The following is a 55,889-nucleotide window of genomic DNA, read 5'->3' as shown; positions in this document are numbered from 1 at the left end:
CGAGACGCTCTCGGAGTGCCCGCCCTTCAGCAGGTGCGAGATGCCGCAGGCGAACTCGACGACCTCCTGGCCGCGGGCGATCTCGCCCAGCGCGTCCGAGAGCACCTTGCCGTGCTCGGCGGTGATGATCTCGGCGAGCTCGCCACGCCGGGAGTTCAGGAGCTCCCGGAACGCGAAGAGGACCTGGGTACGGCGCGCGAGGGAGGTCTGCCCCCAGTCCTCGGCGGCTGCCGCCGCGGCCGCGATGACGGCCTCGGCGTCCTCGCGGCTCGCGAGCGCGACCTGCCCGGACACCCGTCCGGTGGCGGGGTTGGTGACGTCGGCGGAGCGGCCGCTGGTCCCGGCGTACCGGGCGCCGTTGCTCCAGTGCTCGATGGCGTGCTCGATGGCGGGGCTGGTCATGGCCCCATGCTGGTGGTGCCGGGCGCGCGCGCGTGCCGACGTACTGTCAGGAATCTGTCCCAGTCACCTGTCATAGTGTCGGGGTGCTGAGCGTGGCGGACGTCCTCCGGATGCCGGCGGTCCGCAGCGCCGACCCGGAGGTGCTCGCCGGGGCCGACCTGCTCGACCAACCGGTGCGGTGGGTGCACACCACCGAGCTCGCGGACATCGGGCCGTTGCTGCGGGGTGGCGACCTCGTGCTGACCACCGGCATCGCGCTGCCCGACCACACGGAGGGCCTGGCCCGGTTCGCCTCCAGCCTCGCGGAGTCGGGCGCCGCCGGACTGCTCGTGGAGCTGGGCCGGCGCTGGTCGGCGCTGCCGCAGGAGCTGGTCGCGCACTGCGAGGAGCGCGGTCTCCCGCTTGTCGCGCTGCGCCGGGAGGTGCGCTTCGCCGCGGTGGCGCAGGCGGTCGGCGAACGGCTCATCGCCGACCAGCTGGCCGAGCTGCGCGCGGCCGAGCGGGTCCACGACACCTTCACCGAGCTGAGCATCGGGGAGGCCGGACCCGCCGAGATCCTGGCGGCCGCCCAGCGGCTGTCCGGCTCGGCCGTGGTGCTGGAGGACGAGCAGCACCGGATCGTCGACTACCTGGTCGGGCCGGCCGACGACGGGTTCGTCGAGGACTGGGAGCGCCGGTCGCGCACCGTGCGGACGACCGGTCGCACCGGCTGGGACCCGAGCACCGGCTGGCTGGTCACCCGGGTCGGCCGTCCCGAGCGCGGCTGGGGAAGGCTGGTGATCGCTGCCCCGGCGGGCGCGTCGGCCGGGTTGACGGCGGTGGCCGAACGGGCCGCCGCCGCGCTGGCCATGCACCGCCTCCACGACCGCACCCGCGACGGGCAGACCCGGCGGGTGCACCACGAGCTGCTGGCGGCCCTGCTCGCCGATCCCACGGACGAGGAGACCCGACGGCGCGTGGAGATCGCCGGCCTGCCGGCGGGCCGCCAGCTCGTCGGCGTGGCCCTGCGGCCACCGCGTCCCGCGCAGCTCGACGACCTCGTCGCGGCGTGCCTGCGGGCCGCCGAGGTCACCCACGCGCCGTTGCTGGCCTCGGTCTTCGAGAGCGAGGTGCGCGGGCTGGTGGCCCTGCCGCCGCGCGCCGACGCCGTACGGTTCGTCGACCGGTGGGCCCGCGAGGTGGCCGGGCGGGTACCGGCCGTCGTGGCGGCGGGGACCCCTGCGACCGGGCTCGCCTCGGCGGACCGCACCCTCCAGGAGGCCTCGCAGGTGCTGGCCGCGCTGCCGGCGCTGCCCACCGCGGACGCCGTCGGCGGGGTACGCCGGCTCGAGGACGTGCACGTGCGCGGCCTGCTGACCCTCCTCGCCGACGACCCCCGCGTCGCCGCCTTCGTCGACCGCGAGCTGTCGGCCCTGCGCGCCGAGCCCGAGCTCTTCCGGACCTTGCGCGCGCTGGTCGAGCACCCCGGTTCCAAGGCCGCCGCGGCCGCCGCTCTCCACGTCTCCCGGCCGGTCCTCTACGACCGGATCGCGAAGATCGAGCGGCTGTTGTCGGTGTCGCTGGACGACGCCGAGGTCCGGACGTCGCTCCACGTGGCTCTGCTGGCGGAGGAGGTGTGAACGGCACAGCCCCTGGGCCGGGCCTGCTTCCGAGCACGCCGGCCCGCTGGGCGCACTTATCCTGCTGCCGTGGATGGCGAGACCGTGGCTCTGGTCGGGGGTGTTCTCGCGGTCTTCGGCACGCTGACTGGGACCGTGTTCACACAAGCGCGCTCCGACAAACGTGACCGCGTGAGACTCGCCTCCGAGGAGCGTCGCGAGGAGCGCAGACTGAACGTGGACGCGCAGCGTGCCCGAGAGGCCCGGCTGTTCGACCACCGTCGTGCGGCATTGCTCCACGTGATCGAGAAGTACCACTCCTCTGCGGAGCGGGCGTGGAACGTCGAGCACGACCCGACCGCGCCACTGCCTGACGCCGACGAGCTGGAGCCGCTGTGGCAGTTGCTCAGCCAGGTCGACCTGTATTGCGGTCGTGAGTCGGCGAGACTGGCTCGTGAGGTCCACACCACGTTGTCCGCGTGGCTGCACGGGACCGGACCGGGCACGGGCGATGACCGACAAGGCCGTGCCGAGGCAGCGTTCCAAGCGTTTCTCGCCGCGGCACGGTCAGAACTGGGCGTGCCACGCAGCATCGACGAAGCGACAGAAGAGCCGGCTGCTGAATAGGCCGGGCTCTGCTCTAATACCCGCATGGTGCGAGGGGCTGGGGCGAGAGTCCGCGGTCTCGGGGAGAGGTAGAGCCCGATGACGACGACGGCCTTGATGGTCGTCGCCGGCAGCGACGACATCGTCGGGTTCGACGATGTCCGCGAGGCCATCTGTGCGGCGACCGAGCACGTTCGGTCAGGCGCCCCAGGCGCCGCAGTTCACATCGCCAAGCCTCTGCGGCACGAGTCGGGTTACACCCGCCAGGATGCTGCGAACGTGTCGGCAATCGTCGAGCTCGCCGGGCCTCAGCAGGTGCTCGTGTCGCAGACCGCAGCCGAGCGCGTCACCGACCTGCCCCTCGGTATGTCCTTGCGCGACGAGGGCCTGCACGAGCTACCGGCTCTCGAGGAACGCCTGAGGATCTTCCTGGTGGTCGCGGCCGGTCTGTCGGATGCTGGGATCCGTGGGCCGACATCGGCCGACATGACGTTTGGCCGACTGCCGGCGCTGCTGACACCCACGGTGGGCCGTGAGGGTGAACTGGCCGAGCTGACCGCCATGTTGGCGGATCCGACGTGTCGTCTGATCACGCTGACAGGGCCCGGTGGCACGGGGAAGACTCGCTTGGCGATCGAGTTTGCGTCACGAGTGGCTGACCGATACCCCGATGGTGTGGCATTCAGCCGCCTGGCCACCATCACGCGCGCAGATGACATGTGGATGGCCATGGCGCACGCCCTGGGCATCCCGGCTGATGGTCAGTCACCACCGAGCTTCTTCACATACGTCGCCGACAAACGTGCACTGCTCGTGCTGGACAACCTGGAACAGATCTCCGACGTGGGGCGCCTAGTTTCGGAACTGCTCGTCAACGCGCGCAAGCTCACCGTCCTGGCGACGTCACGAAAGGTGCTGCGCGTCTCGGGCGAACGACAGCACGAGGTGCCTCCGCTGGAGCTTCCCCAGTCAGACTCCATGGACGACGTGGCCCGTGCTGGCGCGATCGAACTCTTCGTCGCGACAGCACAGCGCGTCAACCAGCACTTCCAGCTCGATGAGGCGAACGCCTCCGACCTGGCGGCGTTGTGCCGGGCTCTGGACGGGCTGCCGCTGGCACTCGAGCTGGCCGCCGCTCGGACCAGGATGCTCACCCCGAAGTCTCTGTTGCAGCGCCTCGACACTGCCCTGGACCTCGCGGACAAGAGCGCCGACGCGGTCGACCGGCAACGCACTCTTCGCGCGACCATCGAGTGGTCCTACCGGTTGCTGTCGCCCGAGGAGCAGCTCGTGCTACGCAAGCTGGCGGTGTTCGCCGGTGGTGCGAACCAGTCTGCGCTGCAGTCCGTCGCCGGCCAGCTGCCCCAGCACGCTGAGCTCTGGGACGTTCTCGATGAGCTCATCGATGCCAGCCTGGTGAAGGCAGACCTCTCCTCCGTCGGTGAGACGCGCTTCGGTCTCCTGGAGACGATCCGCCGATTTGCTGTCGACATCACCACGCCCGACGAACTGGACGCGACACGAACGGCGCACGCCCAGCACTTCTTCGACGTGCTCAGTGGGCACGTCGAACAGGACACCTCCTCCGGATGGGTCTCTGCTCGCCTCTTGGCCGATCGAGCCAACCTCTCTGAGGTTCTCCAGCGCGGCGCGCGCGGCGTGACATCCCCACTGGTCGGCGGCGAGGTCCATCCGCTCCACGTCTTGTCGCTGTTCGTGTCGTTGGGCATCTGGATGAGGTGGCACAGCGACGCCCAGGCGTGGCTCGATCTCTCCCAGAGGGGCGCTTACGAACAGGAGCCACTGGGAGCATGGGCTTGTGGGTGCCTTCGGATACCGGTCCTGGAGATCGCGGGCCGGCACGAAGAAGCGGTTGAGTCAGCATTGGCGCTGGCTGAGAACTCGATCCAGGTGACCTCGCTGGGCACCTCGCCACTCTCTTGGCTCGATCCCGTCGAGAGACTCTCCCACTCGCTCTACTACGGGGCGCGGGCCGCCTGCCGGCTGGCCAGGGCTGACGACGCACGCGCGCTCCTCGAGCGCTTCGCCGGCGTGTCACCGACCAACCAGGACACTCTCCAGTTCTCGAATCTGTCCGGCGCCATCGCCGAGCTCGCGGGCGATTACGAGGGAGCTCTGCGATGGGACCGGCTCAGCCTCGACCACGCACGGAGGGCAGGTGATATCGGCAATGCGATGGTCGGTGCCATGAACATCGCGAGCTCATTGCTCGACCACGGAGAACGACGGAGCGCGTTGGAGCAGCTGCTGGCCCGCACTCCTGAAGAGTTCGCCAGCCTCAGCGACGAAGGCCTTGAAACCTATGGTGAGCTCCTCGCCGCTTCCGTGGCTGGAGATCAGCCCCTCATGGCCGCGAGGATCATGGGTGCTCTCACGACCTACCGATCCTCGCACCACCGGCCGCCGCACACTCCGTACGAGGAAGAAACCCTCGAGCGTCAGCTGGCCGATCCACGCCGGTCTGTCACCCATACGGCGTGGCTGGACGCTGTGGAACGAGGCCGGGATGAGGATCTGTCCGCTCTCATCCGCGAAGTGGAGGCCGGGGCCCTTGCGGCCCAGGAGCCCCGTGGTGCCGCTGAACCGACCTAGCGCTCAGCGCGGTGCCGCCATCGGGCGAAAGGAGCGATGTGGCCTACTCGGTGCCGTGCCCCGGGAGCTGAGCAGTGGCGATCGGCTGACCGTCATCGGCGTCCCAGGGGGACTCCCCGCGCGTGACCACGTCTCCGGGGCCAGGGTCCCAACGCCCGTCGTCCACGAGCAGGAAGACGTGATCCTCGTCGGAGGCCTGCTCGACGATCGCGGCCGCTTCGGCGCTGGTGTCGCAGGTCTGGCGGACCCGCAGGCGGTCGTCGCGGTAGATGCGCACCTCGATCTTCGCTGCCTCGTCGAGCGTCCCTGCGTACATGACCGTGCCTCCTGTGATGATTCGACCTGCGCACCAGCCTCGGCCCGTGCGGCCCGCGCGGTCAGGGTCCAAGGTCCCGGTGTGCGGCGACGTGAGTCCCGGGCCGCGTCGAGTCGCCGTCAGGCGGCTGGGCGGAGCGGTTCCGCGTCGTGCTCGTCGTACTCGGCCGCAGGCACGTCAGGCATCACGCCAGGGGGGCCGGCCAGTGCCTCGAGCCTGCGCTCCGGATGAGGTGGCTCCAGCACGGTCAGCACCGCGAGCGAGACCCACAGCACGGCATGGAACGTGGCAATGAGGAGCAGCGCGCTCGCCATGGTTCGCTTCCTGTGGTTCCGAGGTCCGGTCGTCTGCCGCCCCGAGAACACGCCTTCTGCCTACCTCGTGACGGGCCTGAGCGACAGAGCCCTTCGCCACCTCGTGCCGGGCACGACTACCCGTCAACGGTCCCGACGGGTCGGGGCCTCGGGCCCTGGCAGCAGCGCCTTGAGGGAGTCACGGTGAGAGGAGAGCTCTTCCGAGGGAGGCGTCATGACCACGTCTGTTGACCCCGAGGTGCACGAGACGCGCGCGCCCGTACCGCTGTCGTCGCTGGTCGAGCAGTGGGTGGCGGCCGGCGTCATCTCGCCGGAGCAAGCACGCCGCATGACGTCGTACGACGACGTGATGGTCACCCTGGACGGGCCACCGCCGGACGCGCACCGGCGGAGGCCCTCGACGGTCGCGATGGAGGCCCTCGGCTACATCGGCGGTGTCGTGGTGCTGGTGAGCTCGATCCTGATCATGAACCTCTACTGGTCCGACCTGTCCGACGGTGTCAGGGCCACGGTCGTCGCCCTGGCGAGCGCGGCCCTGCTGGGCGCCGGATTCGCGACGTCGGTGCAGCGAGGTGACGTAGGGGTGCGGCTCCGCTCGGTGCTGTGGCTCGCCGCGACGGGGGCGTTCGCAGGGTTCCTGGCGCTGCTGACCGCCGACATCCTCGACCTGGACGAGGCGGACGCCGCGGCGTTGGCCAGTGCCGGCACGGCGGCGGGCGCCGCGGCGCTGTGGTGGCTCCACCGCCACCTGCCCCAGCAGATGGCCACCATGGTCGCGCTGATGGTGACGGCCGGATCCCTCGTCAACGACGTCGCCCCCGGCCACGACTCGCTGCCCGGCCTCGGAGCCTGGACCGTGGCCGCCACGTGGTTGCTGCTCGGCTGGGGTGGGCTGTTGCGGCCACGGCTGGTCGTGCTGCCACTTGGGGCAGCCGCGATGGTGGTGAGTGCCAGCATGACGCTCCCCACGAACGCCGGCTTCGTGCTGGCGATCGGGACCGTCGCCTTCGTCGTGGCCCTGGCCGTGTTGCAGAGCGACCTGCTGCTGCTGGCGGTGGGAGCCATGGGCACCCTGATGGTGCTGCCCGCAGCCGCCACCGAGTGGTTCCCGGACAGCGACGCCGTGCCGTTCGTCCTGCTCGCCATGGGGTTGCTGCTGGTCCTCGCCGCGGTCTGGACGGCGCGGCGCCATCGCGACCGGCCTCGTGAGCCCGGACGTGACTGGGGCCGGCTGCCGAGGACGACTGCCCTCGTGGCCGCTGGCGTCGTGCTCGTCGTGGCGGTGGTCATCGTCGCGGTCGTCACAGCCGGGTGATCGTGTTCAGCGGTCCGGCAGGCCGGACCGTTGGGCGATGTGGGAGGAGGAGGACAGTGTCAGGCTCGAAGTCGGGATCGGTACGGCGTGAGGAGTCGGCCAGGCAGGCCCTGGCCGCCCTGGGGTCGCACCGCTCGGACCAACAACAGCTCAGCATCCAGTGCCGCCACGCCCACCACGTGGCTGCCGTGTACCGGACCGAGGCGGGGCCGGTCTACGTCGCCCGCACGGGCCCGCACGGCCACGGGCGCAAGGACTTCATCGACAGCGGCAGGCACGGCGGCCATGGCGGCGAGGAGTACGTCGACCTCTTGACCGAGGCGCCCTCCGTGGACGAGGAGCTGCCCGCCTGGTGCGACTGCGGTCCCCGGATCCTGTTGCGTCGCGACGTGCTGCGGCACGTCGCAGCGCGACGGGGGACGGTTCGGCTGGAGTAGGCCGCGCGAGGACGCTCTCGTCCGGGCGGCCCGTGCCGTGGGGCAGGCCGCCGTCACCACTTCTTGGACAGCCGCCGGGACAGCAGGAAGCCGTGTCCGTCCCGGTTGTGGCACCGCAGACCGGTCCGCCGTGACCGGCAGGTGACTCCGTCGCGCCGCCACGTCGTCCCGTAACCCAGCACCGGCGCGTTCTCGTCGTACACCGTGTCGATGATGCAGAGGAACGAGGCTCTGCCGGTGGCAGGCAGCATGACGCCCTTCCAGAAGAAGTCGCACGGGCCCTTCGGCTCCGGCTCGAGCCCGGAGAGGATGTCGCAGCGCAGCTTCGCGGAGTTGAACAGGCAGGCGATGTTCCGCGACGGCATCATGAAGCTCGGCCAGTGGCGCACGGTCGTCGTCGCGGTGGCACGGGTGGTGGGAGGGGTCTGCGCCGGAGCCGCGTTCGGCACGAGCAGGGCGACGGCGAGTGCACCCACGACGGCGGCCCGTCGAAGCACGGTCATGAGGCGATGGTGACGAGCCGGGACCGCTGCGCCCAGAGGCGTTGGTCCCGGTTCGAGGACCCCGTGCGACGCAGGTCCACCGGTCCTCCATCCCGGCCGGAGGCACTCGAAGCGGGGACCTTCTGCCCTACAACGAAGGTGTTGCTCCGGCCGAGACTGACCGCGAGGAGGCGCGCCATGACCCAGACCTGGAACCCGATCCATCAGCACCTACCGGGCGGCACGACCTACGACGAGGACAGGGCGTCCTTCACCTGGGAACGCGCGCGGGCCGAGCTCGCCGGGCTGCCCGGCGGTCGGGGGCTGAACATCGCCCACGAGGCGGTGGACCGGCACGTGGACGAGGGTCGAGGGGACGTGACCGCGATCCGCTGCATCGCCGTCGACGGGAGCGTGACCGACATCAGCTACGCGCAGCTGGGGGACCTCAGCGGCCGGTTCGCCCAGGTGCTCACCGACCTGGGGGTGCAGCGCGGTGAGCGGGTCGCGTCCTTGCTGGGCCGGCAGCCGGAGCAGTACGTCGCGGCGCTCGGCACCTTGAAGCGCGGCGCCGTGTTCTGCCCGCTGTTCTCCTCGTTCGGGCCCGAGCCGGTGCGGGAGCGCCTACGGCTGGGCAGCGTCAAGGTCCTGGTCACCACCGCCGACCTGTACCGCAAGCGGGTGGCGCACCTGCGTGACGAGCTCCCCGACCTGCGGCACGTGCTCGTCACCGGCGGTGTCGAGGACGACCGGACCCTCGACCTGCACGAGCTCATGGCGTCGGCGGCACCGGGGTACACGATCCCGGACACCGAACCCGAGGACCCAGCTCTGCTGCACTTCACCAGCGGCACCACGGGCAAGCCGAAGGGCGCCGTGCACGTCCACGGGGCGGTCGTCGCCCACCACGCCACCGCGGCGTACGCCCTCGACCTGCGGCGCGGCGACGTCTTCTGGTGCACCGCTGACCCGGGCTGGGTGACGGGCACGTCGTACGGCATCATCGCGCCGCTCACCTTCGGCGCGACGCTGATCAGCTACGCCGGGGAGTTCGACGCCAAGGACTGGTACCGCACGCTGGCCGAGCAGCGCGTCCAGGTCTGGTACACCGCGCCGACCGCGCTGCGGATGCTCATGCGGTACGGCGCGGACCTCGCCCACGACTACGACCTCTCCGCGCTCCGCCACGTCGCCAGCGTGGGGGAGGCGCTCAATCCCGAGGTGGTCGTGTGGGGGGTCGAGGCGCTCGGCCTGCCGGTGCACGACAACTGGTGGCAGACCGAGACCGGCGCGATCATGGTCAGCAACCACCGCGGCATGGAGATCCGGCCCGGTTCCATGGGTCGCCCGGTCCCGGGTGTCGACGCGGCCGTCCTCGTGCAGGGCGCCGACGGCCGGGCCGAGGTCGCCGACGGCGCGGTCCGGTTCGCCGAGCCCGGTGAGACGGGCGAGCTGGCGCTGCGTCCTGGCTGGCCCTCGATGTTCCGCGGCTACCTCGACGACCCCGAGAGGACCGCGAAGTGCTTCGGCGGCGGCTGGTACCTCAGTGGCGACCTGGCCCGACAGGATGCGGACGGGTACTTCTGGTTCGTCGGCAGGGCCGACGACGTCATCAAGTCCGCCGGGCACCTGATCGGGCCGTTCGAGGTGGAGACCGCGTTCATGGAGCACCCGGCGGTCGTCGAGGCCGGCGTGATCGGCAAGCCGGACCCGGTGGCGGGCGAGGTCGTCAAGGCCTTCGTGACCCTGAGGGCCGGCTTCGAGCCCACCGAAGAGCTGCGCCGCGACCTGATCGCCTTCGGGCGGCGTCGCCTGGGCGGCCTGGCGCCCAAGGAGATCACCTTCGACCAGCACCTTCCGCACACCACGAGCGGGAAGGTCATGCGCCGCCTGCTCAAGGCCCGGGAGCTCGGGCTGCCCGAAGGAGACGTGTCGACCCTGGAGCAGGCGCGATGAACGCCCGCCGTGCGGCCGTCGCCGCCGAGCCCGAGCAGTCCACACCGGAGGCCGCGCACCGTCGCGAGCTCCTGCGCACCATGCTGCTGATCCGGCGCTTCGAGGAAGCGTGTGCCGAGCTCTACAGCGCGGCCCGGATCCGCGGCTTCGTGCACCTGTACGTCGGCGAGGAGGCTGTCGCCACCGGGGTGATGGCGGCGCTGGGTCCCGACGACGCCGTCGTGTCGACGTACCGGGAGCACGGGCACGCGCTGGCCCGCGGACTCCCGGTGGACTCCCTGATGGCCGAGATGTTCGGCAAGCAGTCGGGGTGCAGCGGCGGCCGAGGCGGGTCGATGCACCTCTTCGACAGCTCACGGCACTTCGTCGGCGGCAACGCCGTCGTCGCGGCCGGCATCCCCCTGGCGATCGGTCTGGCCCTGGCCGACAAGCTGCAGCACCGCGACCGGGTGACCGTCTGCTTCTTCGGGGAGGGTGCCGCCGCCGAGGGAGAGTTCCACGAGGCGCTCAACCTGGCGACCCTCTGGAGGCTGCCGGTGCTGTTCTGCTGCGAGAACAACCTGTACGCGATGGGCACGGCGATCGCCAAGGAGCACGCCCAGACCGACCTGGCCCTGCGTGCCGAGTCCTACGGACTGGCCGCCTGGCCAGTCGACGGCATGGACGTGTTCGCCGTGGAGTCCGCCGCGCGCCGGGCCGTCGAGGCCATCCGTGGCGGGGCCGGGCCGCACTTCCTGGAGCTGCGCACGTTCCGGTTCCGCGCGCACTCGATGTACGACCCCGATCGCTACCGCGAGAAGGTCGAGATCGAGCACTGGAAGGAGCACGACCCGATCGACGCGCTGGTCGCCACGATGCGGGCGGCCGGGCAGCTCGACGACGCCGACCTGGAGGCGACCCGTGACGAGGTCGCCGGCCTGGTCGCGGCGGCCGTCGACGCAGCGGAGGCGGCGCCGATCGAGCCGGTCGAGAGCCTGACGCGGTTCGTCACGTCCGACCGCGAGGCGGAGGGGAGCAGGACATGACCGCCACCCTGGTGGAGACCACCTACCGCGAGGCGCTGCGCGCCGCCCTTCGGGAGGCGCTGTCGGAGGACGAGCGGGTCTTCCTGATGGGGGAGGACGTCGGCAGCTACGGCGGCTGCTTCGCCGTCAGCCTCGGCCTGCTCGAGGAGTTCGGGCCCGAACGGATCCGCGACACCCCGCTGTCGGAGTCGGCGTTCGTCGGAGCCGGCATCGGTGCCGCTCTGGGTGGGATGCGCCCGATCGTCGAGATCATGACCGTCAACTTCAGCCTGCTCGCGCTCGACCAGATCATGAACAACGCCGCGTCGCTGCTGCACATGTCCGGCGGGCAGTTCAACGTGCCGCTGGTGATCCGGATGACGACCGGCGCGGGGCGTCAGCTCGCCGCGCAGCACTCGCACAGCCTGGAGGGCTGGTACGCCCACATCCCCGGCCTGCGGATCCTCGCGCCGGCCACCCTGGAGGACGCGCGCGGCATGCTCCCCACCGCGCTGCGCGACCCGGACCCGGTGCTCATCTTCGAGCACGGCTCGCTCTACAACATGAAGGGCACGCTGGCGGCCGACGCCGGGGCCGTCGACATCGACCGCGCCGTCGTCCGCCGCCCGGGCGACGACGTCACGCTGATCACCTACGGCGGGACCCTCGGCAAGACGCTCGAGGCCGCCGACCTCCTCGCCGCCGACGGCATCTCGGCCGAGGTCGTCGACCTGCGGACCCTGCGACCGCTCGACGACGAGACGTTCGTCGGATCCGTCCGGCGTACCCACCGGGCGGTGGTCGTCGACGAGGGCTGGCGCAGCGGCAGCCTCTCCGCGGAGATCAGCGCCCGGATCATGGAGCAGGCACTGTACGACCTCGAGGCGCCGGTCGAACGGGTCTGCACGGCCGAGGTGCCGATGCCGTACCCCAAGCACCTCGAGGACGCCGCGCTGCCCCAGCCCGACACCATCGCCGCGGCCGCCCGCCGCGCGATGCGGCCAGTGGCGGTCTGAGCCATGGCCTCGTTCACGATGCCCTCGCTGGGCGCCGACATGGACGAAGGCACCCTGCTGGAGTGGCTCGTCCATCCCGGCGACACGGTGCACAAGGGCGACATCGTCGCCGTCGTCGACACCGCCAAGGCCGCGATCGAGGTGGAGACCTTCCTGGACGGTGTCGTCGCCGAGCTCCTGGTCGAACCCGGGACCGTCGTGCCGGTGGGAGGGCCGCTGGCGACGATCGAACCGGACGGGGCCACGCCGGCTCCGGCGGCCGCACCCGAGCCCACTCCTGAGGCTGCTCCTGAGCCTGCGCCCGAGCCCGCTCCGGCCCCCGCCGCCGCCGAGCCACCCCGCGAGGGCCAGGCGCCGCACGTGCACTCACCCCTGGTGCGCCGGCTGGCCCACGAGCGCGGGGTCGACCTCACCACGGTCCGTGGCTCCGGACGCGACGGCACCATCACGCGCGAGGACGTGTTGCGCGCAGCCGGGACGGTCGAGACCGCCCACGAGGAGCCGGCCCCCACCGTGCTCCGGACGGCGGCCGTGCGCGCGACGCCGTACGCACGCAAGCTGGCAGCAGACCTCGGCATCGACCTCGAGGCCCTTCGCCACTCGAACGGCGAGCCGGTGACGGCCGCCGAGGTGCGCGCGGCATCCCCCGGTGAGCAGCCGGCGCCCGCCACGACGGCCCGGACGGAGCCCGCGGCGGCGCCGACGCCGAGCGAGGCGGTGGCCGCGCCGCCCCGCCAGGACCGGATGAGGGCGGCGATCGCGACCTTGATGGCCCGCTCGAAGCGGGAGATCCCGCACTACTACCTGTCCACGACCGTCGACCTGGCGCGCGCCACCGAGTGGTTGCACGAGCGCAACCGCACCCTGTCGATCACCGAGCGGCTGGTCCCGGCAGCGCTCCTGCTGAAGGCCACCGCGCTGGCCGCGACGGAGGTGCCGGAGGTCAACGGCTACTGGGTGGACGACGGGTTCCAGGCTGCCTCCCAGGTGCACCTGGGAGTTGCGGTGTCCCTGCGCGGCGGTGGTCTGGTGACGCCGGCGATCCTCGACGCCGCCTCGCTCGAGCTCGACGAGCTGATGGCGACGATGAAGGACCTGGTGACACGGGCACGAGGAGGGCGGCTGCGCGGTCGCGAGCTGACCGAGGGCACCCTGACGGTGACCAACCTCGGTGAGCAGGGCGTGGAATCCGTCGTCGGCGTGATCTACCCCCCGCAGGTCGCGCTGGTGGGCTTCGGCCGGATCGCCGAACGGCCGTGGGCGGTCGACGGACTGCTCGGCGTACGCCCCATCGTGACCATGACGCTCTCCGGCGACCATCGAGCGACCGATGCCATGACCGGGGGGCGTTTCCTGACCGCTGTCGACCATCACCTGCAGCACCCGGAGGAGCTATGACCAACAGCACCCTGACCGACGCCGAGGCCCGCACCCTGGTGGCCGAGGCGATCCAACGGATCGTGCCGGACGCCGACCTGGACGCGGTCGGCGACGACGTCCCGCTGCGCGCGGAGTTCGAGCTCGACTCACTCGACTTCCTGTCCTTCGTCGAGACCCTGTCGCAGCGCAGCGGCGTGGGCATCACCGAGAACGACTACGAGCACCTGGTGACGATGCGGACCTGCGTCGGCTTCCTGACCGGCGGCTGAGGGACCAAGCCTTCGACCTGACGACTATGCGGCCGCTGGGTCGGGCTGGTGGATGCCGAACGTGTTGCCCTCGGGGTCGAGGTAGTAGCCCTGCCAGGCCAGCCCGGTGAGGGCCGCCTTCGGGAGGACGACGTGGCCACCGGCGTCGAGGATGCGCTGCTCGGTCTTGTCGTAGTCGTCGACGCCCATCGTGCAGACGAAGCCGTTGGCTCCGTGGCCGTCGCTCGGCGCCGGGGCAGACCGCTGGAGCAGGCCCCCGTTGATCCCTGGCTCGTCGTCCGGGCCGGTCACGATCCCCCAGTAGGGCGTGTCCATGAACTCCCCGTAGTCGAGGAACGACCAGTCGAAGACGGCGGTGTAGAACGCCTTCGCTCGCTCGAGGTCGTCAGCCTGGATCTCGAAGTGCACCACTCTGGACATGCGCGCCTCCTCAATCGGTTGCCGATGATCCATCGTTTCGCGGCCTGTCGCGGCGCTCCAGGGTCCATGGTCCCGAGCGTTCGGTGCTTGCGACCGGTGCAGTCGCAACGGCCGGAGCGGGATGCTCCTCGGACAGGGCGGAGGTGATGCGCGATGTCGATGTTCCTGGACCGTCATCACGCCGGCAGGTGCCTGGCGGACCGGCTGGCGCACCTGCGCGGCAGTGAGGTCGTGGTCCTCGGCCTGCCACGCGGTGGCGTGCCTGTCGCCTACCAGGTCGCCCGCTCGCTGGACGCCCCACTGGACGTCGTGGTGGTCCGCAAGCTCGGGGTGCCGCGCCATCCGGAGTACGCGATGGGCGCGATCGGCGAGGGTGGGATCCGGGTCCTCGATCCCGATGTGGTCGCGCGCGCCGGCCTGTCCGAGGCGCAGGTCCGGGAGGTCGAGCGACGTGAGCGTGTCGTGCTGGAGGCGCGGGTCGTGTCCTTGCGCAGCGGACGAGCCAGAGTGCCGCTGGACGGCCGGGTCGCGGTCGTCGTGGACGACGGGATCGCCACCGGGTCCACGGCGCGAGCCGCTTGTGAGGTCGCCCGCCGCCTCGGGGCGACCAGGATCGTCGTGGCCAGCCCCGTGGCGCCTGCCGGCACCACGGCAGCCGAGCTCGCCGCCGACGAGCTGGTCTGTTGTGCAGCGCCCGTGGGATTCCGCGCGGTCGGCGACTACTACCGCGACTTCTCGCCGACCACCGACGAGGAGGTACGGGCGCTGCTCGACGAGCTCGATGATGACGCCCATGTCGCTCCACGGCGTCGGTCCCTGGTCCTCGAAGACAGGGCCAATGGCCCTAGTCGCTCCGTGGCCGGGGTCGTGGAATGAGGGCACGGACGGCGGAGGCGCGAGGCACCGCAGGTCACGTGCCTGGCACACAGGGGGGAGCCCGGCGCGACCACGACTCGCACGCCGCAGTCGAAGCCCCGGTCCCCGCCGTCCGCTCCTCAGACCTCAGGGCACGTCCGACGAGCTCGGGACCAAAGTCCCTGGTGGCCTCGAGCGGTACGGCGTAGAACTGTCCTCACGAAACCCCGCGAGGGGGATCGGACGACTCGGAGGAGAAGGTCTACACGGAGGAGCAATCCTTCGCGGTGGCAGGGTGACGAGGCCACCGGGACCAGCGAGCAAGAGTCGCCGATCGGGAACGTCACCGGTACCGATCACAGAAGGGCCCTTGCGACTCATACTCTCAAGGGCCCTTCGCCAATTCGGGATCACTCCTCGGCCAGGGTCACCGGGGGTGAGGTGTAGTAGAGGTCCGGGTCGAGCGGCATCGTCCAGGTCCGGCTCGCGCGCTCGCAGGACCCGCTCAGGTCGCAGCGGACGATGGCGGCCAGCCCGTCGTCACCCTGCGCCAGGGTGAGGAAGTGGTCGTCGTCCTCCCACACCGCGTGCCAGTCGAGACGTCCGGCGATCGTCAGCTCTCGTGCAGGCGAGCTGCCACCGATCACCCACCACCTGGTGGTGCCTCGAGCGTCGAAGTAGGCGTGGGTGGCCAGGGCGCGAGCTCCGTCCGGTGACCACTGGTGCGGCATCATCCGGCAGCTGCGCCACAGGGTGTGCCTGGGGTGCGACAACGCGGCGACCCTCGTGCAGAACTCACCTCCGCCCGGCCAGTCGAACACGACCCGGCCGTGCGGGACGTCGGCCCTCACCGCGGCCTGGTCGTACCAGCGCTGGATCCGGCCGGTCCGGTAGTGCCACCAGACCGACGCCGGGTCCCGCCAGTTGGTGCGCATCCCCAGGAGCACGCGACCTGCATCGAGTGCCACCACGACGGCCAACCGGAACCGCTGCCGCGCCAGGATGCGCCCGGTGCGCGGGTCCTCGACCGTGACGACGGTCAGCTCGCCGGTCCGGCTGACCGTCCTCTGGTAGGCGATGCGGCGACCGTCGGCCGAGATCGTGACGGTCATCAGCTCCCGGGACCGGGCGATCTCGCGCCGCTCGCCGGTGTCGCTGACGAACGTCAGGCGCGTCCTGCTCCCCGGGGCCACGTTGACGTCTCGCAGGACGTAGCCGCCGGTGACCTCCCACAGCGCGTCGTGCTTGCCCTTGCGCGAGACCGGGATCCTCAGGTCGCCGTCGCGGATGACGTCGTGGACCACGTAGGCCACCTGCGGCTCCGGTCCCCGGGCCAGCGAGGCGGGCTCGATCGGAGCGACGTCCGCTCGTGCAGCCGCCTGGAACAGCAGGGTGGCCGCGGTCGCGGCCACCAGGGAGAGGCCGGACCCCATCGGGCGCCGGCGCGGGTGACACGTCATGGTTCCTCCCACCAGGTCGATCCGTCAGCCTGCGACGCGCCGCGCGTTCGTTGCAAGGGACTGGAGTCCTGCGGGAGGCGGGCCCGAGGTCTCTCGTCCTCCGGGGGTCGATCGCCCTGAGAGGCGACGCCGAGATCCGACGTCGCTGCCCGTGACCCTGCGTGCGCGTCTTGCTTCAGGAGATCCCTGTCTCGTAGCCGAGCGTGCCGTGCGAGGCGCGCCTGGCACCAGAGCCCATGTCCACCACTATGCGCCGAGCGATGCGACGCACCGCGGGTCGGAATCGTCCGGTTGGCGTGCGAACGGGACCTCGAGGCTCAGGTCGGCCGAAGGGGTGCGCTGGCCTGGTCGACCGACCACCTACCCGCCTCGCTGCTCGATCCAGGCATGGACCAAGCCCTGGATTGCCGGCGACTTCTCGGCCAGGTCATCGTGGTCGAGCACCTTGAGGGATCGCGAGGTCGCACCGTCGCCATCGAGGATTCCCGTCGGGTCCGGTAGCGAGGCGCCGGTGTGGAACATCAAGGAGACGTGCTTCTTGGCCTTGGGGAAGAACGACGCGATGTTGCCTTCGTAGGTGAAGGTCGGTGCCTGCCACTTGATGCACTCACCGATTCGAGGATCTGCGGCCAACACGACGTCGCGGACGGCGAGGACCAGATCCTTCTGAGGGTTCTCGTAGCGGTCGAACCACGCGTCGACATCGGGATCGTGCTGGACCATCCGATCAGCCTCACGCACGGTCGTGGAGCGGACAAGATGGTGATGGGTCAGGGGAGCAACAGGTGGAGGGTCACCTCGCAGCGAGACCCAGCTTCGATGCGTTGGGCGGTACGCACGTCCTTCTTGACGGGAAGGACGAGCGAGGCGCTGGCCGAGTCCGGGAACAAGGATGTGCGCCACGTCGTGGTGCCGATGCTGGCCTCGACCCGCACACTGCCGAAACCGCGGCGGGGGCCCGCTTCGGCCAACACGTCGTCGACCACGTCGTCGGGGAGGGTGATGAAGTGCCAAGAGCCCGGCTCGCCCGCGGCGTACTCCCACAGCTCACCGCTGAAGGTGTGCCCGACCATGCCGCCATCGTGTCGGCAGGGCGCCCATACTCGGGAGGGTGGACGTCGATGTCTCCGTCGAAGCCGTGATCCCCTATCCGCGTGAAGTGGTGGCGTCGTTCGCGGGCGACCCGAGCAACGCGCCGCAGTGGTACGCCAACATCCTCTCGGTGAACTGGCGGACGCCGCCGCCGGTGAAGGTCGGCTCGCGGATGGACTTCGTGGCTCGGTTCCTGGGCAGGCGGCTCAGCTACACCTATGAGGTGGTCGAGCTCGAGCCAGGAGAGCGGCTGGTGATGCGGACCGCCGACGGGCCTTTCCCGATGGAGACCACCTACACCTGGGAGTCCGTACCGGAAGGCACGCGGATGAGGTTGCGCAACCGCGGTGAGCCCTCCGGCTTCACCAAGATCGCCCGGCCGGTGATGGCCAAGGCGATGAAGAGCGCGATGAACAAGGACCTCGCCCGTCTTGCCGCTCGCCTCCGCAGCCGCTGAACCCGCCCCGAGCGCGGGATCGGCGTCGATACGGTCAGACGCGGGCCACCAGCAGTACGACCCGCTGGTTGCGTCGCGATGCTCAGAGGTCGGGAGGACAGGCGTCCGGCGGCTGCGCTGCGGAGTACGCGAGGAGTGCGCCGAGCGAGGTGAAGCCGAACTCTTGGAGGAACCCTGGGTGAGTGGCCAGGAAGGCGATGAGGTCGCGTCCCCAGGCAGCGCCATAGGCGGCGTGCTCGGTGACGATGGACTGAGCGACGCAGCTCGGTGTGGCATTCGCTGCGGGCGGGGGGACGGCGCCGACGGTCAGGGCGACGAGCAGGCCGGCGCCCGCGGTGGCGGTGCGTTTCATCGTGGTGCACCTTCCCTCAGGCCGGGGCCGACGTCGGCAGGGCGCCGATCTGGGACATGATGGTGAACAGGTCGCAGTATTGGGTGATCTCGACGATCCGACCTTCCCGGACGCGTACCAGGTCCCAGGCGGCGAACTTGACCCGCCGGCCACTGGCCGGGACACCGGCGAAGTCTCGCTCGTGAGTGGCTGTGTAGGTCACCCAGGTGCTGATGACGTCGTCCTCCTGCACCAGGTGGCGTACGTCGGCGGTCAGGTCGGGGAACGGCTCCCGGAACCCGTTGAGCGAGGACTTGAGCTCGCTCAGGTCAGCGCCGGCGCCGGCGTGACCCTTCAGATCGGGGGAGCAGATCTCGTCGAGGTCATCGACCCTTCCTAGGTTGATGAGCTCGTACATGCGTCGGACGACGCCCTTCTCGATGGTCTCCATGGTCTTCTCCTCGGGTGCGTGGTGACGACTCAGAGCGTGCTCCCCTGCGGTGGTGGGCGCATCGGGAGCGTTCCCTATTCGCTGCCCCGTCTGGTGGTCGGCTGGTGGCTGGGTCCGGCCTCATGTCGGGGGAGGCGCAACAGGGCGAAGGCGGCCGCCTCGGTGCGCGAACGGAGGCCGAGCTTGAGCAGGATGTTGCTGACGTGATGACCGGCGGTCTTGACGCTGATCACGAGCCGCTCGGCGATCTCAGCGTTGGTGAACCCCTGGGCGAGCAGCGCGAGCACCTGCTGTTCACGCCCGCTCAGCACGTCCACGGTGCGCGCGGTGGTCCTGGCCCGGTCGCCGAGGTCACGCAGGAATGCCGCGGTCCGGTCAGCATCCGCTGCGGCACCCATCCGCTCGAATGCGTTCAGGGCGCTGCGTGCCTCCGTGACCGCGAGTCCGCGGTCCCGTCCGACCACCACGCGAGCGAGCGCGACGCGGGTCCGGGCTGCCTGAAGCGGGGCACCCGCCTCGGCGAAGTCGCGGGCTGCGGAGTGCAGCAGGGTCTCGGAACGAGGGTCGCCGTCCACGAAGGCGAGGCGGCCCTGCGCCTGACTGACCTGGGCACGGTGCAAGGTCGTGCCGGTGACGGCCGCGGTGGCCGCGATGGCCGCGACCATGGTGCGGGCGAGCTCCACGTTCTGGGCCGCGAGCGCGGCGTCGACCAGCTGGACCTGGAGGGGAAAGGCCAGCACGGCCGCGTCCTGGAGAGTCATGAGCGTCGAGGTGAGCACCTCGACCGCGTGCGAAGGCCGCCCGCGGGAAAGGTCGAGCGAGGCGACCGCGACGGCACACTCCCGGTCCTGCTCGAAACCGGTCAGGGTCGCCTCCGCCTCTTCCAGTCGCCCTTGGAGCACGCGAAGCTCGCCCAGCTGAGCGACGGGATGCAGACAGCGAGGCCGTAGACCCGATGTGGTCATCCGGTGGACGCCGCGGACGAGCTGTTCCTCTGCGGCGTCAAGCCGCCCGGTCACCAGGTAGATCCCGCCACAGCAGCTCGTACAGAACGCCGAGATGAGGTCCGCGGCCGACGTGTTCTCGAACGGGATGAGCGGCCCGAAGGCGTACGCCGCCCGGAAGTCGACGAGGAGCTGAGCCCACTCCTCGACCAGGCCGGGGTCGCCGAGCCACCCCGCAACCTCCAGCAGGGTGCACAACGCCTCGCCGACGTACTGGACGTTCCTGCCCTCGCCCGCGGTCGCAGCCGCCATCGCCTCGTGCAGGTCCGAGGTCCCCTCCGACACGGCTCCGCGAGCGATGCGCCAGGCGCCGCGTCGGGCGAGGGCCACGATCTCGAGGTCGGTGTCCCTGTGCCGACGCGCGATCGTCAGTGAATGCGAGAACCGTTCCCCGTCGGAGCCGAGGTCGACGGCCTCCGACTCCGCCACCAGCAGCCATCCCGGCAAGCTGCCCGGGTCCTCCAAGTCCTCCAACAGCGACCGTGAACGAGCGAGCCAACCTTCCGCCATCGCATGCCGCCCCAAGAGATTGCGATACTCGCGCGCCAGCCACAGCGCAACGGCCGCCGCCGATCGGTCCGCGCCGTCTCGACGAAACAGCGCGAAGGCGCGTGAGCGGGTCTCCAGAGCTGCCGAAGGCTCGTCGAGCCACCACAGCGCCTGACCGAGCCCATCGAGTGCGGCCGCGGACGCCGCGGCGGCCCAGGAGGCCGCGAACGCCTCGCGCGCGGCCGCCCAGTCTCCCGAGACCAGCGCTGAGGTGCCTGCCGCGAGCTGGTCTTCGCCCACCCACGAATCCTCCCACCGCGTCGCCCGAAGGCACATGGCTGAGCGCGTCCCCGACCATCGACGAGGCCCAGGGCGACGATCCGTGAGCACGGTGTGAGCTGGCCGCGATGAGACTCGTGATCGGCGCTTCCGGACGGGCCCTTCAGCCCGGCGTTCCCTGGCGGCTCACCCGCATCAACGATGCGCCGCAGCGCTGTGGCCCGCACATGTGGTACGCCATCAGGGACTCGAACCCCGAACCCGCTGATTAAGAGTCAGCTGCTCTGCCAATTGAGCTAATGGCGCGTGCTGTGAAGCGACGCCAACCTTACCTCCGGGGGTCAGCGAGTTGAAATCGGGAGAATGCGGCGACGAGCCGGTGCGGGAATGTCAAAGATTCAACTACTGTTGGACAGGGCAGTCGCCAGACCGGCGACGACCGAGGAGGAAAACCATGCCCGCCGTGACCGTCGACGACCTCACCGTCCTGCCCCGCCTGAAGGCGCCCGGCCTCGGCGACCAGCCGCGTCCGGTGTGGCAGGTGACCACCGCTCCGTCCGGGTACGAGGGGGAGGGGTTCCCGGTGCGACGCGCGTTCGCGGGCATCGACATGGCGCTCCTCGACCCGTTCATCATGATGGACCAGATGGGCGAGGTGGACTACGCCCCGGGTGAGCCGAAGGGCACGCCGTGGCACCCGCACCGGGGCTTCGAGACCGTCACCTACATCATCGACGGCGTCTTCGACCACCAGGACTCCCACGGTGGCGGCGGCTCGATCACCAACGGCGACACGCAGTGGATGACCGCCGGCGCCGGCATCCTGCACATCGAGACCCCGCCGGAGTGGCTTGTCCAGGCCGGCGGCCTCTTCCACGGCATCCAGCTCTGGGTGAACCTCCCGCGCGACGACAAGCTCGCCGACCCGGCCTACCAGGACATCGGCTCCGGCCAGGTGCGGCTGCTCACGTCGTACGACGCGGGCGCACTCGTCCGGGTCATCGCCGGCGAGGTCGACGGTCACCGCGGGCCGGGGTCGACGCACACGCCGATGGCGCTGGTGCACGCGACCGTCGAGCCGGGTGCGCGGCTGGACCTGCCGTGGAACAACGAGTTCAACGCGCTGGTCTACGTGCTGGCCGGACAGGGCACGGTGGGTGTCGACGGCCAGCCGATCCGGATGGGTCAGGCGAGCGTGCTGGGCAGCGGCGACTACCTCACGATCGCCGGCGCCGAGAAGCAGCAGAGCAACACCCCGGCGCTCGAGGTGATCGTGGTCGGCGGCCGGCCGATCCGCGAGCCGCTGGCGTGGGCGGGCCCGTTCGTGATGAACACCAAGGACGAGGTGCTGGCGGCGTACGAGGACTTCCAGAAGGGCCGGTTCGGCCACATCCCCGCGCACTGAGCCCGGTGGCCCCCGTTCGTCCACCCAGATGTGTCCGAACAGATGACATCGACGCATCGCGCCGTTGCCGTGCCTGGGGCAGGATGGACGAACCGCGGAGGGGGTCCGTCGACCAACGAAAGGACGAAGCCATGGCATTCGTCGTCACCACCTCGGGGCCCGACAACAGCGAGGGACGCTTCGAGCACCACGACGCCGACGCCGTCGACGTGGAGGACGGCCACCTCGTGCTCCGCTCGCGTCGCGCGGTCGTGGGCATCTACGCACCGGGCAAGTGGAACTCCGTGACCGAGGTCCGCGCCGGCCAGGGCACCACCGGACGTCGTGCCGCGCTCGTCAGCGACGTACCTGCCTGACTCGTCAGTCAGCACGGCCGCTCGGCGAGGCCGCACCGGGCGTGTTCGTGCCCGGACTCTGGTCCACGTTGCCCTCAGGCGGGTCGGGCCGTCACCATGAGGACGCGGCGGGCGTTCGCGTCCGCCCCCCGGCTGCCACGCGACCCCCCAATGCCGTGGAGTCGGGGGCGAGGGCTTCCGTCCGAACCGCCCCCACGGCGGCGGGGGCCCTCGCCAACCAGGCCCGAGACCGGGCCGTACGCCGAACCGCCCGCCTCCACGCCGACTGGCGCGGGGACGGGCGGTTCGTATCTGGGGTGAGTGACGGGACTTGAACCCGCGACCACCTGGACCACAACCAGGTGCTCTACCAGCTGAGCTACACCCACCAAGGGCTCCGGACTGCGCCGGAACCGGAGGAAGTCTAGACGGACCGCGACCCGTCGTCGGAATCCCCGCCGTCGAAGGGGACGCGGTCCGGTACGTCGGCGGCGTGGCCGCTCACGTCCTCGCTCACGTCCTCGCCCTCGTCCTCGACGCCGAGGCCGGTGAGGGCGCCGCCGTGCCGCGCGGCCAGGGCCTTCGCGCTGTCGGAGTCGGGGCCGGGCTGGGGCACGAAGACGGCCTCGCGGTAGTACCGCAGCTCCTCGATGCTCTCCTGGATGTCGGCCAGGGCGCGGTGGTTGCCGCGCTTGGCCGGCGCGTGGAAGTAGGCGCGCGGGAACCACCGGCGCGACAGCTCCTTGATCGAGGAGACGTCCACGATCCGGTAGTGGAGGAAGCCCTCGAGCGTCGGCATGTCGCGGATCAGGAACGACCGGTCGGTCGCGACGGTGTTGCCGGCCAGCGGTGGCCGACTGCCCTCGGCGCAGTGCTCGCGGACGTAGGCCAGCACCTGGGCCTCTGCCTCGGCCAGGGTCACGCCGCCGTCCAGCTCCTCGAGCAGGCCGGAGCGCTCGTGCATGGTGCGGACGTAGGGATCCATCTGCGCGATGGCCTCACCCGGAGGCTTGATGACGATGTCGACTCCCTCGCCGAGCACGTTGAGGTCGAAGTCGGTGACCAGTGCGGCCACCTCGATCAGTGCGTCGGCGGTGAGGTCGAGACCGGTCATCTCGCAGTCGATCCACACGAGTCGGTCGCTCACGAGATGTCACCCTACCGATCGCACCCGGAACCGTGAGCCGGGTCACGTTCGGCGGTCCTTCAGTCTTCGCTCAGGACGTCGGCCTACCCTCGGGAGCGTGAAGGAGTGGTTCGGCACCCTCGCGCGGCTGGTCGTCGGCGGGGTCTGGCTGGCTGCCGGCCTGCTCAAGGTCTCCGACGGTGCCGCCAGCGTGCGCGCCGTACGCGCGTTCCGGCTGCTGCCCGAGTCCGTCGTCCCGACCGTGGGCCACGCGCTGCCCGCCCTCGAGATCGTCATCGGTCTGGCGCTGGTGCTCGGTGCGCTGACCCGGGGGACGGCCGTCGTCTCGTCGCTGCTGCAGCTCGCGTTCATCATCGGCATCGCCTCGGCCTGGGCCCGCGGGCTGGAGATCAAGTGCGGCTGCTTCGGCAACGGCGGGTTCGACGCCGACGCCGCCTCCAAGTACCCCTGGGACATCGCCCGCGACACGGGTCTGGTGCTCTTGTCGCTGTGGCTGGTCTGGCGCCCGCGCACGCGGCTGGCCCTCGACACCTTCATCTTCCGACCCCTGAACTCGTACCAGTCCGCCGAGGAGCTCGACCATGTCGACGAACAAGCCCACGTCCACCGCTGAGCGAGCGCGGGCCGCGCTGCAGCAGCAGCAGCGGGCGGAGCGCCGGCGTTCGCTCCTCGTCGTCGCGGCGGTCGTCGCGGTGCTCGCGGTCATCGGCGGCATCACGTACTTCGCGATCAGCCGCCAGGACACCACCGGCCAGGCAGTCACCGACTCGGGCACGCCCCGCAACACCGACGGGTACGCCGTCGTGGTGGGCAACGCCGACGCGCCGCTGACCATGAAGTTCTACGAGGACCCGCAGTGCCCGATCTGCCAGCAGTTCGAGGCCCAGGTCGGCGACAAGGTCGCCGCGGCGATCGATGACGGCAAGGTGAAGGTCGAGTACCACATCGTGTCGTTCCTGGACCGCGCCTCGAAGAACCAGTACTCCTCGCGGGCGGCCAACGCGCTGTACGTCGTGGCCGACACGGCCGGGCCCGAGGTGTTCAAGAAGTTCCACGACCTGCTGTACCAGAACCAGCCTGCCGAGAACTCCGCCGGACCCGACGACGACCAGCTCATCCAGTGGGCCGTCCAGGCCGGCGCCGACGAGTCCGCGGTCTCGGCCAAGATCAAGGACGACGTCTACGGCCAGTGGATCACCAACGCCACCGACCAGATGTCCAAGGACGGCGTGAACGGCACCCCGGGCGTGTTCATCGACGGACAGCTGCAGCCGGACCCGGGCACCGCGGTCAGTGCCGTGCTGCAAGCCGTGAAGTGATTGACTCCGGCGCGTGCCGGACCTGTCGTCGTACATCGCCCGCCTCCCCAAGGCCGAGCTCCACGTCCACCACGTCGGCTCCGCGTCCGCGCGGATCGTCGGCGAGCTGGCCGAGCGCCATCCCGGCGTCGTCCCGAGCGACCCCGACGAGCTGAAGGCGTTCTTCGCCTTCCGCGACTTCGCCCACTTCATCGACGTCTACCTCGCGGTCGTCGACCTGGTGCGCACACCGGAGGACGTCCGGCTGCTCACCTACGAGGTGGCACGCGAGATGGCCGGGACCCAGCGGATCCGGTACGCCGAGCTGACGTGCACGCCGTACACGTCGGTGTTGCCCCACGACCCCGACAAGGGCATGGCGATCGAGGAGTACACCGAGGCGATCGAGGACGCGCGGGTCGCGGCCGAGCGGGACTTCGGCCTGGTGCTGCGCTGGATCTACGACATCCCGGGGGAGAGCGGGCTGCCGGCGGCCGACGCCACGCTCGACTACGCGCTGAACCACCGCGTCGACGCGCTCGTCGGGTTCGGCCTCGGCGGCCCCGAGATCGGCGTGGACCGCGCCCAGTTCCGGCCGCACTTCGACGCGGCGCGGACCGCCGGCCTGCGCAGCGTGCCGCACGCCGGTGAGACCACCGGGCCGGAGACGGTCTGGGACTCGCTGCGCCACCTCGGCGCCGAGCGCATCGGCCACGGCACCAGCAGCAGCGAGGACCCGGAGCTGCTCACGTACCTCGCCGAGCACGGCATCGCGCTCGAGGTCTGCCCGTCCTCGAACGTCGCCACCCGGGCCGTCGCGTCGCTCGAGCAGCACCCGCTCGGTGCGTTCGTCGACGCCGGGGTGACGGTGACGATCAACTCCGACGACCCGCCGATGTTCGGCACCACCCTGAACCAGGAGTACGCCGTGGCGGCGGACCTGCTGGGCCTGGACGAGGCCGGCCTGGCCCACCTCGCCCGGGCGGCGGTGCGCGCGTCGTTCGCCCCGGACGACGTGAAGGAGCGCCTGCTCGGGGAGATCGACGAGGTCGACCCCGAGGGTTGACCAATTATCTTCCATGGAAGATAATTGGCTTCCATGGAAGAGAACATCACGACCTTCGAGGAGCACCGGCTCGACTTCGACGCGCTGGTGCCGCGGTTCTCCGCCGCGTTGAGCCGGATGGACGCGGTGGCCGGCCTCGGCCTCGACCCGAAGCTGCGCGAGCTGGTGCGCCTGCACGCCTCGGTCATCAACGGCTGCGCGTACTGCGTCGACATGCACAGCAAGGACGCCCGCGCCGCAGGGGAGACCGAGCAGCGGCTCTACTCCCTGGGTGCCTGGCGCGAGGCGCCGTGGTTCACCCCGGCCGAGCGGGCGGCCCTGGCCCTCACCGAGTCGGTGACCCTCCTGCACGACGGGCACGTGCCGCGCGCGGTCTTCGACGAGGCGGCCCGGCACTTCGAGCCGGAGCCGCTGGCCCAGCTCATCTCGCTGCTGGTCACCATCAACGCATGGAACCGGGTCGGCGTCGCGACCCGGTGCTGGGAGCCGGGCAGCTACGAGCCGGAGGCCTGACCAGCGCCACCGGCGAGTCGCGCGCGACACGCCGTCACCACCGAAATTGGTGGCCTCGGGCCCTTGTGTCGGGCTCGCGCTCGGGATAGAACTTGGGGTGTCGGAAGGACTTCGGTCCGGAAGACATCGAGGCCCCGGAAACTCATACTTTCCGGGGCCTCACCTATGTCTGGAGCACCCCTCATTTCTGGGGGCCGGCTCAGGGCCCAACCGTCAGCTTGGCCACCGTGGACCTGCTCGTGCCCGTGACGGCGTCGCCGACGTACTGAGCGGTGAGCTTGTGCTTGCCCGGCTTCAGCTTCGTGAGCGTGACGGTGATCCTGCCCTTCATCGCAGCCGTCAGCGTGACCGTCTTGATGAGCTTGGCGCCGTCGCGGATCTTGACCTTCCCGGTCGGGCCGGCGATGCCGGATGCCTTCACCGTCACGACGAGCTTGGCGGCCTTGCCGGCCGGGATTGTCTTCTTGACGAGGGCAGCGCTCGTGGACGAGGAGGCCTTCGCCCCGGTGACCGGGCCGCTCGCTGCCGTGCCGGCCAGGTACCCGGGCGCCGTCGCGGTCACGAGCACAGTGATCTGTTGCCCCACGTCGGGCGTCGCAAGGACGTAGCTCGCGCCGGTCGCGCCGGGGATCGCGGACCCGTTGCGCCGCCACTGGTAGGTGTACGTCGCCGGCTGGGTCCACGAGCCCGACGTGGCGGACAGCGTGCTGCCGACCTTCGGCGTCCCGGTGATGCCGGGAGCCACCGTCGCGGCCGGCGCGGGCCCGGCGACGGCCTGGATCGCGTTGCTGGCCACGACGGTGTCGGTGCGACCGCTCTTGCTGCCGGTCACCCGGAGACTGAGCGCGCTGCCCAGGTCGGCGGGCGCGACCGGGTAGGCCAAGCCCGTCTGGCCGGCGATCGCCGACCCGTTGCGGAGCCACTGGTACGTCGCGTTGACGCCGCCCTCGGTCCAGGTCGGCGGGGTGGCCTGGAGCGTGCTGCCCACCTGGCCGGAGCCGGAGATGGCCGCCGGTGCCGAGGTGGTCAACGAGGGGAGCGGCACCCCGGCGATCCCGTTGCTGGTGACCACCGTGTCGCTGTAGCCGCTCTTGGAGCCGGTGGCCCGGAGGCTGAGGACCTTGCCGATGTCGGCCGAGGTGACGGTGTACGTCAGGCCCGTCTGCCCTGAGATCGGGCTTCCGTCCCGCAGCCACTGGAAGGTCGAGCTGACGCCCAGCTGGTTCCAGGTCGGACCGGTGCCCTGGAGCGTGCTGCCGGGCTCACCGGAACCCGTGATGGCGACCCCTGCCGAGGTCGTCAACGACGGGAGCGGCACGCCGGTGATCCCGTTGCTGGTCACGACGGTGTTCGTGTAGCCGCTCTTGGAGCCGGTGACGCGCAGGGTCAGCACCTTGCTGAGGTCGGCACTGGTGACGGTGTAGCCCAGCGAGGTCTGGCCGGGGATCGCGACGCCGTCGCGCATCCACTGGTAGCTCTCGCTGACGCCGGTCTGGTCCCAGGTCGGTGCGGTTCCCTGCAGCACGGTGGTGACCTGACCCGACCCGGTGATGCTCGGTGCCGTCGACGTGGTCAGCGGCGCGACGTTCACCGCGGTGATGCCGTTGCTGGTCAGCACGGCGTCCGCGTAGCCGGTCTTCTTCCCCGTCACCCGCCACGTCAGCACCTTGCCGAGGTCGGTCGCGGTGACGGTGTACGTCAGGCCCGTCTGGCCGGAGATCGCGACACCGTCGCGCAGCCAGGCGTACGTCGTCGTGACGCCGGTCTGGTTCCAGGTCGGAGCCGTCGCCTGGAGCGTGCTGCCGACCAGTCCCGTGCCGGAGATGGAGGGCGGGGTCGAGGCCGTGGGCGCGGGCGCGGTGACGCCGGTGATCCCGTTGCTGGTGCTGGTGCCGTCCTTGTAGCCGACCAGGTGCCCGGTGACCTTCAGGGTGATCGACTTGCCGATGTCCGTGGTGGTCACGACGTACGAGGTGCCGGTGGCGCCGGCGATCGCACTGCCGTTGCGCAGCCACTGGTAGCTGTTCGTCACGCCGCTGTAGTCCCACGTCGGTGCGACGCTGGTGATCGTCGAGTCGACCGCGCCGGATCCCTCGATCAGCGTGGCCGGGTTCGCGGTCGGCGTGCCCGACACCCGGAAGCCCAGCCAGGCCGACGTGCCGAGGGGGTTGCCGCCCGCGTCCTTGGCGGTCACCCGCCACAGCCACGTGCCGTCCGGCACCGTCTGCAGGGGCGCCCACGCCGTCGCGGTGGTCGTGGCGCTGCCCCAGTTGCTGGCGGAGCCCGTGGCGCGCACCTCGACGTCGTACTTGGTGGCCCTGTCGACCTCGGTCCACTGCAAGAGCGCGGCGTTGGGCGGCACCAGCTCGTCGTTCGCCGGCGCCGTCAGCGTCGGTGCGCTGCCCAGGGAGGTGAAGCGGTACGGCGCCGACCAGGGTCCGAGGTTGCCGGAGGCGTCCGTCTTGCGCACCCGCCAGATGTAGGGCGTGGCGCTGGCCGGGACCGGCTGGTTCCAGGCGTACGCCGCCGTCTTGACGGTCGTCGAGAACAACCGGTTGGCCGGCGAGAACGCCGCGTCGTTGTTCTTGTAGACCTCCAGCGTGTACGACGAGGCGAACGCCTGCGCGTCCCACGTGAACGGCGTCGTCCCCGCGACCGAGGAGCCGTCGGCGGGGCCGGTGGGCTGGACGGGTGGTGTGGACTTGGTGAACGTCTTGACCGACGACCAGGCCAGCCCGAAGTCCTCGTAGTCCTGGGCCTCGACGCGCCAGTACAGCGTGCCCTCGGGGTAGAGGGTGTCGAACGCCGTGTAGGTGGCCTGGTCGACGACCCGCTCGTCGACGAGGGGGTCGGAGAACGACGGTTCGTCGTCGACCTGGACCTGGTAGGTCTTGGCCGACTGCGTCGACTTCTTGCCGACCCACGTCGTGGCCTGGTTGGTGTCGAAGTAGTCGTCCCAGCGGAACGTGATGTCGGAGGCGCTCGGATCCGACGATGTCAGCCCGGTGACCTGGGGCGACGCCTTCCGGAACGCCTTCGCCCCGGGGAGCGGCGGGTCCTGCGAGACGGGCGACGGGCCGCACCCGAGCGTGTTGCACGGGCGGACGTACCAGTAGTACGCGGAGCCGGCCTGGCTCTCGGGGAGCGTCGCGCGAGGATCATTGCCGCGGAAGGCGAGACGGGTGTTCCTGGTCGAGAGGACCGAGGTCTGGAGGTTGGTGAAGTTGACGTCCAGGGAGATGAACACCTGGTAGTGCGTCATCCCGGGCTGTGGGTCCCACGAGAGCACCGGCGTGGCGGGCGCCCCGTCGCACAGGTCGGCGTCGCAGTAGCTCCCATCGTCCAGGCCGGACCCGGTGACCGAGATCTTCAGGCCGCCCACTGTCGGGTAGTCGGTGGTCTGGGTGCCGACGGGGGCCCAGCCCGTCCATGTGAACGCCTGGCCGTCGGAGTAGATCCCCTGCACGCCCTTGGGGGCGTCGATGGCCCGGACCCGCCAGTACATGGTGGCGCCCACCGCCGGGAAGGGGCACTCGGAGCCGAAGGCGCGTGGGGCATACGTGGTGCCGACCACGTCGCGCGCGCACACGCCGGACGAGAAGTTCTGGTCGCTGGCCGTTTCCAGCTGGTAGTGGCTGGCGTGCTGGACCGGGGTCCACTCGAAGTACGGAGTCGTGGTCGTCTGGGTCGACGGCGTCACGACCGAGCCCAGCGGGAACACGGGCTGCGGCTTGTCCAGCCAGTTCCGCTGGAAGCCGAAGTTGGAGGCCCTCCACACCGTCGGCTGGTTGGCCAGGTCGACGGCACGCACCCGCCACCAGTACTGGTCGTTGTCCAGCGTGATCGGCGGCGAGTAGCGCGTGCCCTGGATGCCCCCGACGTCGAGGACCTTGTTGTTGAAGCCCTCGTCCAGAGCCACCTGCACGTCGTACGTCTTGGCTCCCGGCACGGGCTGCCAGTCGAGGACCACGTCCTCGATCGGCACGTTGACACTGTCGTTGGGGGAGACCAGGACGGGCGCCGGGAGGGCCGCGATCACGAACGATGCGGCATCCGACGGCTCCGAGATGATGCCCGCTGCCTTGGTGGCGGTGACCCGCCAGAAGTAGTCGCCCGCTCCGAGAGGGTCGGGGACGACGAGGGAGGTCGTCTTGGTCGTGTAGCTCGAGGCACCGATGAAGTCGGCGTCGCCGTCGACCTCGACGGTGTAGGAGATGGCGCCCTGGCTGCCCGACCAGCTCAGCAGCGGCGGGTTCGACGGCTGGGACAGGACGGTGCCGTCGACGGGGGACAAGGGAACCGGCTTCGCGACCGCGGCCACGGTGAACTGGTCCGCGGACCAGTCCGACTTCTCGCTCGAGGCGTTCACGGCGCGCACGTGCCAGTAGACCTGGCCGGGCGGGAGGGCGATGAGAGGGACGAACCGCCGGTTGGTCGTCGTCGTCGTGTTGACCTCGGGGGACGCGAAGGCCGGGTCGTCGTCGACCTGGACCTCGTACCTGTTCGCGCCCTCGACCAGGTCCCAGGCGAGGATCGGCGTGCTCGAGTTCGGCTGGGAGGTGCCCAGGCCGACGGGAGCAGCCGGCGCCGCCGCGAAGGCGGGAGCCGAGACGAGCAGCCCGAGGCTCAGCCCGGTCGTGGCCAGGACGGAAGCCGTGACACGGCGCGGACGGTCGTACAAGCGTGTGGACACCCGAGAAATCCCCCGTGACAGACGACAAGGTCCGGGTCACCTTATGTGGGAATCCGCGCGGCGGAGGGAGTTCGGTGAGATCCGCGGATCCGAGCCGATCCCGGGTTGCCGCTCGTGGACCCCGTGCGGTCCAGTCCGCTGGTCCGGACCACCGCCCGGCCGTCGTAACCACCCGCGAGTCAACGCGTTGGCAGGGCATCTCACTCACACAGAGATCCGGGGGGATCGCCGGGGGGAGGGAGTCCGGCCGCCGGGGGGCGGCCGGGCGGCCCGGCCTCCACATCCGTGACGGGGCAGGCAAAGGCCCCGCAAGCTCATACCTGGCGGGGCCAGGACTTTTGTATCCCGGTTCGCTCGTGGATCCGGGGACGCAGCCCGGCGTGTCGGGGCACGTGTCGGGGCACGTGTCGGTGGTGCGTGCTAGCCGGCCTCGGCGACCCGTTCGAGCAGCAGCCGCAGGGGCGGCCAGTCGGTGCGGCCGCGCCGGACGACGGCGTACGCCCGCAGCAGCGCCCCCGGCTCGGCCAGCGGCAGCACCCGCACACCCGGGCCGCCCCGCCAGGCCATCGGCAGCAGGCCCACGCCGTGACCGTCCTCGATGAGGTCCTCGACGAGCTCGAGGCTGTCGATGCGGTGGGTGATCCGCGGGCTGAAACCGACGAGGGAGGCGAGCGTGCGCACGACGTCCTCGTCGGCGGTGTTGCGGGAGTTCGCGATCCAGGACCGGTCGACGTACGCCGCCAGGTCGGCCGTTCCGGTGCGCGGTCCCTCGCCCGCGGGCACGCCGAGCCCCCAGTCGACCTGCCAGAGCGGCGTGGCCACCACGTCGGCCGGGAACGAGAGCGGCGCCAGGTTGTAGTCGTAGACGAGGGCGAGGTCGACGTCGTCACCGGCGAGCAGGTCGAGCGCCTCGATCGGCTCGTACTCGTGGATCAGCACCTGCACGCCCGGGTGCGTGGTCCCGAGGTCCCGGACGACGGGGAGCAGGGAGCGCCGGACCGCCGAGGCGAACCCGGCCACCGCGACGAGACCCGCGGGCTCGGCGTGCGGGTCCAGGTCGAGCCGGGCGGCCTCGACCGCGGCGAGGATGCCGATCCCGTGGTGGGCCAGCCGCAGTCCCGCCGGCGTCAGCCGGACGTTGCGCCCGACCGGCTCGACCAGGGCCGCGCCGACCTCCCGGGCGAGGGCGGCGACCTGCTGGGACACCGTCGAGGTGGTCGTGCCGAGCTCCTCGGCGACGGCGCGCATCGAACCCAGCCGGGAGAGCTCGACCAGGATCCGGAGCCGGCGCACGTCCACCCGACCAACGTTCACGATTCGTGAACGGTATGTCCAGCAGAGTCACGTGGACGCGGACGGTCGTGGTCGGGTCGAATGGGGGCCATGACCCTCCTGGACTCCTCGGTACGCCGGGTGCGGGCGCCCCGGTCGGCGGCCGGCGTCGGCACCTCGATGGCGGTCGCCTCGATGCTCAGCGTCCAGGTCGGTCTGGCCCTCGCGGTCGGGCTCATCGACGACATCGGCGCCGAGGGGGCGGCCTGGCTGCGGCTGGCGTGGGCCGCCGTGCTGCTGCTCGTCGTCGTGCGCCCCCGTCGGTCCGACTTCCCCCGCCGGACCCTCGGTGCGTGCGTGCTGCTCGGCGTGGTGACCGGAGGCGTGACGCTGCTGTTCATGGCATCGCTGGCGCGGCTGCCGCTGGGCACGGCGAGCGCGCTGGAGTTCCTCGGCCCGCTGGGCGTCGCGGTCGCGCGGGGCAGGGGTGGGACGAAGGTGTGGCCCGTGCTCGCCGCGGCCGGTGTGCTGCTGCTGACCCAGCCCTGGGAGGGCGGCGTCGACCTGCTGGGGGTCGGGTTCGCGCTGGCCGCGGCCTGCTGCTGGGCGGCCTACATCCTGCTCACCCAGCACGTCGGCGACGGCGTCGCGGGCATCAAGGCGCTGGCCGTCACCATGCCCGTCGCGGCGCTGACGGCCACGGTCGTCGCGGGCCCCAGCACGTTCGGCCGGCTGACCCCGGAGATCCTGGTCTACGGCATCGGCCTGGCGGTCCTCCTGCCCGTCGTGCCCTTCACCCTCGAGCTGCTCGCCCTGCGCCGCCTGACCACCTCCGCGTTCGGCACCCTGATGAGCCTCGAGCCGGCCTTCGCCCTCGTCGTCGGCCTGGTCCTCCTGCACCAGGTCCCCGACGTCCTCGCGGTCGCCGGCATCGCCTTCGTCGTCACCGCGGGCATCGGCGCCGCCCGGACCGGTGCGCGTCAGGTCTCCCCGGCCGCCCTGGCCGAGAGGTAGCGCTGCTCGGGGACGCTGGTGGCGAGGCGGGCGGCACGCGTGTACGCCGCGCGGGCCTCGTCGACGCGGCCGGCACGTTCGAGGAGGTGGGCGTGGACGGCATGGACGCGATGGGTACGCCGGAGGGCCGGGTCGTCGAGAAGCGGCTCCACCATCGCCAGCCCGGCCTGCGGCCCCCGGGTCTCGGCGACCGCGACGGCGTGGTTCAGGGTGACGACCGGGCCGGGCGCGAGGTCTGCGAGCATGCCGTACAGCACCTCGATCTGCACCCAGTCCGTCTCGGCCGCGGATGGCGCCTCGTCGTGCACGGCGGCGATCGCGGCCTGGAGCTGGTAGGGGCCGACCGGACCCGTGGGCAGGGCCGCCTCCACCAGCGCGACGCCCTCGGCGACCAGGGCTCGGTCCCACTGCGACCGGTCCTGGTCGGCCAGCGGCACCAGTGACCCGTCGTCCGCCAGCCGGGCCGGCCGGCGCGCGTCGGTGAGCAGCATCAGCGCCAGCAGGCCCGCGACCTCCGGGTCCGAGGGCAGGAGCTCGTGCAGCCGGCGGGCCAGCCGGATCGCCTCGTCCGCGAGCGACACGTCCACGAGTCCGGCTCCGACGGTGGCGGTGTGGCCCTCGGTGAACACCAGGTAGAGCACGTGGGCCACCGCCGCGACGCGAGCCGGGAGCTCGGCCGGGGGAGGTACGGCGAAGGGCGCGTCGAGCTCCCGCAGCCGCGCCTTGGCGCGGCTGATCCGCTGGGCCATCGTCGGCTCGGGCACCAGGAACGCCCGGGCGATCCGGTCCGTGCTCAGCCCGCCGACCGCGCGCAGGGTCAGCGCGACCTGGGACGGCCGGCTCAGCGCCGGGTGGCAGCAGAGCAGGAGGAGCGCGAGGGAGTCGTCCCGCTCGCTCGCGGGTCCGGGCTCGACGAGCTCGGCGACCGTGTCCTCCCGTCCCGCGCGGGCCCGTTCGGACCGCCGTGCGTCGATCAGGCGCCGCGAGGCGACCCGGACGAGCCAGGCCTTCGGGTCGTCGGGCGTCCCCTCGTCGGGCCACTGACGTGCGGCCGCGAGCAGCGCCTCCTGGACGGCGTCCTCGCACGCCTCGAAGTCGCCGTACCTGCGCAACAGGGCCGCGAGGACGTGGGGCCAGGCCGCCCGCCACACGTCCTCGTAGGCGTCACTGGTCGTCACTGGTCGTCGCCGTCACCCCACATCGCCGGCCGCAGCTCGACCGTGCCGCCGGGCTGGGCGAAGTGCTCGGCGATCTCCTCGGCCCGCTCGCGGGTCGCGCAGTCGATCATGAAGAAGCCCGCGAGCTGCTCCTTGGTCTCGGCGTACGGCCCGTCGGTGCGCAGGTGCTCCCCGCCGTTGGCCGGGCTCCAGCCGTACAGCGTGCTCGACGCCGGGTCGGCCAGCGCCATCGCGGTGACGAACTCGCCGGAGGCGTTGATCTCCTCCATCAGCGCGTCGAACTGCTGGGCCGACGCGGCGTGGAACTCCTCGCTCTGCGCGCGCCCCTCCTCGGTGAACCGGTCGGTGGGGTGGCCCCACGGCTGGGGGTTGGAGTGGATCAGGATCACGTACTTCACGGTCGTTCCTCCTCGTTCGGGTCACTGTCGCAGGAGACGTCGGAGCCGAGGGACCGCCCTCGACATCGTGGCGTGACGGTTCCGTGATCCCACCGTGATTGGCCCAAGAACACCGCATCCCGGTGGCCCATCCGTCTGGGCCGGTGGGCCACTACCGTCGCGCCCGATGATCAGCATCGACCTCGACGTGGCCGCCGTCGCTCGCACCCGGATCGTCACCAGCGCGGTGTGGGAGGTGACGGCCAGCCTGGCTGTCCTCTTCCGACCGCAACCGCCCGTGCTGCACGCCCGCCTGCACGCCCAGCTGCGCGACCTGGTCCGCGACCGGACTCCTCAGCAGGTCGGCTTCGACGTCCGCCTGCTGGCCGACGTCGCCCGCGCACCCGGCGGCTGGGTGCCTCGCGCGCTCACGCCGGCCCCGGCGAACGGTCACCTGCCGGCCCGCGACCAGCTCGGCACGGTGGCGCTCACCTGCCCCGAGGCGGCCGCCGACGACCTGGACCGGCTGCGCGCGACGTACCCCGGCAGGTACGACGCGTGGACCCCCGCGGCGTACGCCGACCGGCTGGCCGCGGCGCTCACGGGGTACTGGTCCGCGCTCCTCGAACCCGTCTGGGAGCGGGTCGTCGCGATCCAGGACGCCGACGTCGCGCACCACGTCAACGTGCTGGCGGCCGAAGGGCTGGCCGCGACGCTGACCGAGATGCATCCGGACGTCTCCCTGGCCGGGGACGTCCTGGAGATCCGCGGCCAGGGCCCGCGGCGGGCACCCACGGCTCAGCGCCGCGGGCTCTGGCTCGTGCCCTGCGTGTTCCGCTGGCCCGACGTGCTGGTCGGCTCGGAGCTGCCCGAGGGTGCGGTCCTCGGGTACGGCGCGCGCGGCGCCGGGCTGCTCTGGGACGACGCCGGCGCCCCGCCCGCGTCGCTGGCCAGCCTGGTCGGCCGGTCGCGGGCCGCCATCCTCGGCGAGCTCGACGTCCCGCGCACGACCACGCTGCTGGCCGGCCGGGTCGAGCTGTCCGCCCCGACCGTGAGCGCCCACCTCTCGGTGCTCGTGGGCGCCGGTCTGCTCACGTCGCAGCGCGCCGGTCGGCGCGTGCTGTACCGCCGCACCGCTCTCGGCGACCGGCTGGTGGCCTGCTCCGCCGGGTCGATCGGTGAGCTCCACGGGTGACGCCGGCCCGCGTGATGATGGGCTCGTGACGCAGTTCGGTCTCGACCTCCACGTCGAGACGCACCAGACGCGCCGGCGCAGCAGCCTCGAGGACGCGCTGCGTCGCGCGATCCGCTCCGGCCGGCTGGCCGCCGGGCAGCGCGTCCCGTCCTCGCGCGCGATGGCCGAGGACCTCGGCTGGGCCCGGGGCACCGTCGCGGCGGCGTACGAGCAGCTGGTCGCCGAGGGGTACCTCGAGGCCCGCACCGGTGCCGGCACCGTGGTCGCCGACGTGGCGACCCTCGTGCCTGCGGGTCCCTCGCGGCCACGCACCGGACGGCTGGCCCTGGACCTCCTGCCGGGCGCGCCCGAGCCGGGCGGGTTCCCGGTCACCGCCTGGCTGCGCGCTGGCCGCGACGCACTGGCGCACGCCGAGCCGGGCTCGTTCGACTACGGCAACGGCCAGGGCGCCCCGGCCCTGCGGCTGGCGCTCGCGACGTACCTGGGCCGCGCCCGCGGCGTCAGCGCCGACCCCGACCGGACCGTGGTGACCGCCGGGGTCACCCAGGCACTGTGGCTGCTCGCCCGCGTCGTGGCCGCGCGGGGCGGCCGCACGATGGCCATGGAGGACCCCTGCCACGGACCGCACCGCGACGCCGTCGTGGACGCCGGTCTGCGGATCGTGCCGCTGCCCGTCGACAGCGTCGGCGCGCGCGTGAGGGAGCTCGACCGGCTGCGTCCCGACGCGGTGTTCGTGACGCCGGCGCACCAGTACCCGATCGGCGTCACGCTCTCCACCGACCGGCGGCGCGAGCTGGTCGCCTGGGCGCGGCGCACGGGCGGGCTGGTCATCGAGGACGACTACGACGGCGAGCTCCGCTACGACCGGCGGCCCGTCGGCGCCCTCCAGGGCACCGCCCCGGACCACGTGGCCTACCTCGGCACCGCCTCGAAGATCCTCGGCCCCGGCATACGCCTCGGCTGGGCCGTCCTGCCCGAGGGCTGGGTCCGCGAGGTACGCCGCGTGCAGGAGGTCGTGACACAGGGGCTGGACGTCACCAGCCAGCTGACGTTCGCGGCGTTCCTGGAGTCCTACGGCTACGACCGCCTGGTGCGCGCCCGGCGCGCGACGTACCGGCGCCGGGTCGCCGAGCTGGTCGCCGCCATCGACGCCGGCGGACCGTTCACCACCTCCGGCATCGCGGCCGGCGGGCACATCCTGGTGTCGCTGCCGGACCGTCCGGGGGTGGAGCGCGCGGTCGTCGACGAGGCCGCCAGGCGCGGCCTCTGGCTGGTCGGGCTGGACGTGCTGCGGCACGGCGCGGACCCGTACCCGCCGGCCATCGTGCTCGGCTACACCCGCCCGTCGGCGTTCGCCTGGCCGCCGCTGCTCGACCGATTCCTGGGAATCCTGCGCGACGTGATCCACTGACCCCCGTGTTCGGATACGTCGTCCGGCGGCTGATCGCCGGCGTCATGGTGCTGATCGTCGTCTCGATGTCCGTCTTCGCGCTGTTCTTCTACGGCCCGAACGACCCGGCGTACCAGTACTGCCCCGAGACACGCTGCACGCCCGCCAAGCTGGAGCAGATCCACCACAGCATGGGGCTGGACCGGCCGGCGCCGGCGCAGTACCTCGACTACATGAGCGGGTACGTGAAGAGCCGCACGATCACCAACGGCGGCATCTCCGTGGAGTGCTCGTGGCCCTGCCTGGGCGTCTCGTTCAAGTACCGCGTCAGCGTGCGCGACTACCTGATGGCGCGGGTCCCGGCGACGCTCGCGGTGGCGTTCGGGGGCGCGACCATCTTCCTGGTGCTGGGGGTGGGCATCGGCATCATCGCGGCGCGAAGACGCGGGACGACCAGTGACAAGGCGATCATCAGCGCCAGCCTGTTCGTGGACGCGATGCCGTCGTACCTGCTGTTCCTGCTGTCGTGGCTCTACTTCGTCCAGCGCCTCGGCTGGTTCCCCGACACCGGCTACTACTCGCCATTCGTCGACGGCCCGGTGAAGTTCGTCGACGGGATGCTGCTGCCCTGGCTGATCATCGGCATCGCCTCCGCGTCGTACTACGCGCGGTTCAGCCGCGGCAGCATGATCGAGGTGATGGGGGAGGACTACGTCCGCACCGCGCGGGCCAAGGGCGTCGGCGAGGGCAAGATCATCATGCGGCACGCGCTGCGGGCCGCGATCGTGCCGGTCGTGACGATCTTCGGCCTCGACTTCGCCGGCCTGCTGACCGGCACGATCTTCGTGGAGAAGATCTTCGGCATCCAGGGCCTCGGCCTCGCCGGCCTCGACGCCGAGCGTCGCGTCGACCTCCCGATGGTCTCGGCCTGCGTCCTCATCGCGGCCGCCCTCATCGTCGTGGCCAACATCGTCGTCGACGTGCTGTACAGCGTCATCGACCCCCGTGTACGCCTGACCTGAGAGGTCGCCGGTAATCGCGCGATCGCGCGGTTACAGCAGCTTCCGGAGCCGGAAACCTGCTGTTCGGCCGCGATCGCGCCATTTCTGGCACCCCACGCCAGGACGCCATCGGGTCACGGGAACGTCACGGACGGCGCCGTACGTCACGCTTCGACGTTCGTTTGCCGGCGAATGGTTGTCGTGGGGCGCGGGCGGCAAGACGATCCGCTCATGTTCGGGTACATCGTCCGGCGGCTGGTGGCCGGCATGCTCGTCGCCGTCGCGGTGTCGATGGTCGTGTTCGCGATCTTCTTCTACGGCCCGAACGACCCGGCCCTCGCGTACTGCCCGGAGTCGCGGTGCACGCCGCAGCGCCTGGACAACATCCGGCACAGCATGGGCCTGGACCGGCCGGCGCCGAAGCAGTACGTCGAGTACATGAGCGGCTACGTGAAGGGCCGCCACATCCAGTCGGGCGGCATCTCGATGGACTGCAGCTGGCCGTGCATGGGCGTCTCGTTCAAGTACCGCGTGCCGGTCTTCCCGTACCTGCGCGACAAGCTGCCCGCGACCATGTCGGTGGCCGTCGGCGGGGCGATCTGCTTCCTGGTGCTCGGCCTCTCGACGGGCGTCTTCGCGGCCCGCAAACGGGGCACGCCGGCCGACAAGGCGATCGTCAGCACCAGCCTGTTCATCAACGCCATCCCGTTCTACCTGCTGCTCCTGCTGGCCTACCTCTACCTGGTGCAGGCGCTCGGCATCTTCCCGGCGACCGGGTACTTCTCCCCGGCCTCCGAGGGGCTGCTCAAGTACGTCGGCGGGATGCTGCTGCCCTGGCTGATGATCGGCATCGGCTTCGCGACGCAGTACGCCCGGTTCAGCCGCGGCAGCATGGTCGACACCCTGAACGAGGACTTCGTGCGCACTGCCCGCGCCAAGGGCCTCTCGGAGAAGAGGGTCGTGCTCAAGCACGGCCTGCGCGCGGCGATCGTGCCCATCGTGACGATCTTCGGCCTGGACTTCGCCGGCCTGCTGGCGGGCACCGTCTTCACCGAGAAGATCTTCGGCATCCAGGGTCTCGGCCTGGCCGCGCTCGACGCGGTGCAGCGCACCGACCTGCCGATCATCTCCGCCACGGTGCTGATCGGCGCCACCCTCATCATCGTGGCCAACATCGTGGTCGACGTGCTGTACAGCGTCATCGACCCGCGCGTCCGGCTGACCTGAGATCCGGCCGCACCGGCCGCGACCGGACCAGACCGCGCTGGACCACCGGCCAGGCGTGGAGCGACGGTCCGCGTGATCCCGGGCCCCCCGGGAGCGTCTACCGAGTACGGGGCGACTCGACGTCGCCGGCCCTGCTCGGACAGCTGGGGGGCTGCTACCCGAGCACCGGCAGCCGTTCCCCGCGCCCACCTCTCACGGCGCGGGGGACGGCCCTCCAGCGGAGACTCGCGACTTCGCGCGACGCTCCCCGAAGTCCTGCCCGAGCTCGGGTCCGAGGTCGGTACCCAGGTCCTGGGCGAAATCGGGCTCGATGACCTCCGCCGGGGATGCCTGGCCGACGGTCAGGTACCGGTGCACGCGACCCGGTCGCGGGAGCTCGAGCTCGCGAAAGGTCACGTCCACGACGTGACGTTTCACGGTCCACCCCAGCGGCTCGCGATCCATGCCACACTCCCTCGTGGAGCCCCTCGGCTCCCCTGTGAGCTGCACCTGTGAGAGGTACACGCCCCGGTGATGTCAGCATGCCGTGCCGGGGACGATTGCGCCTCCCCGGTACAGTCCGGTTGCCGTAGGTCAGAGGGACGTGGACGTGGAACTTGGCGACGAGCTGAGCCGGCTCGGTGACGCGGACCTGGTGGCCCGCGCCCGCGACGGTGAGGACGCCCCGTACGCCGAGCTGTTCCGCCGTCACCGCCCCGCCGCGACCGCCCTCGCGCGCACGCTGACCGACCGCGCGGCCGCCGACGACGTGGTGGCCGAGGCGTTCGAGAAGCTGCTGACGCGCATCCGTGCCGGCGGCGGGCCGCAGTCGGCGTTCCGCCCGTACCTGCTCCAGACCGTGCGCACGGTCTCGGTCGACGCATCACGGCGCACGCGCCGGCTCGTCGTCGCCGACGACCCGGAGGCCGCGGCCGAACCGGACGCGCCGCCCGAGGACTCCCTGTTCGACACCGTCTACGAGCGGACCACCCTGGCCCGGGCGTTCGGGGCGCTGCCCGACCGGTGGCAGACGTTCCTGTGGCTGTCGTTCGTCGAGGGCGCCGACCGCCAGGAGATCGCGACCATCCTCGGCATCAACGTCGGTGGTGTCTCGGCGCTCGGCTACCGCGCTCGCGAGGGCCTGCGCCGCGCGTACCTCGACGCCCACCTGGTCAGCGCGCCGACCACGACCTGCGCGGAGGTCTGGCCGCTGCTGTCCGGCGCCGTGCGGGGTGGCCTGACGCCGGCCCAGAGCAAGAAGGTGGACGGCCACGTCGCGGCGTGCGAGTACTGCCGCAGCGCGCTGGCCGAGCTCGACTCCGTCAACGCCCGTCTCGGCGTGCTGCTCGCCCCCCTGGTCCTCGGTGCCGCCGCGCCGGCCTACCTCGGCGCGGTCGGGCAGGCCCACGGTGCCGCCTCGTCCGGGACGATCGGCCCGGGCGCCGTCGAGACGAGTGGCTCGGCCGCCAAGGCCGGGATCCTCGGCCTGGTCAAGGGCGGCGCGGCCAGCATGGCGGTCGTCGCGTCGACCTCCACCGTCGCGCTGGTCGCGATGCTGGCCGTGTTCACCGCACCGCTCGGTTCCGAGCCGTCCGCCGACCCGGGTCCGGACCAGATCACCTCGGACGTCGCCAACCGGCTGGGCAGCCAGCCGACCGAGGGCCTGTCGGCGCCCACCGCGACCGACGGCTCGGCCACACCGGCTCTGGCGACGAGCGGGGGCGCACCCACCTCGGGAGTGACCCCGACGGCCGGTCCGCCGACCGCGTCGACCGACCCCTCGGGTGGCCCGACCGGCCTCCCGACGTCCGGCGGGCCGACGACGTACCCGACGTACAACCCGACGACGCTGTGGACGACGACGCCGACGGTCGGCCCCACGGGCGGGCCGACCAGCCACCCGACGCCCACGGGTGTCGGCGACCCGACGACGCTGCCGACGTCGGACACCAGCCCGACCGACGCACCGACCGGGGGAGGCGGCCCGGCCTCGTCGGCCACCCCCGACCCGACCCAGGACCCCACTGCTGCCGTGAACGTCGCGGCGAGCCTGGGCACCCTCACCCTCACCCCCCGTCCGGAGTCGCCCGGCCTTCCCATGCAGGTCGCGGTCCCGGTCTCGCTCTCGGGCGGCACGGCCGACCTCGCGATCGACGTCACGGTGGCGGGACTCACCAACTACGTCGAGGTCACGGGCGGCTCGTACGGCGCGTGGACCTGCGGCGCGATCACGCCGATGGCCGGCAACCCGAAGATCGCCAAGGTGCAGTGCCAGCTGCCGAACGCCGCACCCAAGGACGCGCTCGACCTCGGCCTCAACATCAACTACGTCAGCGACTCCGCCTCGTTCACCGCCGACCTCAGCGTGCTGACCCCCGCCGTGGACGCCACCGCCGGGGACGACACCTCCACGACGACCCTGCCGCCCCGCCACTCCTGACGATGGCCGGCGCGCGGCCGTGCGCGTCACTTTCTTGACTGGTTCAAGAAAAGGTACTTGGATCGACGGGTGACCCCGACCGACCACGAGCAGCGGCTGCGGGGGGTGGGGCTGCGGGTGACGCGGCCCCGGGTGGCGGTGCTGGCGGCGGTGCACGAGGCGCCGCACGCCGACACGGACGCGCTGATCGGCGTCGTACGCCGTGACCTCCCGGACGTGTCGCACCAGGCGGTGTACGACAGCCTGCGCACCCTCACCGAGGCCGGCCTGGTACGACGGATCCAGCCGCGCGGGCTGGTGGCGCGGTACGAGTCGCGGGTCGGCGACAACCACCACCACGTCGTGTGCCGGTCGTGCGGCGTGATCGCCGACGTCGACTGTGCGGTCGGCGAGGCGCCGTGCCTGGTCGCCTCCGACGCCGGCGGCTTCGTGATCGACGAGGCCGAGGTCGTCTACTGGGGCCGCTGTCCCTCCTGCACCGATTGACCCCATCCCAGCAACCAGCCCAACCAACGAGAAGGAAGTGGACATCTGTGTCCGAGAGCAGCAACCCGGCCATCAAGGCCCCCCAGGCCAAGACCCAGCGGCCCCGTTCCAACCAGGACTGGTGGCCCAACCAGCTGAACCTCGCCGTCCTCCACCAGCACCACCCGCGGGGCAACCCGTTGGGTGCCGACTTCGACTACCGCGAGGCCTTCGCGAGCCTCGACGTCGAGGCGCTGCGCAGCGACCTGGTGGCCCTGATGACCGACTCGCAGGACTGGTGGCCGGCGGACTTCGGCCACTACGGCGGGCTGTTCATCCGGCTGAGCTGGCACGCGGCCGGCACGTACCGCATCGAGGACGGCCGCGGCGGGGCGGGTGACGGCGGGCAGCGGTTCGCGCCGCTCAACTCCTGGCCCGACAACGCCAACCTCGACAAGGCCCGTCGGCTGCTGTGGCCCATCAAGCAGAAGTACGGCCAGTCGATCTCGTGGGCCGACCTGCTGGTGCTCGCGGGCAACGTGGCCCTGGAGTCGATGGGGGTGGAGACGTTCGGCTTCGGGTTCGGGCGCGCCGACATGTGGGAGCCCGAGGAGATCTTCTGGGGCCCGGAGGACGCGTGGCTGGGCGACGAGCGGCTCGGCGGCAACGACGAGATCGAGGGTCCGCTGGGCGCGGTCCAGATGGGCCTGATCTACGTCAACCCCGAGGGTCCGCAGGGCGTGCCGGACCCGCTCGCCGCCGCGGAGCACATCCGGGAGACGTTCCGCCGGATGGCCATGAACGACGAGGAGACGGTGGCGCTGATCGCCGGCGGCCACTCGTTCGGCAAGACCCACGGTGCTTCCTCGGGTGACCACGTCGGCCCCGAGCCGGAAGGTGCCCCGCTGGAGAGCCAGGGCCTCGGCTGGGCGAACACCTACGGCACCGGCAAGGGCGCCGACGCCATCACCAGCGGTCTCGAGGTGACCTGGACGCCGACGCCGACCCGGTGGGGCTCGGGCTTCTTCGACAGCCTCTTCGGCCACGAGTGGGAGCTGACGGAGTCGCCGGCCGGCGCCAAGCAGTGGGTCGCCAAGGACGCCGATGAGACGTACCCCGACGCGTTCGACTCCTCCAAAAAGCACCGGCCCACCATGCTCACCACGGACCTCGCGCTGCGCCAGGACCCGGCGTACGAGGCGATCTCGCGGCGCTTCCACGAGGACAACGCGGCGTTCCAGCTGGCCTTCGCCAAGGCCTGGTACAAGCTGCTGCACCGCGACATCGGCCCGGTCTCGAGGTTCCTCGGCCCCTGGGTGCCGGAGGCCCAGCTGTGGCAGGACCCCGTGCCGGCGGTGGACCACGAGCTGGTGGACGACGTGGACGTCGCCGACCTGAAGGCCACGCTGCTCGGCTCCGGCCTCACCGTCGCCCAGCTGGCGACGACCGCCTGGGCGTCGGCGGCCAGCTACCGGACGACCGACAAGCGCGGCGGCGCCAACGGAGCGCGGCTGCGGCTCGAGCCGCAGCGCAGCTGGGCGGTCAACCAGCCCGACGAGCTGGCGAAGGTCCTGCCGGTCCTCGAGGGGATCCAGCAGGCCTTCAACGAGGGCCAGTCCGGCGGCAAGCGGGTCTCGCTGGCCGACGTGATCGTGCTCGGCGGGGCAGCGGCCGTCGAGAAGGCCGCCCGCGACGCGGGCCACGACGTCACCGTGCCCTTCACGCCGGGACGGACCGACGCCTCCCAGGAGGAGACCGACGTCGAGTCGTTCGCGGTCCTCGAGCCCAAGGCCGACGGGTTCCGCAACTACGTGCGGCCGGGCGAGAAGCAGCAGCCCGAGGTCCTGCTCCTGGACCGGGCCTACATGCTCGAGCTGGGGTCGCCCGAGCTGGCGGTACTCGTGGCCGGCCTCCGGGCCATCGGCACCAACGTCGGTGGGTCGTCGCGCGGTGTCCTCACCGACCGGCCCGGACAACTGACCAACGACTTCTTCGTCAACCTGCTGGCGGCAGGTACGGAGTGGAAGGCCTCGCAGTCCGAGGAGGGCGAGTACGAGATCCGCGATGCCCGCACCGGTGACGTGCGCTGGACGGCGTCCGCGGTCGACCTGGTCTTCGGTTCCAACTCCCAGCTGCGCGCGATCGCCGAGGTCTACGCCTCGGCCGACGCCGACGAGAAGTTCGTCCGCGACTTCGTCGCCGCGTGGGCGAAGGTCATGGACATCGACCGCTTCGACGTCCGGTAGGTCGTCGCCTCCCGCGATTCGTCAGCGATCCTCCGGGTGCTCCCCGCGGGGCAATCGCTGACGAATCGCGGGACCGACGTGCGGGGTCAGGTCCATGGTCAGCGAGTCCTGTGCGGGAAGGGCAGGGCGATCGGGTCGGCCGCCAGGCGGCTGTTCCCGTCGGCGTCGAACCGGTCGAGGCCGAGGTCGGTGAGGTCCAGCAGGTCGGTCCGTCCGTCGAGCACCAGGTCGGCCGTGGCGCGGGAGACGCCCGGGCCCCACATCATCCCGTGGCCGCCGGCGCTGGCGACGACGGCACCGTCGACCCGTCCGTCGGGCCGCACCAGGGGACCGATGATCGGGAGGTGGTCCGGCGTGTAGTCGATGGTCGCGGCCCAGGCGCGGCGCACGCCGAGTCCGCGGGTGGCGGGGTACAGGTCGCCGACCCGCTCCCGCATCTTCTCGAAGTACGGCCAGTCGACCTCGAGCCCCGGCCCCGGCTGCTCGTCGGGGTTGCTCATGCCCCAGAGCAGGCCGCCGTCGTCACCGGGTCGCCAGTAGATGCCCGACGTCACGTCGAAGACCATCGGGAGTGCGTGCACGTCGACGCCCGGCACCGGCTCGGTCACCACGACCTGGTGGCGGGTGCCGCCGGCCACGACCCGGGCGCCGGCCAGCTCGCCGACCCGGGCGAGGTCGGGCCCACCGGTGAGCACCACGGCGTGGGTCTCGATCGGGCCGGCGCTGGTCTCGACGGCGACCACGTGCCCGTCCTCGACCCGGAGACCGGTGAAGGCGCAGCGTTCGCGGACCGCCACCCCGAGGTGGACGAGCGCGGCGGTGTAGGCCAGCACGTTGCGCGGTGCGTCGATGTACCCGTCGCCCGCGGCGTACGACGCGCCGCTGGTCACCCCGGGCGCGAGCCCGGTGCGGCGGCGGTCGACCTCGTCGCCGTCCCACCACTCGACGTCCAGCCCCAGGGACCGCTGGAGGGCGATCCGCTCCTGCGCGGCGGCGACCTCCTCGTCGGTGAAGCACGGCATCAGGTACCCCTGGGCCACGAACCCGGAGTCGAGCGGGTAGCGGTCCGGCTGGCCGGCGTAGAAGTCGCGGCTGAACATCCCCAGCCGGATCGCCGCCTCGGTCCCGCCCTGTGCGCGCACCATCCCCGCAGCCCGGCTGCTCGCCCCGGCGCCCAGCGTGGCCGCCTCGACCAGCACGACGCTGCGGCCGGCCTCGGCCAGGAAGCAGGCCGTCCACGCGCCGAGGGTCCCCCCGCCGACGACCACCGCGTCCACGCTGCTCACGGCCCCGACTCTCTCCCAGACTGAACGTTCAGTCAATCGCGCGCCCGCAGGGAGCAGGGCAGGATGGCGGCGTGAGGGAGTCGACCGACCTGGACGCGTACCTGGCCGGGGCCACGGTCGACGACGACGTGTTCGCCGTCCGCCCGGACTACCGCGTGCTGCTGGTCGCCGTGGCCGGGCTGACGCCGGGACCGGGCGACGCCGCGAGCGAGGCACTGCTCGCGCGGGCCGAGACCTCGGTCGCGGGCCCGGCCGACGAGCTCGAGCACGTCGCGGCCTGGCGCGAGGCGTACCGCGCGTTCGGCGCCAAGCCCACGCGTACCCGCAACAGCCTGGAGGCGCTGGTCCGGCGGGCACCCGCCGGGCTGCCACGCGTGAACCGGCTGACCGACGTCTACAACGCGATCTCGGTGCTGCACCGCGTGCCCGTGGGCGGCGAGGACCTGGACCGGTACGACGGGCCGCCCCGGCTGGTCCGCGCGCAGGGGGACGAGGTGTTCGACACCGTCGCCGACGGGGAGCCGGTGCTCGAGCACCCGGAGCCCGGCGAGGTCGTCTGGCGCGACGGCGTGGGCGTGACCTGCCGACGGTGGAACTGGCGCCAGGGCCGGCGGACGGCGCTGACCGACGACACGACCGCCACGATCTTCATCTTCGACGCACTGGCCCCGATGACGGACGACGCCCTGCGCGCAGCGGCCGACGACCTGGTCGCGCACCTGGGCGCGCTCGACGCCCGGCGACGGCTGATCGGCCGCTAGGACAGCGCCAGCTCGCCCACCGGGACCTCGACGTCGACCCGGTTGCCGGGCGGCGCGAGGGGACAGGCCCACGACGGGTCGTAGGCGCACGACGGCGCGTAGGCGAAGTTGAGGTCGATGACGAGGCGGCCGCCGTCACCGCCGAGGTCCGCGCCCTTGACCGTGTCGAGCAGGTAGCGGCCGCCGCCGTACGCCCCGCCCGGTCGCCCGCAGCCGGCGTCGCGCAGCGGCACGAACAGCCCGCCGCCGTACGACGTGAGCCGCCAGACGTCGACGTCCCCGACCCCCGGCAGGGGCGCGACGCCGAGCTGCTCGAACGCGACCACGCCATCGGTCCCCGTCTGCACCTCCCACGGCGTCGGCTCGGCCGCGCGCACCTCGACCTCGAACCGCCAGGCCGGGTCGTACGGCGCGACCGTCAGGCCGCGGAAGCCCTCGCGCAGGTCGGGGAGCAGGGGCGAGGCGGCGTGGTGCGCGAACAGGTCGTCCCGTACCTCGCGCCACCGGGCGTGCCCGGCCGCCGGGTCGGCCTCCGCCCGTACCTCGGCGTACAGCGCGAAGACGCGCCGCCGCCAGTCGACTACGTCGTAGGCATCCATCCCACGATCCTGTCGTGCCTACTGCACGAGCAGGCAGAAGGGGTGGCCGGCGGGGTCGGCGAGCACGTACAGCGGCTCGCCGTCGTCGGCGGACCGGTCGTGGAGCACCCGGGCGCCGAGCTCGACGGCGCGGGACCGGCTCGCCTCGAGGTCCTCGACCGTCGGGACCTTGAAGTCCATGTGCATCTGCATCGGCACCTCCTCCGACGGCCAGGTCGGGGGAGTGGTGTCGGGCTTCTGCTGGACGGTCACCACCCGGCGGCCGTCGTCGTCGAGCAGGACCAGCCAGTCCGCGTCATCGGGGCTGCCGTCGGTCGGCGGCTCCTCGCCCTCGCGGTAGTGCAGGCCGAGCAGCTGCCGGTAGAACTCCGCGAGCCCGCGACAGTCGCGGGCGTCGATCGCGGTGTGGAGGAGTACGGGGTGGCCGGCCATCCGTCGACCCTAGTCAGGACGCGGTCGGTGGCGGTCGGCCCGGCGGCTGATCGCGGGGTTACGCTGCGAGCCCTATGAGGCCGATCCCCGAGCCCGACGAGCGGACCCTGTACTCGTCCCGCCGCGAGGACGACGTCGATGCGCTCGCCTGGCCGGTGTTCAGCGAGGACGCCTTCGAACTGCTGCGGTCGGTCGGCCAGGAGCTGCACCCCGAGGCGGGCGAGGTGCTCTGGGAGGCCGGCGACCCGTACGACCTCAATGTCGTGCTCTCCGGCGGCGTGCTGCTCGTCGACCAGCGAGACGACCGGGTGGTCTTCGTCGTCGAGGCGGGCGACTTCGTCGGCGAGCTCGGCATGCTGATGGGCCAGCGCGCCTTCCTGCCGGGCGTGGCGATGGTGGACACGGTGCTGCTGCGCGTGCGGGTCGAGGACCTGCGCGGGCTCCTCGAGATCTCCGGCGGGCTGAGCGACGTCGTGCTGTCGGCGCTCGACGCCCGGCGCACCATGCTCAAGCGGATGGGCGAGGGCGGCCTCGTGCTCGCCGGGGACGACGACCGGGACCTGCACCGGCTCCAGGACTTCGCCGAGCGCAACCAGATCCCGTACCGCACCGTCGTACGGTCCGACGTCACCGCGTGGTCCGAGCTGGCGGCCACCTGCACGCTGCCCGAGACCGGGTCCGCGGTGGTGACCGGGGGCCGGCAGGTGCTGCCCTCGCCGTCGACCCGCGACCTCGCCACCGCGCTCGGCATCGACCTCTGGGGCCTCGAGGGCGGGGACACCAGCTGCGAGCTGCTCGTGGTCGGCGCCGGGCCGGCCGGGCTGGCCGCGGCGGTGTACGGCGCGTCCGAGGGGCTCGACGTCGTCGTGGTCGAGGACGTCGCGATCGGTGGCCAGGCCGGCAGCTCGTCGCGGATCGAGAACTACCTCGGCTTCCCCTCCGGCGTCTCCGGGGTCGGGCTGGCGCGGGCCGGGATGCTGCAGGCGGTGAAGTTCGGCACCCGCCTCGTCTCGCCCCGCTCGGTCACCGGACTGTCCCGCGTCCCCGAGGGGTTCCGCGTCCGGCTCGACGACGAGCACGAGGTCACCGCGTGCGCGGTCGTCGTGGCCAGCGGCGTGCGGTACCGCCGCATGGACGTCCCCGGTATCGCCGACCTCGAGGGCAGCGGCGTCTACTACGCCGCCGGCGAGCTCGAGGCCAAGGTCGTCAAGGGACGCCACGCGGTCGTCGTCGGCGGTGCCAACTCCGCCGGGCAGGCCGCGCTCTTCCTCGCCCGGCACGCCGAACACGTGCACGTGCTGATCCGGCGCGACGACCTCAGGGCGACGATGTCCAACTACCTGGCGCAGCGGCTCACCCACCACGAGCGCATCACCGTGCACCCGAGGTCGGAGGTGGTCGCGGTCCACGGTGACGGCCGGCTGGACGCGGTGACCTGGCACGACCACGGCACCGACCGGGACGTCCGGCAGGACGCGGCCGGCCTCTTCCTGATGATCGGCGCGGAACCTCACACCGGCTGGCTCGCCGGCTCCGGCGTCGACCTCGACGACAAGGGCTTCGTGGTCACGCACGACGGGTTCGCCAGCTCGGTCCCGGGGCTCTTCGCCGTCGGCGACGTCCGCTCCGGCTCGGTCAAGCGGGTGGCCTCGGCGGTCGGCGAGGGGTCGGTGGTCGTGTCAGCGGTGCACGCTCACCTCGCGACCCTCGACATGCCCTGACGCCGGACGACGGCGCGGGTACCAGGGCACGAGGGCTGGCACTCGCGCGGCGTACGCGTCGTACGCCGCCCCGAACGTCCGCCGCAGGTCGCGCTCCTCGAAGTGGACGCCGATCGCGATGTACCCGGTCGAGGCGGCCGCGAACAGCAGGTGCGAGACGCCCATGTGTGGCGTCGCCCAGAAGGCCAGCAGCAGACCGGTCATCAGCGGGTGCCGCACGAACGCGTACATCCCGCCCACCTCGAGCTCGGTCGAGACGGCCCGGGGCGCGGCCCAGCCGGCCTGCCGCAGCCCGGTCAGCTCAGCGTGGTCGACGGCGAAGGTCGCGGCGATCGCCAGCACCCAGCCGGCGGCGCAGAGAGCCCAGAACAGGAACGCGAACGGCGAGGACACGTGCCAGACCTCGCCGCCGAACGGCTGCCACAGCCACACCAGCAGGGCGAGGCACAGGTCGGTGGCGAGCACGTACGTCGTGCGCTCGAGCGGGGCGGGCACCCGCCGGCGCATCCAGCCCTTGACCGAGCGTCGCGCCATCACGGAGTGCTGGGCGGCGAAGAGCCCGAGCAGCGCCAGGTCGACCACGACGGCGGTCGGGGTGCTCGTGCGGGCCGGACCGTCGACGGTGCGAGGCACGACGACATCGGCCAGGAACGGGATCGTCCACGCCGTGACCGCGCCGAACCCCAGCCAGCCGAGGGCGGAGAGGAACAGGAAGGCAGGTCGTCGGGTCACCCCACCATGCTCCGCCGGCCACCCGCTCCGGCGCAGCCGTGGAACTACCTCACCTGCGCGACGTACCAGGCCGCGACCTGGGCGCGGGACCGGAACCCGAGCCGCAGCCGGATCCGCTCCAGGTGCGACTCGGCCGAGCGCTCGGAGATCGTCAGCCGGTCCGCGATCTCGCGGTTGCTGAGGCCTTCGGCCACCAGGGCGGCGACCTCGGACTGGCGCGGGGTGAGGCTCGTGGGCACGGACCGGCGCAGCCGGGGGAGGCGCAGGAAGCGACGTACCTGCGCCACCACCGCCTCCGAGTCGCCCATGGCCGGCAGGTGCGAGCGGCCCTCGAGCTCGACGAGCTCGGCCCCGCGGATCCGCTGGGCGAGCAGACGGCTCTGCGCGAGCGGCGCCGCGCGGTCACCCTGCCGGTGCAGGACCAGCGTGGGCGCCTGGATCCGCTCGAGGGCAGGACGTACGTCGAGCGAGTACGCCAGCGACAGCAGAGCCACCGCCGACTCCGAGGACGACGCGGCCCGCTGGTACCAGGCCAGCACCCGGCGTGTGCCGGCGTCGGTCTCGGGCGCGAACAGGTCGGTGAGCAGGTCGGAGCCCAGGCCCCAGTGGGACGCAAGCAGGCCGAGCAGGTGGCGGCGGCTGTCGGCGTCGCCGATCGCCGAGCCGTCCGCCCAGCCGCCGTACAGCACGAGTCGGTCGACGGTCGTCGGGTGGTCGGCCGCCCACTGCGCGGCCACGGCGGCGCCGAGCGACCAGCCCAGCAGGTCGAAACGCTCGACGCCCAGTCCCTCGGTCACCGCGCGGATCGTCGCAAGCTCGAGCGCCATCGAGCGCGGACCGTCGTAGGGGTCCGACAGCCCGCAGCCCGGACGGTCGTAGCGCACGAGAGTGCGCCCGGAGGAGAGCGCCTCGTGGAACATCCGTTCGGCGGGGATCGACCAGCCCAGCTCGAGGTGGCTGAGCCAGCCCGGCGCGACCAGCAGCGGCGGTCCGCTGCCGGTCAGCGCGTAGGCGACGCGGCTCCCGTCCTCCAGCCGCGCCGTCCCGAGACGTTGCCTGGTTTCCCCCACCCGCCCAGTGAACCGCAGGCGGGGGCGTCGGTGGTGGTCAGTCGACCCGGTTGCTGCGCTCCTCGACCGTCTGGCTGCCGTCGGAGTGCGTGGTGGTGGCGACCGTGTGCGCGCCGCGGCTGCGGTTCGCGGTGATCGCGGTCAGGACGATGGCGAGCGCGCCGACCGCCGCGAGGATGTAGCCGACCATCGTGAGGTTCACGCCGTTGATGGCGTCCTGGACGGCGAAGGCCAGGATGAGGCCGAGCGCGAGCAGGAAGATGCCGAGTCCGTAACCCATGGGTGGACCCCTTTCGTGAGGTGGCTCAGGGCAGAGCCACGCTACGCAGGGCGTTCGTTCGTGGGCTCACCCGGAAGGGCGGGTGGGGTACACCCCCGCCTCGCCCCCGGATGATCGGCGTCGACCCCACCCGATGCCTCAGGCGAGCGCCGCCACCACCCCGATCGCCGTGGCCACCGCGAGCAGGGACCCGGCGAGCAACGAGGCCGAGCGGCGCAGCCCGCCCGGGAGCCGTGCCACCGTGGCGGCGGTGGCCGCCAGGGCGGCCATCAGCAGGGCGAGGGCGACCGCGTCGCCGTACGTGCCCGCGTGCTCCGAGGCGATCTGGACGTCCTCCTGGCGGTCAGCCAGGCGCTGCCAGTCCGCGGGCTCGGAGGCGAGCCACTCGACGGTGATCGGGTCCACCCCGTCCTCGGCGGTGGGCGCCTCCGTCATGGCCGCGGCGACCTGGAGCCACCGCGCGCCGGCCTGCTCCTCCGCGGTCCCCAGCAGCTGTTGTCCCTGCGAGCCGTCGAGCGTGGCGGCGTACTGCCGTGACAGGCCCGTCATCGACAGGTCGATGCCGCGCATCTGGAGGTCGGACGCCGCGCCGCTGCGGACCTGGCTCACCGTGGCGGACCCGGAGATCTGGGAGATGAGCCGCGACGACTCGGCGGCCGCGCGGCCCGACTCGTCGGAGAGCGCGAGCTGCTCGGCGGTGAGCACCGGCAGCGCGACCCAGGCGGCGAGGGCCAGGGCCCCGATCAGTCTTCCCGTTCGTGGCTCGTTCCACGGAGCCGGGATCAGTCCGACGTCGGGTGCGCTCGCGGGGTCGGTACGGCGTCGCCGGCGACCGCGCACCGCCGCGAGGACGACGTAGGCCGCCGCGACGGCGAGGGCGAGCATCGCCCAGACCGTGGTCCACCGCGCCCAGCCGTCGCCGTCGCGCATGGTCGCCGCGCTCATGTCGAGGTCGGTGACCTCCTCCTTGTCGATGACGTCGCCCAGCCGGCGCGGCACGTCGTACCCGCCGTCGGCCGTCGTGTAGGCGTCGCCGCGGGCGAGCTCGTTGCTGGCCTGGTCGACGTTCATCTCCAGCTGTGCCACCAGCTGGTCGGTGGCGGCGACCTCCCCGGCCACCTCGGGCACGTCCGGCGCGTCCAGGCTCCGCACGGTGTCGCGCCGTACCCGTGCCTGCGCCAGGCCGATCGCCAGCGACAGCTCGGACTGGTAGACGAAGCGGACCGTCTCAACCCGGGCCGTCGTGCTCCGCGCCTCCTGGCGGGTGGCCTGCTGCCAGCTGCCGTTGGCCTTGGCGCCCGACCAGGTGGCGAGCGCCAGCAGCAGGGTGACCACGACCGTGACCGTGACCTGCAGCAGGTTGGCCGTCAGCCACGCGCGGATCCCGGTCATGGGGCCGAGGGTCGGAACTCGACGACGCCGTACTGCCCGTCGAGCCAGAGCGACCCGCCGGACATCGACCACTCGTACTCGTCCGGCGTGAGGTCAGCGAGCGGGCGGTCGGTGTAGCTGTCGCTCGGTGCGTCGGGGTCGGTCAGCGACTCGGTCCCCGACGTCGGCACCAGGCGGAGGGTCGTCCCGTCGATCTCGATGTCGCCCTTGGCGCCGATGGAGAAGCTGAACATGCCGGACGGCCGCTGCTGCATGAGGATCGTGGCGCGCAGGTACGAGCCGTCGGCGTGCATCTCGATGAGGTCCTCGGCCGTGCCCTGGTCGACGCTCTGCCACGTCCCCACCAGCTCGGGCGGGATGGCAGAGTCCTCGTCCACGTCGCTCGGCCCGGTGGACGGGCTCTCGCTCGGGGTCGGCGACGAGGTGACCGTGACGGTCGCCGGTCTCGACGGGCCCGCGGGGTCCGTCGCCGACGACCCGGACGAGCCGCACGAGGTCAGCAGGCCGACGGCGCAGGCCACCCCCACCAGCCGGACGAACGACTCCACGAGAACCACCTACCTCGAGACAGGGCTGTGTCCTCGAAGAGTCGCCGGAAGCCGCGGAGATACCGCGCGACGCTCGACCGTCGCGACGAAGGGTGAGGTCATCGCCCGGAGCAGCGCGCCGTAGCCGACCCCGAAGGCGAGCTCCCCGCCGACGGTCGCCTCGTGGTCCCCGAGGTCCACCACGAGGTGGTCGCTGCTCGTCCCGAGGATCGTGACCCCCTCCGGGGGCACCAGGCCGTCCGGGTCGACGTCCTGCCGGCCGAGGGCGAGGATCCCCTGACGGCACGACCCTCCCGCTCGGGGCGGGGGACGCCGGCCGAAGGCCGTCTGGCCCAGGTCGCCCGAAGGTACGCGGGGCTTGTCGCCCACCTCGATCAGCTCGGCCACGAGGGAGAAGGCGTCGGTCCGCAGGCCCTCGACCGGCAACCGGGTCAGCGGGTCGAGACCTAGGAGGATGGCCTCGCCGAGGCGCAGCTCGTCGACGCGACCGGTGTCGGCGGCGCCCAGGGCCCACCCGAGATTCGCCGAGTTGCCGCCGGACACGATGGTCAGGGCGGACCCGACGGCCCGTTCGACCTCGTCCGCCAGCTCGGACAGGCGCTGCATGTTGCGGTCGTCCGGCGCCACGCCGTGCTGGCAGGCCAGGTTGGTGCCGATGCCGGCGAGGCTCAGGCCGGCCATGCCGCGGACCGCGAGGGCGAGGGGTACCAGGTCGACAGGCAGCACCCCCTCCCGCAGGTCGCCGAGCTCGACCATGAGCACGACAGCGTGTGTCGCACCCCGGTGAGCAGCGCAACGGGAGAGGGCCTCGAGCACCGACGAGTCGGTGTTCAAGCTGGTCGACGCGTGCTGGACGGCAGCGTCGACCTGGCTGAGCATGGGCGAGCGGATGAGTGTTCGCGCTGACCCGACGCCGGCCGAGTCCAGGCGTGCGAGGTTCTCCACCCGGGAGTCGGCCAGGCCGACCGCGCCGCCGCGCAGCATCGCCTCGGCGACACCGGGTGAGCCCAGCACCGCCTTCGTGACCGCGGTGACCCGGATGCCGGTCCGGCCGAGCCGGTCCACGAGCGACCGGGTGTTGGCCTCGATCGCGTCGAGGTCGACCTCGACGCGCGGTGCGCTCATCGGGTCACGACGGCGCGCGACTCCTTCAGGGACGGGAACGCCTCGAGCACCATGGCGGCCAGCTGCTCGAGGGGCCGGGTGAGCGGGTCGGTGGCGGGCAGGCCCAGGTCGAGCTCGATCTCGTCGATGGCGCGCCCGATCGCCGCATCGTCTGCCATTCCCTCGTGGTTGACGGTGATGCCGATGACGCGGGTGTCGGCGAAGCTCTCGATGAGGGCGACCTCGCTGGCGACGGTCGGCACGGCCACCATCGGGAAGTCGCCGAGCACCCGCCGCTCGGGCGCGTGCTGCACGATCACGCCGGCCGGACGGCTGCCGCGCAGGATGTGGGCCGAGGTCAGGTACGCCGGGTGGCTAAGGGCGCCCTGTCCCTCCACGACGATGACGTCCGGGTCCTCGCCCTCGAAGGCGCGGACCACCTGGTCCTCGACCTCCCCGGAGCAGAACTGCGGGACGAGGGCGTCGAGCGCGACGCCGTACTTGCCGCCCTGCATGATCGTGGTCTGACCGGTGCCGACCAGGACGGCCCGCACGCCGGCGTCGTTCAGGGCCCGCACCAGCAGCGTGGCCGTGGTGCGCTTGCCGACGGCGCCGTCCGTGCCCAGCACGGCGATGCGCGGGCACGTCACGTCGAAGATGCGTCCCGAGAAGAGCTTGAGGTCCTTCTTGTCCTTGGGGCGACGCACGTCGGTGATCGTCACGCCGTGCAGCAGCGCGGCCGCCACGAACTCGGGGTCGTCGTTGAGGAAGTCGTGCAGCCCGTTGACGACGTGCATGCCACGGGCGATGCCGTCCAGGAGCACCACGCGCTGCGCCTCGGAGAGCAGCCCGTCGGCCGGCGCCAGGCCGCAGATGAGGTGGTCCGGGACGCGTCCGGCGTGCGCGACGGCCTCGGCCAGCGAGGCCAGCACGGGGACGCCGTTGGGGACGCCGTCCAGGATCGTGCCGGCGTCACCTCCGGCGTGCCGGCTGTCGATCACGCTGAGCACGTCGTACTTCTCGGAGTGCCGCACCAGCCCGTTGGCGGTCTTGCCGTCCTGCTCGCCGAACTGCCCCTCGCAGTACACGACCGCGGAGCTGCCGGCGGGCCTCGACGAGGACGTGCTGGGGACGGGTGACGACACGGACATGTTGCTCCTCTGAATGCTCAGAGGAG

55 protein-coding genes and 2 tRNA genes (1 of these 57 only partly in view) are annotated in these 55,889 nt (G+C 71.8%); 28 read left to right on the top strand and 29 right to left on the bottom strand.

Going from position 1 to position 55,889, the window contains the following annotated elements; genetic code table 11:
• Window positions 1-402, bottom strand: partial view of a CoA-acylating methylmalonate-semialdehyde dehydrogenase gene (locus tag ISU07_RS16095; protein ID WP_194707837.1) — the 5' portion only. 1,140 nt of this gene lie to the left of the window's left edge; 402 of the gene's 1,542 nt are visible here — the first part of the coding sequence; its start codon is at window positions 400-402; its stop codon lies off the left edge, out of view.
• An 83-nt stretch (window positions 403-485) separates the two neighbouring features.
• On the opposite strand from ISU07_RS16095, the gene ISU07_RS16090 reads away from it, so the two are divergent.
• From ISU07_RS16090 to ISU07_RS16080, 3 genes are all read left to right on the top strand, one after another.
• Entirely contained in the window at window positions 486-2,021 is a 1,536-nt protein-coding gene (locus ISU07_RS16090; protein ID WP_323742649.1) for a PucR family transcriptional regulator, read from the top strand.
• Window positions 2,022-2,090: 69 nt separating this feature from the next.
• Window positions 2,091-2,627 (top strand): hypothetical protein, encoded by a 537-nt coding sequence (locus ISU07_RS16085; RefSeq protein ID WP_194707836.1) that lies wholly within the window; start codon window positions 2,091-2,093, stop codon window positions 2,625-2,627.
• A gap of 78 nt (window positions 2,628-2,705) precedes the next feature.
• Window positions 2,706-5,219 carry an ATP-binding protein gene (locus tag ISU07_RS16080; RefSeq protein ID WP_194707835.1) on the top strand — a complete coding sequence of 838 codons (2,514 nt, stop codon included), beginning with the start codon at window positions 2,706-2,708 and terminating at the stop codon, window positions 5,217-5,219.
• A 43-nt stretch (window positions 5,220-5,262) separates the two neighbouring features.
• Here ISU07_RS16080 and ISU07_RS16075 read toward each other — a convergent pair whose 3' ends face one another.
• Window positions 5,263-5,535: a hypothetical protein gene (locus ISU07_RS16075; protein WP_194707834.1), complete on the bottom strand. Its 273-nt coding sequence runs from the start codon at window positions 5,533-5,535 to the stop codon at window positions 5,263-5,265.
• Window positions 5,536-5,654: 119 nt separating this feature from the next.
• Complete coding sequence (locus ISU07_RS16070) at window positions 5,655-5,849, bottom strand: hypothetical protein (RefSeq protein ID WP_194707833.1); 195 nt, start codon at window positions 5,847-5,849, stop codon at window positions 5,655-5,657.
• 214 nt (window positions 5,850-6,063) lie between these two features.
• Between ISU07_RS16070 and ISU07_RS16065 the strand changes: the two genes are divergently transcribed.
• A complete protein-coding gene (locus ISU07_RS16065) occupies window positions 6,064-7,164 on the top strand; it encodes a DUF2157 domain-containing protein (protein ID WP_194707832.1) in 1,101 nt (366 codons plus the stop codon).
• A gap of 56 nt (window positions 7,165-7,220) precedes the next feature.
• On the top strand, window positions 7,221-7,601 hold the full coding sequence (locus ISU07_RS16060) for a hypothetical protein (protein ID WP_194707831.1): 381 nt from the start codon (window positions 7,221-7,223) through the stop codon (window positions 7,599-7,601).
• Window positions 7,602-7,654: 53 nt separating this feature from the next.
• Here the strand turns inward: ISU07_RS16060 and ISU07_RS16055 are convergent, their stop codons facing one another.
• Window positions 7,655-8,104 carry a DUF6636 domain-containing protein gene (locus ISU07_RS16055; protein WP_194707830.1) on the bottom strand — a complete coding sequence of 150 codons (450 nt, stop codon included), beginning with the start codon at window positions 8,102-8,104 and terminating at the stop codon, window positions 7,655-7,657.
• Window positions 8,105-8,281: 177 nt separating this feature from the next.
• On the opposite strand from ISU07_RS16055, the gene acsA reads away from it, so the two are divergent.
• The 5 genes from acsA to ISU07_RS16030 are packed head-to-tail and all read left to right on the top strand — an operon-like array spanning window position 8,282 to window position 13,708.
• Window positions 8,282-10,039 (top strand): acetate--CoA ligase, encoded by a 1,758-nt coding sequence (acsA, locus tag ISU07_RS16050; RefSeq protein WP_194707829.1) that lies wholly within the window; start codon window positions 8,282-8,284, stop codon window positions 10,037-10,039.
• Window positions 10,036-11,064 carry a pyruvate dehydrogenase (acetyl-transferring) E1 component subunit alpha gene (pdhA, locus tag ISU07_RS16045; protein ID WP_194707828.1) on the top strand — a complete coding sequence of 343 codons (1,029 nt, stop codon included), beginning with the start codon at window positions 10,036-10,038 and terminating at the stop codon, window positions 11,062-11,064. Before acsA ends, pdhA begins: the two co-directional genes overlap by 4 nt.
• Entirely contained in the window at window positions 11,061-12,059 is a 999-nt protein-coding gene (locus tag ISU07_RS16040) for an alpha-ketoacid dehydrogenase subunit beta (RefSeq protein WP_194707827.1), read from the top strand. The genes pdhA and ISU07_RS16040 overlap by 4 nt, the downstream gene beginning before the upstream one ends.
• Before the next feature lie 3 nt (window positions 12,060-12,062).
• Complete coding sequence (locus ISU07_RS16035; protein WP_194707826.1) at window positions 12,063-13,457, top strand: 2-oxo acid dehydrogenase subunit E2; 1,395 nt, start codon at window positions 12,063-12,065, stop codon at window positions 13,455-13,457.
• A complete protein-coding gene (locus ISU07_RS16030) occupies window positions 13,454-13,708 on the top strand; it encodes a phosphopantetheine-binding protein (RefSeq protein ID WP_194707825.1) in 255 nt (84 codons plus the stop codon). Before ISU07_RS16035 ends, ISU07_RS16030 begins: the two co-directional genes overlap by 4 nt.
• 24 nt (window positions 13,709-13,732) lie before the next feature.
• On the opposite strand, the gene ISU07_RS16025 is transcribed toward ISU07_RS16030, so the two are convergent.
• On the bottom strand, window positions 13,733-14,128 hold the full coding sequence (locus ISU07_RS16025; RefSeq protein ID WP_194707824.1) for a VOC family protein: 396 nt from the start codon (window positions 14,126-14,128) through the stop codon (window positions 13,733-13,735).
• Between the two features lie 153 nt (window positions 14,129-14,281).
• On the opposite strand from ISU07_RS16025, the gene ISU07_RS16020 reads away from it, so the two are divergent.
• A complete protein-coding gene (locus tag ISU07_RS16020; RefSeq protein ID WP_194707823.1) occupies window positions 14,282-15,004 on the top strand; it encodes a phosphoribosyltransferase in 723 nt (240 codons plus the stop codon).
• A gap of 389 nt (window positions 15,005-15,393) precedes the next feature.
• On the opposite strand, the gene ISU07_RS16015 is transcribed toward ISU07_RS16020, so the two are convergent.
• The 3 genes from ISU07_RS16015 to ISU07_RS16005 form a co-directional block, all read right to left on the bottom strand.
• Window positions 15,394-16,443 (bottom strand): TolB-like translocation protein, encoded by a 1,050-nt coding sequence (locus ISU07_RS16015; protein WP_194707822.1) that lies wholly within the window; start codon window positions 16,441-16,443, stop codon window positions 15,394-15,396.
• 360 nt (window positions 16,444-16,803) lie between these two features.
• On the bottom strand, window positions 16,804-17,166 hold the full coding sequence (locus tag ISU07_RS16010; RefSeq protein WP_194707821.1) for a DUF1801 domain-containing protein: 363 nt from the start codon (window positions 17,164-17,166) through the stop codon (window positions 16,804-16,806).
• 47 nt (window positions 17,167-17,213) lie between these two features.
• Window positions 17,214-17,516, bottom strand: coding sequence for a DUF1905 domain-containing protein (locus tag ISU07_RS16005; RefSeq protein WP_194707820.1), 303 nt, complete (start codon window positions 17,514-17,516; stop codon window positions 17,214-17,216).
• A gap of 38 nt (window positions 17,517-17,554) precedes the next feature.
• Here ISU07_RS16005 and ISU07_RS16000 point away from each other — a divergent pair, with 38 nt between their 5' ends.
• The gene (locus tag ISU07_RS16000) at window positions 17,555-17,992 is read left to right on the top strand and encodes an SRPBCC family protein (RefSeq protein ID WP_194707819.1); all 438 of its coding nucleotides are present in this window, start codon (window positions 17,555-17,557) and stop codon (window positions 17,990-17,992) included.
• An 82-nt stretch (window positions 17,993-18,074) separates the two neighbouring features.
• Here the strand turns inward: ISU07_RS16000 and ISU07_RS15995 are convergent, their stop codons facing one another.
• From ISU07_RS15995 to ISU07_RS15980, 4 genes are all read right to left on the bottom strand, one after another.
• Entirely contained in the window at window positions 18,075-18,344 is a 270-nt protein-coding gene (locus ISU07_RS15995) for a hypothetical protein (RefSeq protein WP_194707818.1), read from the bottom strand.
• 16 nt (window positions 18,345-18,360) lie between these two features.
• Complete coding sequence (locus tag ISU07_RS15990; protein WP_194707817.1) at window positions 18,361-18,774, bottom strand: ester cyclase; 414 nt, start codon at window positions 18,772-18,774, stop codon at window positions 18,361-18,363.
• Between the two features lie 74 nt (window positions 18,775-18,848).
• On the bottom strand, window positions 18,849-20,567 hold the full coding sequence (locus ISU07_RS15985; protein WP_323742648.1) for a helix-turn-helix transcriptional regulator: 1,719 nt from the start codon (window positions 20,565-20,567) through the stop codon (window positions 18,849-18,851).
• Window positions 20,568-20,776: 209 nt separating this feature from the next.
• Window positions 20,777-20,852 (bottom strand) — tRNA-Lys (locus tag ISU07_RS15980).
• Between the two features lie 148 nt (window positions 20,853-21,000).
• Between ISU07_RS15980 and ISU07_RS15975 the strand changes: the two genes are divergently transcribed.
• Window positions 21,001-21,951, top strand: coding sequence for a pirin family protein (locus ISU07_RS15975; protein ID WP_194707815.1), 951 nt, complete (start codon window positions 21,001-21,003; stop codon window positions 21,949-21,951).
• A gap of 131 nt (window positions 21,952-22,082) precedes the next feature.
• Window positions 22,083-22,307, top strand: a complete 225-nt coding sequence (locus tag ISU07_RS15970; protein WP_194707814.1) for a hypothetical protein — start codon at window positions 22,083-22,085, stop codon at window positions 22,305-22,307.
• 292 nt (window positions 22,308-22,599) lie between these two features.
• Here ISU07_RS15970 and ISU07_RS15965 read toward each other — a convergent pair.
• Both ISU07_RS15965 and orn read right to left on the bottom strand, forming a co-directional pair.
• Window positions 22,600-22,675: transfer RNA gene (locus ISU07_RS15965), tRNA-His, on the bottom strand.
• 35 nt (window positions 22,676-22,710) lie between these two features.
• A complete protein-coding gene (gene orn, locus ISU07_RS15960; protein WP_194707813.1) occupies window positions 22,711-23,433 on the bottom strand; it encodes an oligoribonuclease in 723 nt (240 codons plus the stop codon).
• A gap of 97 nt (window positions 23,434-23,530) precedes the next feature.
• Between orn and ISU07_RS15955 the strand changes: the two genes are divergently transcribed.
• Genes ISU07_RS15955 through ISU07_RS15940 form a run of 4 tightly spaced genes read left to right on the top strand, consistent with a single transcriptional unit; the run spans window position 23,531 to window position 26,310 of the window.
• Window positions 23,531-24,046: a MauE/DoxX family redox-associated membrane protein gene (locus ISU07_RS15955; protein WP_194707812.1), complete on the top strand. Its 516-nt coding sequence runs from the start codon at window positions 23,531-23,533 to the stop codon at window positions 24,044-24,046.
• Window positions 24,015-24,752, top strand: a complete 738-nt coding sequence (locus ISU07_RS15950; protein ID WP_194707811.1) for a DsbA family protein — start codon at window positions 24,015-24,017, stop codon at window positions 24,750-24,752. Before ISU07_RS15955 ends, ISU07_RS15950 begins: the two co-directional genes overlap by 32 nt.
• Window positions 24,753-24,765: 13 nt before the next feature.
• Window positions 24,766-25,797: an adenosine deaminase gene (locus tag ISU07_RS15945; RefSeq protein ID WP_323742647.1), complete on the top strand. Its 1,032-nt coding sequence runs from the start codon at window positions 24,766-24,768 to the stop codon at window positions 25,795-25,797.
• 33 nt (window positions 25,798-25,830) lie between these two features.
• Window positions 25,831-26,310, top strand: coding sequence for a carboxymuconolactone decarboxylase family protein (locus ISU07_RS15940; RefSeq protein WP_194707810.1), 480 nt, complete (start codon window positions 25,831-25,833; stop codon window positions 26,308-26,310).
• 199 nt (window positions 26,311-26,509) lie between these two features.
• Here ISU07_RS15940 and ISU07_RS24870 read toward each other — a convergent pair whose 3' ends face one another.
• Together ISU07_RS24870 and ISU07_RS15930 are read right to left on the bottom strand one after the other, a co-directional pair.
• Window positions 26,510-31,003 carry an Ig-like domain repeat protein gene (locus tag ISU07_RS24870; protein ID WP_194707809.1) on the bottom strand — a complete coding sequence of 1,498 codons (4,494 nt, stop codon included), beginning with the start codon at window positions 31,001-31,003 and terminating at the stop codon, window positions 26,510-26,512.
• Window positions 31,004-31,423: 420 nt separating this feature from the next.
• On the bottom strand, window positions 31,424-32,317 hold the full coding sequence (locus tag ISU07_RS15930; protein WP_323742646.1) for a LysR family transcriptional regulator: 894 nt from the start codon (window positions 32,315-32,317) through the stop codon (window positions 31,424-31,426).
• Window positions 32,318-32,386: 69 nt separating this feature from the next.
• On the opposite strand from ISU07_RS15930, the gene ISU07_RS15925 reads away from it, so the two are divergent.
• A complete protein-coding gene (locus ISU07_RS15925) occupies window positions 32,387-33,289 on the top strand; it encodes an EamA family transporter (protein ID WP_228522014.1) in 903 nt (300 codons plus the stop codon).
• On the opposite strand, the gene ISU07_RS15920 is transcribed toward ISU07_RS15925, so the two are convergent.
• Window positions 33,256-34,467, bottom strand: a complete 1,212-nt coding sequence (locus ISU07_RS15920) for an RNA polymerase sigma factor (RefSeq protein ID WP_194707808.1) — start codon at window positions 34,465-34,467, stop codon at window positions 33,256-33,258. The genes ISU07_RS15925 and ISU07_RS15920 overlap by 34 nt on opposite strands.
• On the bottom strand, window positions 34,464-34,865 hold the full coding sequence (locus tag ISU07_RS15915) for a YciI family protein (RefSeq protein WP_194707807.1): 402 nt from the start codon (window positions 34,863-34,865) through the stop codon (window positions 34,464-34,466). The genes ISU07_RS15920 and ISU07_RS15915 overlap by 4 nt, the downstream gene beginning before the upstream one ends.
• 166 nt (window positions 34,866-35,031) lie before the next feature.
• Between ISU07_RS15915 and ISU07_RS15910 the strand changes: the two genes are divergently transcribed.
• The 4 genes from ISU07_RS15910 (at window position 35,032) to ISU07_RS15895 (ending at window position 39,657) form a co-directional block, all read left to right on the top strand.
• Complete coding sequence (locus tag ISU07_RS15910; RefSeq protein ID WP_194707806.1) at window positions 35,032-36,039, top strand: ArsR/SmtB family transcription factor; 1,008 nt, start codon at window positions 35,032-35,034, stop codon at window positions 36,037-36,039.
• Window positions 36,040-36,064: 25 nt separating this feature from the next.
• On the top strand, window positions 36,065-37,450 hold the full coding sequence (gene pdxR, locus ISU07_RS15905) for a MocR-like pyridoxine biosynthesis transcription factor PdxR (RefSeq protein WP_194707805.1): 1,386 nt from the start codon (window positions 36,065-36,067) through the stop codon (window positions 37,448-37,450).
• A gap of 5 nt (window positions 37,451-37,455) precedes the next feature.
• Window positions 37,456-38,451, top strand: a complete 996-nt coding sequence (locus ISU07_RS15900; protein WP_194707804.1) for an ABC transporter permease — start codon at window positions 37,456-37,458, stop codon at window positions 38,449-38,451.
• A 210-nt stretch (window positions 38,452-38,661) separates the two neighbouring features.
• Window positions 38,662-39,657, top strand: coding sequence for an ABC transporter permease (locus ISU07_RS15895; protein WP_194707803.1), 996 nt, complete (start codon window positions 38,662-38,664; stop codon window positions 39,655-39,657).
• A gap of 192 nt (window positions 39,658-39,849) precedes the next feature.
• Here the strand turns inward: ISU07_RS15895 and ISU07_RS15890 are convergent, their stop codons facing one another.
• On the bottom strand, window positions 39,850-40,101 hold the full coding sequence (locus ISU07_RS15890) for a hypothetical protein (RefSeq protein ID WP_194707802.1): 252 nt from the start codon (window positions 40,099-40,101) through the stop codon (window positions 39,850-39,852).
• 139 nt (window positions 40,102-40,240) lie between these two features.
• On the opposite strand from ISU07_RS15890, the gene ISU07_RS15885 reads away from it, so the two are divergent.
• The 3 genes from ISU07_RS15885 (at window position 40,241) to katG (ending at window position 44,787) form a co-directional block, all read left to right on the top strand.
• Window positions 40,241-42,076 carry a sigma-70 family RNA polymerase sigma factor gene (locus ISU07_RS15885; protein WP_194707801.1) on the top strand — a complete coding sequence of 612 codons (1,836 nt, stop codon included), beginning with the start codon at window positions 40,241-40,243 and terminating at the stop codon, window positions 42,074-42,076.
• 69 nt (window positions 42,077-42,145) lie between these two features.
• Window positions 42,146-42,562 carry a Fur family transcriptional regulator gene (locus tag ISU07_RS15880; RefSeq protein ID WP_194707800.1) on the top strand — a complete coding sequence of 139 codons (417 nt, stop codon included), beginning with the start codon at window positions 42,146-42,148 and terminating at the stop codon, window positions 42,560-42,562.
• 47 nt (window positions 42,563-42,609) lie between these two features.
• Window positions 42,610-44,787 carry a catalase/peroxidase HPI gene (gene katG / locus ISU07_RS15875; protein WP_323742645.1) on the top strand — a complete coding sequence of 726 codons (2,178 nt, stop codon included), beginning with the start codon at window positions 42,610-42,612 and terminating at the stop codon, window positions 44,785-44,787.
• A gap of 98 nt (window positions 44,788-44,885) precedes the next feature.
• Here katG and ISU07_RS15870 read toward each other — a convergent pair whose 3' ends face one another.
• Window positions 44,886-46,073, bottom strand: coding sequence for an NAD(P)/FAD-dependent oxidoreductase (locus tag ISU07_RS15870; protein ID WP_323742644.1), 1,188 nt, complete (start codon window positions 46,071-46,073; stop codon window positions 44,886-44,888).
• Window positions 46,074-46,144: 71 nt separating this feature from the next.
• Here ISU07_RS15870 and ISU07_RS15865 point away from each other — a divergent pair, with 71 nt between their 5' ends.
• Entirely contained in the window at window positions 46,145-46,834 is a 690-nt protein-coding gene (locus tag ISU07_RS15865) for a B3/B4 domain-containing protein (RefSeq protein WP_194707798.1), read from the top strand.
• Here ISU07_RS15865 and ISU07_RS15860 read toward each other — a convergent pair.
• Both ISU07_RS15860 and ISU07_RS15855 read right to left on the bottom strand, forming a co-directional pair.
• Entirely contained in the window at window positions 46,831-47,433 is a 603-nt protein-coding gene (locus tag ISU07_RS15860) for a DUF1684 domain-containing protein (RefSeq protein WP_194707797.1), read from the bottom strand. The two genes, ISU07_RS15865 and ISU07_RS15860, sit on opposite strands and share 4 nt — an antisense overlap.
• 18 nt (window positions 47,434-47,451) lie before the next feature.
• The gene (locus tag ISU07_RS15855) at window positions 47,452-47,865 is read right to left on the bottom strand and encodes a VOC family protein (RefSeq protein WP_194707796.1); all 414 of its coding nucleotides are present in this window, start codon (window positions 47,863-47,865) and stop codon (window positions 47,452-47,454) included.
• Window positions 47,866-47,939: 74 nt separating this feature from the next.
• Between ISU07_RS15855 and ISU07_RS15850 the strand changes: the two genes are divergently transcribed.
• Window positions 47,940-49,586 (top strand): FAD-dependent oxidoreductase, encoded by a 1,647-nt coding sequence (locus tag ISU07_RS15850; RefSeq protein WP_194707795.1) that lies wholly within the window; start codon window positions 47,940-47,942, stop codon window positions 49,584-49,586.
• On the opposite strand, the gene ISU07_RS15845 is transcribed toward ISU07_RS15850, so the two are convergent.
• The 7 genes from ISU07_RS15845 to ISU07_RS15815 all read right to left on the bottom strand — a co-directional run bounded on the left by ISU07_RS15845 (window position 49,545) and on the right by ISU07_RS15815 (window position 55,863).
• Complete coding sequence (locus ISU07_RS15845) at window positions 49,545-50,318, bottom strand: methyltransferase family protein (RefSeq protein WP_194707794.1); 774 nt, start codon at window positions 50,316-50,318, stop codon at window positions 49,545-49,547. The two genes, ISU07_RS15850 and ISU07_RS15845, sit on opposite strands and share 42 nt — an antisense overlap.
• A 44-nt stretch (window positions 50,319-50,362) precedes the next feature.
• Window positions 50,363-51,388, bottom strand: coding sequence for an alpha/beta fold hydrolase (locus ISU07_RS15840; protein WP_194707793.1), 1,026 nt, complete (start codon window positions 51,386-51,388; stop codon window positions 50,363-50,365).
• Window positions 51,389-51,425: 37 nt separating this feature from the next.
• On the bottom strand, window positions 51,426-51,668 hold the full coding sequence (locus tag ISU07_RS15835) for a DUF6458 family protein (RefSeq protein WP_194707792.1): 243 nt from the start codon (window positions 51,666-51,668) through the stop codon (window positions 51,426-51,428).
• A 138-nt stretch (window positions 51,669-51,806) separates the two neighbouring features.
• Window positions 51,807-53,060, bottom strand: coding sequence for a hypothetical protein (locus ISU07_RS15830; RefSeq protein WP_194707791.1), 1,254 nt, complete (start codon window positions 53,058-53,060; stop codon window positions 51,807-51,809).
• Window positions 53,057-53,608 (bottom strand): hypothetical protein, encoded by a 552-nt coding sequence (locus ISU07_RS15825; protein WP_194707790.1) that lies wholly within the window; start codon window positions 53,606-53,608, stop codon window positions 53,057-53,059. The genes ISU07_RS15830 and ISU07_RS15825 overlap by 4 nt, the downstream gene beginning before the upstream one ends.
• 9 nt (window positions 53,609-53,617) lie before the next feature.
• Complete coding sequence (locus ISU07_RS15820; protein ID WP_194707789.1) at window positions 53,618-54,733, bottom strand: alanine/ornithine racemase family PLP-dependent enzyme; 1,116 nt, start codon at window positions 54,731-54,733, stop codon at window positions 53,618-53,620.
• Window positions 54,730-55,863: a DUF1611 domain-containing protein gene (locus tag ISU07_RS15815; RefSeq protein ID WP_194707788.1), complete on the bottom strand. Its 1,134-nt coding sequence runs from the start codon at window positions 55,861-55,863 to the stop codon at window positions 54,730-54,732. Before ISU07_RS15815 ends, ISU07_RS15820 begins: the two co-directional genes overlap by 4 nt.
• Window positions 55,864-55,889 lie beyond the last annotated feature (26 nt).

This window comes from Nocardioides islandensis, assembly GCF_015352455.1.
GTDB classification, from domain to species: domain Bacteria; phylum Actinomycetota; class Actinomycetes; order Propionibacteriales; family Nocardioidaceae; genus Nocardioides; species Nocardioides islandensis.
This window is presented reverse-complemented; position numbering and strand designations above follow the sequence as displayed.

What these genes read in the sequence shown, in the direction of transcription:
- ISU07_RS16080 (WP_194707835.1), top strand. Translation starts at nt 2,706, where the DNA reads ATGACGACGACGGCCTTGATGGTCGTCGCCGGCAGCGACGACATCGTC.
- ISU07_RS16075 (WP_194707834.1), bottom strand. Translation starts at nt 5,535, where the DNA reads ATGTACGCAGGGACGCTCGACGAGGCAGCGAAGATCGAGGTGCGCATC.
- ISU07_RS16070 (WP_194707833.1), bottom strand. Translation starts at nt 5,849, where the DNA reads ATGGCGAGCGCGCTGCTCCTCATTGCCACGTTCCATGCCGTGCTGTGG.
- ISU07_RS16065 (WP_194707832.1), top strand. Translation starts at nt 6,064, where the DNA reads ATGACCACGTCTGTTGACCCCGAGGTGCACGAGACGCGCGCGCCCGTA.
- ISU07_RS16055 (WP_194707830.1), bottom strand. Translation starts at nt 8,104, where the DNA reads ATGACCGTGCTTCGACGGGCCGCCGTCGTGGGTGCACTCGCCGTCGCC.
- acsA (WP_194707829.1), top strand. Translation starts at nt 8,282, where the DNA reads ATGACCCAGACCTGGAACCCGATCCATCAGCACCTACCGGGCGGCACG.
- pdhA (WP_194707828.1), top strand. Translation starts at nt 10,036, where the DNA reads ATGAACGCCCGCCGTGCGGCCGTCGCCGCCGAGCCCGAGCAGTCCACA.
- ISU07_RS16040 (WP_194707827.1), top strand. Translation starts at nt 11,061, where the DNA reads ATGACCGCCACCCTGGTGGAGACCACCTACCGCGAGGCGCTGCGCGCC.
- ISU07_RS16035 (WP_194707826.1), top strand. Translation starts at nt 12,063, where the DNA reads ATGGCCTCGTTCACGATGCCCTCGCTGGGCGCCGACATGGACGAAGGC.
- ISU07_RS16030 (WP_194707825.1), top strand. Translation starts at nt 13,454, where the DNA reads ATGACCAACAGCACCCTGACCGACGCCGAGGCCCGCACCCTGGTGGCC.
- ISU07_RS16025 (WP_194707824.1), bottom strand. Translation starts at nt 14,128, where the DNA reads ATGTCCAGAGTGGTGCACTTCGAGATCCAGGCTGACGACCTCGAGCGA.
- ISU07_RS16020 (WP_194707823.1), top strand. Translation starts at nt 14,282, where the DNA reads ATGTCGATGTTCCTGGACCGTCATCACGCCGGCAGGTGCCTGGCGGAC.
- ISU07_RS16015 (WP_194707822.1), bottom strand. Translation starts at nt 16,443, where the DNA reads ATGACGTGTCACCCGCGCCGGCGCCCGATGGGGTCCGGCCTCTCCCTG.
- ISU07_RS16010 (WP_194707821.1), bottom strand. Translation starts at nt 17,166, where the DNA reads ATGGTCCAGCACGATCCCGATGTCGACGCGTGGTTCGACCGCTACGAG.
- ISU07_RS16005 (WP_194707820.1), bottom strand. Translation starts at nt 17,516, where the DNA reads ATGGTCGGGCACACCTTCAGCGGTGAGCTGTGGGAGTACGCCGCGGGC.
- ISU07_RS15995 (WP_194707818.1), bottom strand. Translation starts at nt 18,344, where the DNA reads ATGAAACGCACCGCCACCGCGGGCGCCGGCCTGCTCGTCGCCCTGACC.
- ISU07_RS15990 (WP_194707817.1), bottom strand. Translation starts at nt 18,774, where the DNA reads ATGGAGACCATCGAGAAGGGCGTCGTCCGACGCATGTACGAGCTCATC.
- ISU07_RS15975 (WP_194707815.1), top strand. Translation starts at nt 21,001, where the DNA reads ATGCCCGCCGTGACCGTCGACGACCTCACCGTCCTGCCCCGCCTGAAG.
- ISU07_RS15970 (WP_194707814.1), top strand. Translation starts at nt 22,083, where the DNA reads ATGGCATTCGTCGTCACCACCTCGGGGCCCGACAACAGCGAGGGACGC.
- ISU07_RS15950 (WP_194707811.1), top strand. Translation starts at nt 24,015, where the DNA reads ATGTCGACGAACAAGCCCACGTCCACCGCTGAGCGAGCGCGGGCCGCG.
- ISU07_RS15940 (WP_194707810.1), top strand. Translation starts at nt 25,831, where the DNA reads ATGGAAGAGAACATCACGACCTTCGAGGAGCACCGGCTCGACTTCGAC.
- ISU07_RS15925 (WP_228522014.1), top strand. Translation starts at nt 32,387, where the DNA reads ATGACCCTCCTGGACTCCTCGGTACGCCGGGTGCGGGCGCCCCGGTCG.
- ISU07_RS15910 (WP_194707806.1), top strand. Translation starts at nt 35,032, where the DNA reads ATGATCAGCATCGACCTCGACGTGGCCGCCGTCGCTCGCACCCGGATC.
- ISU07_RS15895 (WP_194707803.1), top strand. Translation starts at nt 38,662, where the DNA reads ATGTTCGGGTACATCGTCCGGCGGCTGGTGGCCGGCATGCTCGTCGCC.
- ISU07_RS15890 (WP_194707802.1), bottom strand. Translation starts at nt 40,101, where the DNA reads ATGGATCGCGAGCCGCTGGGGTGGACCGTGAAACGTCACGTCGTGGAC.
- ISU07_RS15860 (WP_194707797.1), bottom strand. Translation starts at nt 47,433, where the DNA reads ATGGATGCCTACGACGTAGTCGACTGGCGGCGGCGCGTCTTCGCGCTG.
- ISU07_RS15855 (WP_194707796.1), bottom strand. Translation starts at nt 47,865, where the DNA reads ATGGCCGGCCACCCCGTACTCCTCCACACCGCGATCGACGCCCGCGAC.
- ISU07_RS15850 (WP_194707795.1), top strand. Translation starts at nt 47,940, where the DNA reads ATGAGGCCGATCCCCGAGCCCGACGAGCGGACCCTGTACTCGTCCCGC.
- ISU07_RS15835 (WP_194707792.1), bottom strand. Translation starts at nt 51,668, where the DNA reads ATGGGTTACGGACTCGGCATCTTCCTGCTCGCGCTCGGCCTCATCCTG.
- ISU07_RS15830 (WP_194707791.1), bottom strand. Translation starts at nt 53,060, where the DNA reads ATGACCGGGATCCGCGCGTGGCTGACGGCCAACCTGCTGCAGGTCACG.
- ISU07_RS15820 (WP_194707789.1), bottom strand. Translation starts at nt 54,733, where the DNA reads ATGAGCGCACCGCGCGTCGAGGTCGACCTCGACGCGATCGAGGCCAAC.
- ISU07_RS15815 (WP_194707788.1), bottom strand. Translation starts at nt 55,863, where the DNA reads ATGTCCGTGTCGTCACCCGTCCCCAGCACGTCCTCGTCGAGGCCCGCC.